The organism is Myroides odoratimimus (genome assembly GCF_038039805.1).
In the GTDB taxonomy this organism is placed as follows: Bacteria; Bacteroidota; Bacteroidia; order Flavobacteriales; family Flavobacteriaceae; genus Flavobacterium; species Flavobacterium odoratimimum_B.
The window spans coordinates 1-52381 of sequence record NZ_JBBPHK010000024.1 but is presented as its reverse complement, the minus strand read 5'-3'; the positions used below and the strand labels follow the sequence as shown (position 1 = coordinate 52381).

The following is a 52381-nucleotide window of genomic DNA, read 5'->3' as shown; positions in this document are numbered from 1 at the left end:
GTTACAGTCAACGGTTTTCAAGACCGCCGCATTCGACCACTCTGCCATTTCTCCAATGGTCTGCATTACTTCCGTATTGCGAGTGCAAATATAGACACTTCCTTTAATTCTGCAAAAAAATATATACTAAAAAACACTCTTTTTTTCAACTGTAAAACTAACTCTCTCGACATGAAATATTTATAAGCAATAAAAAAAGGTCTGAATAAGTAAAAAACTTATCAAGACCTTTTTATTCTTTAACTAAAAACTAATTATACTATTAGTAATTGATATATTCTGTAATTTCCAAACCATATCCTGTCATCCCCACTCTTTTGCCTTGAGCAGAATTAGACAGCAATTTAATCTTAGAAATATTTAAGTCATGTAATATCTGTGCTCCGATACCGAAGTCTTTTTCATCACCTGATAATTTAGGTGTATCAAGATCTAACTTCCCTCCTGCATTTTTAAGTACTGCTAACCTATTTAAAAGACTTGCATTATGATCTTCTTGATTAATAAACAGTATCGCTCCTTTATCCTCTTCATTAATTTTAGCAAATGTATTCTCCATACGGATACTTAATTTACCACTTAAGGCATCGAGAATATCATTATTACCTATTGTAGAATTAATACGTGTTAAAACAGCCTCATCAGCATTCCAATCCCCTTTAGTCAAAGCGATATGCACTTGTCCATTTGTATTCTGTTGATACGCTCTTAATCTAAACGTACCATATTTAGTATTTAATTCGAAGTCCTCTTTCTTTTCAATCAAACTATCGTGTTTCATACGATATGCAACAAGAGCCTCTATCGAGATTATTTTAAGATCCCATTTCTTAGCTACTTCCATTAACTGTGGCAAACGAGCCATAGAACCGTCTTCATTTAAAATCTCTACTAAAATACCTGCAGGTTTAAAACCAGCTAGTCTTGAAATATCTACTGCTGCTTCAGTATGACCAGTTCTTCTAAGCACTCCTCCTTCTTTTGCTATTAAAGGGAATATATGCCCTGGACGACCAAGATCTTCTCCAGTAGTTTCTTCTTTTACTAATGATTCTATTGTCTTAGCACGATCGTATACAGAAATACCTGTTGTACATCCATGTCCTTTTAAATCAATAGATACCGTAAAAGCAGTCTGATGTAACACAGTATTATTATTCACCATTGGGTGCAAATCTAATTCTTGACATCTTTCTTTTGTAAGGGGGGCACAGATAAGTCCACGTCCATGAGTAGCCATAAAGTTGATCATCTCTGGAGTAACCATTTCTGCTGCAGCGATAAAATCGCCTTCGTTTTCACGATCCTCATCATCTACCACTATGATTACTTTTCCAGCTTTGATGTCTTCAATAGCTTCTTCTATAGTGTTTAATTGAATGTGATTATGTGACATTATAGTTGTATTTTGTTGTTTTGTATTATTTCTTCTTTTGTTGTTTTTTTGATTTTAAAGCAACAAATAAATCTTTAAATGTATCTAACGACAAGCTAAAGCTAACATCTCCATTATCTCTTGTTGCTTTATAAGTTAGATATATAGCTAATGGAGTAAGAACTAATGATCCTATCCATCCTCCAAAAAATGGGATAATTCCATCTTCTTGAGCCATCTTTCTTCCAAAAGTATTTATGAAGTGATAAGTAATAAAGATACCTACTGCAAATACAATTGGTAAACCAATTCCTCCCTTTCTAATAATAGCTCCTAATGGCGCTCCAATATAGAACATTAAGAAACACGAAAAGGCAATCACAAATTTCTCATATAGAGCTAACCAGTGATCATTAATTTTTTTTACTTGATTCAATATAGAAAGGTCATTACTTTCTGTATTAAAGCTAATATTATTAGTATAATCTATAGCGGCTTGTAATATTCTACTCTGATTATCATAAGAAAAGTCCTTTATTAAGTCTGCATCAGCTATTTCTATTTTTGCAATAGTATCATTAGTCATACTATTTTTCTCCATTGATAATATATTCCCTAATCTCAGAGTTAAATTATCTGTATTAGACGCTTTCTCTACATTCATAGAACGCTGAAGAGAGTCTATAGTATAGTTCAGCTCTTTTATATTAAGCATACCATAGGTATTCGTAATCTTATCTTCATCTTTCCCCTCATCTTGAAAACTACTCAAATCTATATTCATCGTGTATTTCTCAAAAGAAGTTTTGATAAATGGTTCTTTCTTCTGCTCTTCATAGTTCTTCGCAACTACATCATCGTAATAGTTACCATCAAATAAATGAAGCTTTAAGATATTAGACGTTTCTTCTGTTTCTAATTCTCCGTTAACAGATCTAATTACTGTTTTATTCTCATAACCAGAACTAGATTTGACATGCATCGTTACATTGTCTAAATATTGACCTTTATCTCCTGTCTTAGCATCCACTTTTATATTGACTTGCCCCAAATCATTAAACTGTCCTGCAGCTATTGCCATAGCAGGTTTTGTTTGAATAATTTCTTTTCGAAGATTTAAAAAACGATATTCTGCCTTTGGAATAACGTCATTGGCAAACCAAAAAGATACCCCTGCTAATATAAATATGAATATCGACAGTGGACGCATCGCTCTCTGAAGAGAGATTCCTGACGCTTTCATAGCCGCAAATTCATAGTTCTCTGCAAAACTACCAAAGGTCATAATAGAGGCTAACAAAACCGACAAGGGTAATACTAATGGTACCATCTTAGGTGAATAGAACAGTAAGAACTGAACAATCACAATCAAATCCAAATCCTTTCCTGCTAATTCTGAGATGAATAACCACACTCCTTGTAGGATAAAAATAAAGTATAAAATAGCGAACACTGTTAGCAGTGTCGATATAAAGCTTTTTAAAATATAACGGTCAAGTAATTTCACTTAAATCTTTAATCTATATTGTTGATGTAATAATTAGGGTACAACGACTGTGTAAAGGTAAAATGATTTTTCGACATTGACTGATTTGTTTTAAAAGAATTAACCGTCAGTGTTGATTTAGAACCGTCTTTATTTACTTGGATCTTGTTATAGATATCTTTTGTCGCTGTATCTATCCCTAGATATACCTCTTTTATAACAGACTTTTTATCCGTAGGTATTAGTTTTATATACTGTACTTTCTTACCATCTACATTCTGTAGAATATCCCACTGAAATGTATACCCTTGATTAAAAAAAGTCAGCATCTGAGAAGGCAATATCCCATCTGCATTTTTTTCATTGAATTTAGAGACAGTCACTTCTTCATCTTCATCAGAGATGGTATATATCTTCTTGCCATCATATATCTTCTTTATCCCCATAAATGTAAGGTTATACAAATCTTTCTTAAGATCTAAATGTCCTTTGCCATCGAAGTCTTTACTAGCTCCTTTTTGATTAAATGAAAAATCTATTGAAATATTCTCATACCCATTTATCTTCTTCGTTACCTCTAACAAGTAATTCTTAGCTCGTTGACTACTCTGTGCATTTGCTGAAAAAGCAAATAGTACCATCCCTATAAGTGCAATAATCTTTCTCATTCTATTTCTTTAATTGTTGTTCTCTTCATTATCGAAAAACTGATCTAAAGCTATCAAATCTGGTACATTCACTGTACGTGCCTTACTTCCTTCGAACGGCCCTACAATGCCCGCTGCTTCAAGCTGATCAATTAACCTTCCTGCGCGATTATAACCTAGTTTCAACTTTCTTTGTAACAGTGAAGCTGACCCCTGCTGTGCTGTAACGATGATAGCTGCAGCATCTTTAAACAGAGGATCTCTCTCACTGATATCTACATCTAAATTACTAGCTCCCTCTTCACCTACATATTCTGGCAATATATAAGCCTCTGGATAAGCCTTTTGTGATCCTATGTACTCTGTCAGCTTTTCTACCTCTGGAGTATCTACAAAGGCACATTGTACACGTACCAAATCATTCCCTTGTGTGTACAACATATCCCCTCTACCGATCAACTGATCAGCTCCCTGCTGATCTAAGATCGTACGAGAGTCTATCTTAGAAGTCACTCTAAAAGCTACACGTGCTGGGAAGTTCGCTTTAATAATACCAGTAATAACGTTTACAGATGGTCTCTGTGTAGCGATAATTAAGTGGATACCGATAGCACGAGCCAACTGAGCCAAACGTGCGATAGGTGTCTCTACCTCCTTACCTGCTGTCATAATCAAATCTGCAAATTCATCCACTACTAATACAATATAAGGCAAGAAGCGATGTCCATTCTCTGGATTTAGCTTGCGCTGTTTGAATTTCTCGTTGTATTCTTTGATATTTCTAACCATCGCATCTTTTAGTAAAGTATAGCGGTTATCCATCTCTATACACAGAGAATTCAATGTATTAATAACTTTCGTATTATCTGTTATAATAGCATCTTCCGAATTGGGCAATTTAGCTAAATAATGTCGTTCTATTTTATTAAATAAAGTTAATTCTACTTTCTTAGGGTCAACTAATACAAACTTCACCTCGGCTGGATGCTTTTTATACAGAAGTGATGTCAATAGTGCATTCAGTCCTACAGACTTACCTTGTCCTGTAGCCCCTGCCATTAGAAGGTGTGGCATTTTAGCTAAATCTACTACGAAGGTCTCATTCGAAATCGTCTTACCAAGAGCTACTGGCAATTCCATTTCAGCACTCTGAAATTTAGGAGAAGCTATCACACTTCGCATAGATACGATAGAAGGACTGTTATTAGGTACTTCGATACCTATCGTTCCTCTACCTGGTATAGGCGCAATAATACGGATACCTAATGCTGATAAAGAAAGAGCGATATCGTCTTCTAAGTTCTTAATCTTCGAAATACGAATACCCGCTTCTGGTACAATCTCATATAGTGTAACTGTAGGCCCCACAGTAGCCTTAATCTGAGCAATATCTATCTTATAGTTACGCAGGGTGTCTACGATTCTATTCTTATTCTCTTCTAGCTCTTCTTGATTAATCGTAATTCCTGAGCCACTGTATTCTTTCAATAATTCAATAGAAGGAAACTGATAATTAGACAATTCTAATGTAGGATCAAACTCTCCAAAGTCTTGAACTAATCTAGCTGCTAAATTCTCTTCTAAACTTCCTTCATCTTTTATTTCTTCAATAACAAAATCATTAGTAGCTGTCTCCTTTGCAGTCACAGCATCCCCTTTATCTAAAGGCTGTTTAGGGTTTTTATGATCTAATACTAACTCAGAACTATGCTCTATCGTAGGCTTCATATTCTTTGAATCTACTATAGCAGATTTAGGAGATACAGGCTGTTCATAGATACTAAAATCTTCTTCTTTTACAGGGGTTTCCTGTTTAGCAGATGGGGTTTCTACCTCTTTATTCACTGCTGCTACAGGCTCTGTATTTTCCTGATTCACCTGTCCATTATTATCAAAGTCAGCAGGAGTCTCTATATGTTTCTTTTTAAACTTCTTAAAGAACGCTGGCAACCCTTCTAGTCCTTGACGAATAGAGGTAGGCGATAATTTAAATCTAAACAACGCAAAAGCAATCGCAAAGAATAACAATAACAATACCGTACCTGCTGTACCTAGATAATCTACAAAGTACAGATTTAACTCATATCCTACTGTTCCTCCTAAAAGAGGATTGCTACTCCAGAAAAATCCTAAGAATACAGAAAGCAATAACATCGAGAACAAATCCCAAAAAATCACTTTTTTGATTCTTCTAGCGGGTATAGTGAAAAAGGCATAAATACCTGAATGAACTAATAACTTTGCAAAGAAGAAAGACGCCACTCCGAAGCCTTGGTATATAAAAAGGTGAGCTAGATATGCCCCTAGTTTACCTAACCAGTTAGCTACCTCCACCTGTCTATCTCCTAATAATTCTAAGTTACTCTGATCTTCTATCCCTGTGATTAAATAGGATATAAAACTTAATGTTAATGCAATACCACTGATGATTAACAGTATAGTGATTAAGAATCGGCTATTGATATGTATAGTTGTATCAAATCGTTTGGCCGTATTCGTAGATTTTGTAGTTTTCTTTTTTGTTATATTTTCTTTTTCCATTTCCTTTTTTATTGACAATATGGCTATATTGTTTTCAACCTAATCCTTTTTATAACAATAGACTGCTAGTAAATCATTCAACATACTAGCAGTCTATGTATATAAAACCATTATTTTAAAGCAGCGATAGCTTTTTCATAATTTGGTTCATCTGCTGTCTCAGCTACTTGTTCTGTATAGATTACTGTACCTTCTTCATTTAAGATAACAATAGATCTAGACAACAACCCTTTTAAAGGACCGTCTGTAAACAAAACTCCATAATCTTTTCCAAACTGTCCGTCTCTAAAGTCAGACAACATCTCTACATTCGCAATTCCCTCTGCTCCACAGAAGCGTCCTTGTGCGAATGGTAAATCTCTTGAAATACATAATACTACTGTATTCTCCAGTTTAGAAGCATCTTGATTAAAATGTCTTACAGATGTAGCACATGTAGGTGTATCCACACTTGGGAAGATATTTAAGATTACTCTTTTCCCTTTATAGCTAGCTAATGTTTTATCAGCTAAATCTCCTCCTACTAAATTGAATGCAGGAGCTTTCGTATTTAATCCTGGTAGTGTTCCGATAGTTTGGATAGCATTACCTTTTAATGTTACAGTCGCCATATTGTTTTATTTTTTAGGTTACACAAAAATAAGTAAAATTCGATAGAATATAATGCTAAATACTGATAGATATATTAGCAAAACCTAAATGTAATAAATATATAATCAATGAGGCTCTCGAATGCAGTCTTCTAGAATTGGGCTACAGTCTTACTTACGCCTAAAAACAAAAAAAGGACTGTACTCAGAGTACAGTCCTTAAAAATTTTATAAAGAGAGTTTTATTTATCTATTGATCCTAAAACTCTTTGCATAAAGGTATTCAACGCTTCTTTTTGGGTAGCTCCTTCTTTTACAAGCTTTTGAACTTCTAGAGCCCCATACATATTAGAAATAAGTTCACCGATCACGTCTAGTTCTTCATCTTTAAGAGAAGGCACCTCAGTTAGGTTTTCTAATACTTCTAGCGTTTCTATAATATAATCTTGGTCGTTATCTTCAATAAATTGAGATAACTGTCTTATCACTGGTAATTTCATTCTATATAAGATTTATGAAATTATACAATTTCGTTTACTAATTCGTGTAACACCTCAGTTTTATTTGTCTGAGTTTGGTTAACTAATTTACCGTTTACGAATGTAGCAAAAGTTGGTAAATTGCTTACATCAGCCAATTTTCTTGACTCAGGGAAGTTCTCAGCATCTGCAATTACAAATGTCATATTCTCTTTCTCTGTTGCCAATTTTTTGAATTTAGGCTTCATAATTCTACAATTACCACACCAAGATGCAGCATATTGAACAACCACTTTTTCATTTGAATTTACAATTTCTTGTAAATTATCTTTATCTAGTTCTAAAAGCATTTTTTTTAAATTTTGGGTTAGTAACCTGGTTTATTTCTTAGTGTTTGCTTAAGTACTCAGCTACACCTTTTCTATCAGCATTCATTGCATCTTTTCCTTCTTCCCAGTTAGCTGGACATACTTCACCATGAGTTTGTACGTGAGCATAAGCATCAATTAATCTGATGTACTCATTTACGTTTCTTCCTAATGGCATATCGTTTACTGATTCGTGGAAAATTTTTCCAGTCTCATCGATTAAGTAAGTAGCTCTATATGTAACGTTAGATCCTTCGATTTGAACTGAATCTAATTCTTCATTATATACTTCGTTTTCTACATCTAAGATTCCTAATACTGAAGATAAGTTTCTTTGAGTATCTGCGATAATTGGGTAAGTAACTCCTTCGATTCCACCATTGTCTTTTGCTGTGTTTAACCAAGCGAAGTGTACTTCGTTAGTATCACATGAAGCTCCAATAACCATAGTGTTTCTTTTTTCAAACTCTGGTAAAGCTGCTTGGAAAGCGTGTAATTCTGTAGGACATACGAATGTAAAGTCTTTTGGGTACCAGAATAATAATACTTTTTTATTGTTTTTTGTTGCTTCTTCGAAAATGTTGATTCTTAAATCATCTCCCATTTCAGACATTGCGTCTACTGTGATGTTTGGAAATTTTTTACCTACTAAAGACATAATAATTTATTTTAAAGTTAATAATCTTTCTTGATTTCTTTTACAAATGTAAGACTAGTAAACACGATAATCTATTAATCTTGATTATTGTTTTTTATTCTAACATAAGTAAAATCTATTCTTATATTACATTGTCTATCTCTTAGTTTAGACATGTCTAAAGATAGTGATTTTATATAGAACTATAAAATCTTAGCATGTTATAATAATATTAATAAAATGATATTTTTACCTAACCTATACGATATCACCTGCTTCACAGACCTTCTTATTTGTCCTGTATTCACTTTTGTCGTTTTTCTTATACAACAAAATAATTTCTCTCCCTTCTTCCAAACCTTTAATTTCCTTGTCCTTTTTTCATTTTTATAGCAGTGATCGCATAGCTATCGGATACTTATCGCATAGTGATCGCATACTTTTAGCCCTTTTTTATGCGATCACTATCCGACTAACTTCCTATCACAAACTGACCACCCCAAAAAATAAGCAATAAAAAAGGGCGATAAGCTCAGTATCAACTAAGTTTATCGCCCTTTCTCTCTATATTATATAAGGTATCTCTTATGCCTTATTCACTATCTTTCTAATTTTATAATTAAATGCTGCATATAATAAGGTCACAAATGGACTCAAATAATTAAAAAACGCATAAGGTAGATAGGTCATCGTAGGTATTCCCAATACTCCTGAGTGATAGGCTCCACAAGTATTCCAAGGAATCAATACTGATGTCACAGTCCCTGAATCTTCTAATGTACGGCTCAGATTCTCTGGTGCCAATCCTTTTGCCTTATAAGCATCTGAAAACATCTTACCTGGTACCACGATAGATAGGTACTGATCTGATGTCATCACATTAATCGCTAAACAACTGGCTACTGTACTAGCAAATAACCCAAATACATTATTAGCAATATTCAACAATGCCATCGAAATCTTCTGTAAGGCTCCAATAGCCTCCATCGCTCCACCAAAAAACATGGCACATAGAATCAACCAAACTGTATTCAACATACTTGCCATCCCTCCTGCTTCAAACAATCCGTTTAAACTCTCTAATGGCGACAAGATTCTGATATCTGTAGTCAGTGCTAGCATAACACCTTTATATGCATTATAAAAATTAAATGCATCTCCTCCTGATACTGACACTACGATGTCTGGCTGGAAGATTAGTGCAAATACACCTCCTAAAAGAGTTCCTATCAATAATGCTGCTATAGGTTGTACTTTCTTAACGATCAAAAAGACTACAAATACAGGCACTATAAATAAAATAGGTGTAATATTAAATGTATCTGCTATGGCCTGTAACGTCACTGATGTATCTACATCTCCTCCATGACCATATAATATCCCTAAAATAGAGAACAACACTAAAGTAACTATATAAGTAGGTACCGTAGTATAAAGCATATATCTGATATGGGTAAATAGGTCTGTACCAGCCATCACTGGAGCAAGATTAGTCGTATCTGATAATGGTGATAGCTTATCTCCAAAATACGCTCCTGATATTACCGCCCCTCCTATCATACCTATAGGCATACCTAGCGCATTCCCGATACCTACTAGTGCTATCCCTACTGTGGCTGAAGTAGTCCATGAACTACCCGTAGCAATAGATATAATAGAAGTAATAATCAGACAGGCTGGAAGGTAAATAGCAGGGTGTAAAATCTGAAGCCCGTAATAAATCATGCTAGGTATAATACCACTCAAAAGCCATGTCCCTGACAAAGCTCCTACTAACAATAAAATAAAGATAGCACTAGAGGTATCTCTTACATTATTAATTATCTGCGTAATCACCTTATCATAACTCACATGATTAAAGAGACCAACAACAGTAGCTATAGAACCACCTATTAATAAAATAAACTGATTAGTACCAGACAAGGCGTCATCCCGGAACACAAACACATTAATAGCTAATAATCCTACTAAAATAACAACAGGAATTAGCGATTGAAATAATGTGATAGGTTTCTCTACTTTGTCGTGTTTACTACTCATTTACTTAAAACTTAAATTTATTCTGTTGCGAAAGTAACGATTTTACAGTTATATCTTATCTAAAATAAAACATATTACATTATATCCCTAAAAAATATCCAATTTACTTTACTGATTCATAGTTTATTATAAAAACCAACTCCAATAAAATTAATTAAAGGTTTAAAAAAATTGTTAAAAACAAAACTAATTCCTATATTTACTACATACATATAAAGCAATTTATATGCACTCTTTATGTACTATCTCTAAAAAAGAGATACATTTAGATATAAAATATTGTTGTTTTGATGTTTTTAGAGGACATCATATTAAGCTACTTATCTACAATAAGTAGCTTTTTTATGTACCTATGATAGTGCTACCTTCCAGTAGACCGTGTGTACTCATACTTCATATTCAATATCTTATTTGTTTTTTTTAACTATCCACTGTATTAATTTCACAAGGATTATTTGTCTAAGACTGAATCCCAAACTAACTTTGCTGTTATATCAAAACTCAACAATATGATAGTAAGACACAAAAAGCATATTATACAAATGCTTTTTATATGGAAAGGGTCTGTCCTTAAAAAAATATTTCCAACACTACTGGCTATCTTTGTATTCTCTTGGATTGTCTATTTTGCTCATTACCTATTCCCTGATGTAATTATACCTCTTAATGTAGGAGCATTTGCTTTAGTAGGTATTTCCTTAGCTATATTCTTAGGATTTTGTAATAGTGCAGCTTATGACCGCTTCTGGGAAGGGAGAAAACAGTGGGGAAGCTTAGTTATACATTCTAGATCACTTGCCTTTCAAATTCAAAACTACATAGATGAAAGCCCTTCGTTCTCTAAAAAAGAGAAACAAGAGGGAATCAAGCTTATTATAGCTTTCTGTTATCTCTTAAATAAACAATTGAGAGAAAAAACAGATTATGAAGTGATACGTCAGTACCTGAAAGAAGAGGTGTATCAAGAAATGCTGACTAAAAAATTTAAACCCGCTTTTATCTTAAACGAATTAACGAAATGGATTGCTGCACAGCAACGAGCAGGTAGATTAGATACGATAACTCAAGCTAGAATAGACAAGAATATCGATGAGCTATCTATAGTATTAGGAGCCTGTGAACGCATCGTTCATACAAAGATCCCGTTTGTATATTTTGTTATTCTACACAGGACGGTCTATGTGTACTGCTTTATACTTCCATTCGGATTAATTGACCTTATTATCTGGACGATGCCTTTCTTTGTGACCTTCGTAGCCTATACCTTTATTGCTCTGGATGCTGTAGTAGCTGAAATAGCGGAACCATTCGGAGAAGAAGAAAATGACTTAGCATTAGATCAGATGTGTGCTAATATAGCATATTCATTAAGTGAAATATCAGAAATGCCTCTACCAGAACTGATGACACCTGATAAGAACTATATCGTTACATAATATGTAAAGCATCCCTAACTTATATTTATAAAAAAAGCACTTCTCTCGAAGTGCTTTTTAGTTATAATTAAGCGTTAATTAAATTTAAAGATTCTTGAAGTTCTGGTTTTTCTAGAACATAACCGTTTACCCATTTCGTTAATCTATCTACATCATAAGGTAATAATTGATTAATAGCTTTATGAAGTTCTTTGTAAAATAACTTTGGATCAAAACTTACATTCTCAAGTATAGTTTTTGCGAAATCAAACATTAAACGTGTTTTCATATCTTTTACTTTTATCTTACTACATAGTAAACATAGTCATTTTAAAAACTATTTCTCGTTTTTTGCTCAGACTTTAATACAATTTTAGCAATTAATAATTGATTCTCATAATTTGAATAATTAGACTGAATTTTATTAAATAATTATTTCAATAATTCCTTTTTATTCAATGCTAGTCGACTATAAAAAAGCACCTTCTATAAAGGTGCTTTTTTATTATACATTTAATAACTCTAAAGATTGATGTAATTCGGGTTTTTCTTGGACATAGCCACTAACCCATTGTTTTAACTGATCTAAATCGTATGGCAATAAGTTCTGAATTGCTTTTTGTAATTCCTTATAAAATAACTTTGGATCAAAACTTACATTCTCTAATATCGTTTTGGCAAAGTCAAACATTGTTCTTCTTTTCATATTTGTAATACTATTGTAACACAAGAGCTAAAATAGCAATTAGCACAGTAAAACACAAAAATAAATGATATTTTATTACTTTTTTAAGCATTTATACATTAAATAAACTTTTATATCTTAATATATAAAAGTTTATCAACAAACGTACATAAGTATTATATAAAAACACTATCCTCCTTCATTAGTTCACAAAATGTGTATTTATAAATTCATAGGATTGCAAAAAAAAAGAACTTTATTGCTTAATTACTTAAGAATAAAGTTCCTTTAGATATTGAGATAAATTCTTTTCGACCGATTTATCCTGCTTTATACCATTCTGATAGGTAGCCCTATCTTATCTTTACTAAACTAATACTGCTTTAAGAAATATTTTAATAGATCTGTTGTAGTCACTATTCCTTTTAAATGACCTAAATGGTCGACTATCGGAATAGAGTGATAACTCTGCTTTGACAATATTTCTGTTACTTCTTTTACTGTTGCTGTAGGGAGAGCACTTACCACTACTTTAGCCATCAGTTGTTCTATAGAATACATATCATAGACTACTGAAGGTATATCTTCTGACTCATCCTCTACAACATCTACATAACTAATTTTAATCAAATCAGAGTAGCTAAGTACCCCTACTAATACATCTCCATTAACAATAGGGATATGTCTTATTTTATGTTTTTTAAACAATCGCTCTGCATCATATAAACTATCGGATAAAGTAAGAGTGATTAACTCTTTAGTCATAATCTCTTCAACTGGAACCTTTTGTTTCATAACAATTAGATTTTAGTTAGACAATACACTAATAAAAAAGTCACCTTTTTATTACTTTAAATTTACGATACTTATAGGAATATAACAAATTAACAGCCAATGGATTAATTCTATTTTTCAAGTAATTAACTGATCTATTTATTCTCAACAAAGGAATATCTTCATTTTCATCATCTTATAATTTAACTTCAACTATATTTACTATCAAAAAAAAGCACTTCTATAGTTTTATAAAAGTGCTTTTTAAACAACCCTAAATTTCCTTTCCATTTATATCAATAAGTACTGCTACTCCATTCTTTATCGCAGTAGCCTTACCATCTTTAAACTCTCCTATATGACTATAAGTATTCGGTTCTAAAACGATTACACCTTTATCATTCATAAATCCTACATAGTTATTCAGCATTATACGTGCTGTATTATCTTTTGTGAAGCGCTCTACCTTATCATATTTCGCTACTGATACTACCTTCTGTACCTTATCTACGATCCCCCACTTACCTCTCTCTAAATATGAGGCATACCCTTTAAACAAATTATCTACATCTGTATATTGCCCTGGTTTAAATAACTCAATACCATTCTCATAATTAACAATAGTCAATAATCCATTCGTTCTCACTTTTGCCAGCCTATCTTTAGTCAAAGCATAATCTGGAATTTCATATTTAGCATGCACTGTTGTTAGCCCTACATGATTTACAAATCCGTATAGACCTCCTTTTACTAAATAGGCGTACCCTTCATTATTAAATTCACTGATGCGATCGTACATTGGATTTATAACAATGATACCTTGTTTGTTAATCAGCCCCCATACCCCATTCTGTTTCATCCTAGCTACTAAAGCATTCGTGAAGTCTAGTTCATTCTCATAAACAGGAGCGGTAATATGTACCAAATTAACAGATGCAAAACCATGTAAATCATTCATTCCTTTCAACAGAATGACTTTGTTTACATAGTCAAACTTTATCTCTTTATAGTTATCTTCTAAGGTCTTTCCGTTCTGATTAAATACATTATACACAGTCCCTGAAGAGGTGTGAATAGTAAGCTTTCTATTATTCTCTTTATCTGGCGTAGATATCTCATCATACTCTACAGCCAAAACTTCTTTCCACTGTCTATTAATAAGTCCACTCTTATTACCAAAAGACACTACTGCATGATTATCCTCTGCGAACTCTTCTATATCAGTATATTTAGTTGGTTCTACTAACATATTCATTCTAGAGTCAAACACCCCTAAATACGGAGCTTTAAGTACTTTAAATATACCTGCTTCATTAAATGGATATATCTCTGTATAATAAGTATCTAATCGCTCTTCAAAGCTTTTATCTATTAAGTTCTTAGAAATCTCATTTTTTTGTACTAAAGCATAACCAAATGAGTTAAAATTATCTATTCGTTCATAAGTAGGTTCTAATCGCTTATACGTTTTTAAATGAAATAACCCAACAGCTCTTTCTATACCAGGTATATCATTATAAATCCTCACTGTCCCTTGATCTTCTGTCACATTAATATCTTTATAATCTACAGGCAATACAACTTCCCAATTCTTATTTGCTAACCCTAACTTACTGTCTAGTGTCAGGATGGTCATTTCATAAGGCAGTAAAGTTCCAATGTTATCATACATCACAGGTAACACCACTTTCCACTGCTTATTAATCACTCCCCATTTTTTATCTTTATTAACTCGAGCATATCCCTCTGCGTTAAATACAGTTATATTATCATATTCTGGAGCTAATAGTACCTTAAACTCTCTATTAATCACTCCCCATTTATCCCCTACTTTAATACGTGCAAAACCTTGTTCATCGAACTCTGTAATTTCATCATATATAGGTTCTAAAATAACCTTGTGATTTTTATCAATGAATCCCCACTTCTCACCTACATGCAATCTAGCATATCCTGATTTATCAAACTCAAATATCTTAAAATCCGCATCAAAACGAGGCGCTATAATTTCTTTCCAATCTTTATTTAACAGCCCCCATTTTTCTTTTAAAACTACTTTATAAGTTACTTCTACCTCATCATTAGACTCTTTAATCTCGTCGTACTTAGGCTCTAGAATTTTCCCTTCCGTGTTAATCATTCCTACCTTTAAGGAATCGATTAACATCGCTATACCTCTAGTATCGAAATTAGCAATACTGTCATACTTAGCATTCGCCAATACTTTCCAGCTCTTATTAATCAATCCTCTCTTTGTATTCTGCTCTACGATGATGTGATCAGCATTTACTCCTTCTGTTCCGAAATCGCGGATCTTAGTATAAGAAGGTTTGATTACTAAGTTCCAATCTTTATCTATGATACCATACTTCTGTTCTATCATCACCTTTACATACTGCTTATCATAGTAGCCTGTTATCTCATCATATAAAGGTTCTATTTTCTCTTCTCCCTTAGTATTAATTACTCCACTTTTTTCTAATCTCACCACAGTAGCATACCCTTGAATACTAAAATCTTTAATGTCATTATAAGCAGGAGCTATCACAGGCTTACCCAGCATGTCTATCAGTCCCCATAACTTACTCTTCTTTACTCTTGCTATTTTATGTTGGTCAAAATCTTTTACAGCTTCATACTGAGGTACCACTACTACAACATTTGCCTGTGGATCTCTGAATCCCCACAAACCACGCTCTTCAAAAGGAATTAGTATTTTAGGTTGATAATCGGGCTTTTCTTCTTTAGGTTTATCACTCTTTTTATTGTCATCATTACTACAAGAAAATGACAAGAAGCCCATTAATATAAGTAAGGTAATTTTTTTCATAAACGTATAACGATTATTTGAATAGTTAACATATAGAATCAAACAAATCCATCAATCCAAATATATAAAAAATTAACATTACTTATAATTTACACCCAAAAAACAATAATATACATACTAAAAACACTAAATAACAAAATATACACAAACAAAAAAAGATGATATATTTTATAATTACATCACCTTTTATGTTTGATTATTGTATTTATTTTAAGAAATACACACAACTACCTTACCAACCGTATTACCGTTTTCTATATATAAATGTGCTTTATCCATGTCTTTAAAGTCAAAAACACGACTAATATGAGCTTTAACAACACCCTTTTCTAAGAGTTCAGCGATCATTTTCATATCTCTTCCACTCGAATACACACTCATAAAACAACTTCCATGTAACTGTTTTTCATTAAACACTGCTTCATCATCTTTAGTATATCCTGATGGCAAAACGACCAGAGTACCAAACTTCTTAAGCACCTTCACCGACTTCTGGAAGTTATCACCCCCTATAGCTTCTAAGACGAAATCTATCTCTGATACCACTTCTTCAAAATTCTCACTTCTGTAATCAATATGCTCATCTGCTCCTAACTCCATTACAAACTCCTTATTCTTAGCTGAAGAAGTTCCTATCACATACGCTCCTAAATGCTTAGCTATCTGCACAGCATAATGTCCTACTCCACCAGATGCAGCGTGTACTAACACCTTGTCCTTAGGTCTTAGCTTGCCATAACTCGTAAAAGCCTGCCAAGCTGTTAAGGCTGCTAAAGTAGATGCAGCTGCTTGCTCGTGTGTAATATTGTTTGGTTTCAAAGCTATCTGATTAGCTGATACAGCAATATACTCTGCATAAGCCATGCCATGCCCTGGAAAGTTTACCATACCAAAAACAGCATCCCCTACTCTAAATTCTTGTACGTCTTCTCCAATCGACTCTATTACTCCAGAAAAATCCCATCCTAAAATAATAGGACTAAACTGTCCCACTACCTTAGACATTCCTACTGTACCAGCTCTAGTTAGTGCATCCACTGGATTAATGCTAAGTGCTTTCACTCTTACCAGTACCTCCTCGTTATTTATAAGAGGCATCTCTACCTCTGTCATTTGAAGATTCTCTACTCCTCCAAATTCGCTCAATACAATTGCTTTCATATATTTACTACTTTTACACAAAAATAAACTGATAAAAAACCACTATACAGGTATATTTTAATCAAATAATAGTATATACATGGCAAGAGAAAATATATATCAACCCTTTGAAGTCTTTTATGAAAAGGTAGATTGTTGTCCTTTACAGAATAGGCTTTTCAATTTCTTTGAATTTGTCTTTGTCATTTCTGGTGAAGGAATACATACAGTAAATGACAATAAAAACAAAATAGCAGCTGGTGATCTATACTTAATAACCCCAGAAGACAGACACTCATTTGACCTAACTGCTCAATCAGAGTTTGTCGTTATTCGCGTGAATGATGAATATATCAAGCAATACAATGCTGCTAATATTAATCATTTAGAATGCGTGCTGTACTATGCTACGCATCTACCTACTTCTATCATAACAGATGAAGAAGACAAACATATCATTCACAAAATAGTCGAATGTCTTATACTCAGTATTCAAAATACTAAAACGTGTAACTATGATTTGCAACGTCAGTATATCAATGCGATTATGATTATCGCTACGCGTAATCTAATGAACTATACTCCCGAAGACTTAAACACTAAGGAGCAAAAGGTATTAGACATCATAAGCTATATACAACAAAACATCTATGATCTCAAACGACTAACTGCACAGGTAATCGGACAGAAGTTTGGTTTAGCTCCCTCTTATATAGGAAACTATTTTGTCAATCAGTGCGGAGAAACATTGCAACATTATATTACCACTTATCGCCTAAAACTTATCAAACAACGTCTATTATTTAGCGATCTTAGAATAGGTGAAATAGCTTCTGAATTTACGTTTACAGATGAGAGTCATGCTAACAAATTCTTTAAGAAACAAGAAGGAATAAGTATGTCAGCATTTCGCAAGTTACATCAAAAAAGATAATCTTTTTTATATCAGAAATAGTTGTAATTTCATTCTTAATAGGATTACCCCTTTTCTATCTCTTAAAAAGAGGTTATACTATTATCCATCAAACCATTACACCGTTTCTTTTTAAATAAAGACATTATGAAAAACAAAATCAACTGGCCAAGAGTAGGTATTATAACAAGTACAATTATATTCTTTATTGTAGCTATAACTTTTGAAATATTCGAACTAGCTTCTCTCCCTGGTCAATTCTTTGGGACATTATTAGGGGTTGTGATCACTGCTATTATTACTGTTCTACTATTACAAGGTCAAACTAAAAGTGAAGAATCAAGAGAACGTCATTTATTAGTATTTGAAAAGAAACAAGAAGTTTTCTTTCAATTCCTAACACAGCTAAACACGATCTTACAACGAGAGTCGCTTAGTCCTCACTTGGCTACAGGTAAGAAGATAGAGAAAGAAGTGAACAACCTTCACGATCTTATATTTGAATTCGGTTTTCTTCAAATGCATACCTCAGCAGAGACATTCGATAAAATCTTAGTTCACGTAGGCAATTTGATGATAGAAAGCAGTCAAATAAAAGTTGCTGAGAATCAATCTATAGAGAAAGTAGAACAATACTATTTAACTCTTACCTCGGATTTCTTTTCGATTGTATCGTTATTAAAACAGGAGCTCTACAATGAATTCTCTCCTAATATTGATAAAGAAAAATTAGATAGAATTATTCGTCTATCTTTCTAATAGCAAAAGCCACATCTCACGATGTGGCTCTCTCAATTAAAAAGTAGTAAAAATCAATAAGGATTACTCTCCTAATAAAACCCAGCCTGTTGGTATTTCACAGTTTTATAAATAGTTCCCAAATTAGCACGATGATTAACTATCTAAAAGTAAAATACCGATTAACAGACTGAGCCAAGTAATTAATCATCTACTATCGAGATTTATATCTCCATAATATTACTTTCATTACTTTATATATAAATGGAAAAAATTATTCTCTCCAACCTCCGCCTAATGCTTTATAAAGCTTAATAATAGCCTGCCATTCTAATAGCTGATCATTACTATGTGCTAATTGTGCATAAAGGTGTGCTTGTTCTGACGTTAATACATCTGTATAGTTCGTTGATGAATGATACACTAATAGCTTCTTTGTATAATCAACTGCTAGTGCTAATTTATTTACTTGCAGTTGTCTCATAGCTAGCTGTTCTCCTGCCATCTCATAAGCATATAAAGCATCTGACACTTCCTGCCCTGCAACTAACATAGCTTTCTGAAAGTTGTACGCCTTTTCTTGATAAGTAGCTTTAGCTACTTCTAATCTCGTTTTATTTTGTCTCTTGTTAAAGATAGGTTGTAATAAACCTCCTGCTATATTAGCGAACAGCCCCGTAGAAGAAAACCAATCTTTAAACTCATAACTTGAGAACCCTGCCCCTCCTGTTATTGTCAATGCTGGATAAAAAGCTCTTTTGGCAGCGCTTACATCTTCAAAATAAGCTGCTAACTCATACTCTGCAGCCATCACATCTGGTCTATTTTGTAGCAAGTGAGCCGGAATACCAATACTTGGTTTTATTGGTAATTCTTGTACCGAAAGATCAGTTCTATCTATTTCGCCAACAGGCTTTCCTAACAAGATATTCAAAGCATTCTCTACTTCTCTAATTTGGCGCTTCACTCCTGGTAGTGTAGCCTCAGCGTCATAGTAGTTAGCCTCACTCTGTACCACAGCAGCACCCGTTACTACACTTGACTCCTTCAACTTTTGCATTGTTTCAACGTCGTCTTTTCGATTTACTATCGTCTTTTCGATAATAGCTTGTTGTTGATCTAACGCCAATAATTGGTAATAATAATCTGCTATCTGAGCTACTATCTGAGTCTGCACAGCTTTTTGTCCTGCATCAGACTGAAGCATTCTATAATAAGCTGCACGTTTACTACTCGCTAATCTACCCCATACATCAATCTCCCAAGAAGTACTAGCAAATACATCGTACTGCGTAGCATTCTTTACAAAACCAAAACCTTGAGGATAAGACAGTCTTGATCTTTTCACTCCTCCACCTATACTTAAGTCAGGTAAGAACGCAGCTTTAGATTGTTTTAACAACGCCTCTGAAGCATGTAGCCTTTCTATCCCCATCTTCAGGTCTAGGTTATTTTTTATTCCTTCTGTTATTAGCTCTTGTAACTTTGCATCTTTAAACAAAGTCTGCCAAGGCATCATACCTATATTCAACGTATCCGTTTCTTGTACAACTCTATACAAGTCCTGGTCTATCGCTTCTTGTTTGTGGTACGTCTTCGCAGATTGACATGAAGCCAATAACCCAATAGCCGCTACCCCTATATATATTTTATATGTCCATTTCATGATTCTTCTGATTTATCGCATTGACTTAAGTCATTGTGTAACGTATAAGCACATCCTTAGATACACTTATACGTTTATCACTTTATAATTACACTTACTCTTCTTCTTCTAATACAGGTGCTCCACTTATTTTCTCTTGTAACGCCTGGAATACAACAAATAATGAAGGAATAACCAACACTCCTATCAGTGTACCAATCAACATTCCTCCTACCGCAGCTGTACCAATTGACTTATTACTAAGTGCTCCTGCTCCTGTAGCCATCATCAATGGTAATAATCCAAAAATAAAAGCAAATGAAGTCATCAGAATAGGTCTTAGACGAATACGTGCTCCTTCTATAGCTGCATCTGCAATAGACTGACCTGACTGTCGTCTCTGTAGTGCAAACTCTACAATCAGAATAGCATTCTTCGCTAATAAACCAATCAACATAATCAAACTAATCTGTAAGAATATATTGTTTTCAATTCCAAATAGCTTGGCGAAGATAAAAGCTCCTGCAAGTCCTATCGGCAAAGAGAACAATACAGCCAATGGAAGTATATAACTCTTAAATTGGGCACTTAATAAGAAGTAAACGAATAAGATAGACAGTACGAAAATAATAACGGTCTGGTTACCACTACCACTCTCTTCTCTAGACAATCCTGAATATTCAAAACCATATCCTTGTGGCAAAGTCTGTGCTGCTACTTCTTCTATCGCACGTATAGCATCTCCAGAACTAAATCCAGGATTAGGGCTACCGTTGACAAAAGCTGAATTAAATAAGTTGAAGCGTGTCAAGAACTCTGGACTATATACTTTCTTCAGATCAATAAATGCCGTGATAGGAGACATTACTCCTTGCTCATTCTTCACATATAGTTTATCGATAGCCTCTTTATTCTCACGGAAATTAGGATCTGCTTGTATCATTACTTTATACTGCTTACCGAAGCGGTTAAAGTTCGTTGCATAGATACCTCCTAGATACCCCTGTAGTGTAGTCAGAATCTCTGTCACCCCTACTCCTGCTTCTTTTGCTTTTGCAACATTAACAGATACTTCATACTGAGGGAAGTTAGTATTAAAAGACGAAGTTGCATACATAATCTCTGGGCGTTGATTTAACGCTCCTAAGAATCCTCCTATTATTTCTTCAAACTTCTTATAATCTCCACCTGTCTTATCTTGTAACTGTACTTCGAATCCAGAACTGTTACCAAACCCTTGTAACGTAGGTGCTGCAAAGAATACAATATTAGCATCTTTAATATGAGCCGTTTTAGCAAATAACTGCCCTACTACACTGTGAATGTTTTGCTCTGGGTTAGGACGATCTTTCCAGTGTTTTAGCTTAATAAACTCTACAGCATACGAGCTACCATTTCCACTGAAGAAGTCCATACCTGCAAGTCGTGAAGTGAACTTCACCTCAGGTATACTCATCGCTATACTATCTATCTCATTAGAAATACGTTCAGTCTCTTCAAGAGAAGTAGATGGTGCTAATATAATATTACCATAGATAGAAGCACTATCCTCATTAGGTACGAATCCTGTTGGTGTCGTTTTCGTTAAGAATACAAACAAGGCACCGAATACAACGATACTTCCTAACGATAACCATTTATTCTTATTCAAGAAGCCTAATACACCTACATAACGATTAGTCATTCGATCAAATGAACTATTAAAAGCTGATTTAAATCTATTGACAAAACCTCTTTTCTCTTGATGAATACCTGACTCAGGTTTCAACATAATAGCACATAACGCTGGACTCAGTGTCAAGGCATTAATAGCCGAAATCAAAATAGCAACAGCTAATGTGATACCAAACTCTTTATAAAACACCCCTACAGACCCTTCAATAAAAGTAACAGGTACGAATACTGCTGACATCACTAATGTAATCGAGATAATCGCTGTGGTCAATTCACTCATCGCACTCACTGTTGCCTTCTTAGCTGTTTCTGCTCCTTCATATAGTTTGGCATGTACTGCCTCTACTACGATGATAGCATCATCCACTACAATACCTATGGACAGTACTAAGGCGAAAAGAGTCAATAAGTTAATAGAGAAACCAAACAAGTTCAAGAAAAAGAACGTACCTACGATAGCTACTGGTACCGCTATAGCTGGTATCAAAGTAGAACGCCAATCCTGTAAGAACACTAATACTACTATGAACACTAATACAAATGCTTCTATTAAAGTCGCTATCAATTTATCAATAGAGGCTAATAAGAAATCATTAGAATTTGCATATACTTCAAATTTAGCACCCGCAGGCAAGTCTTTTTCTGCTTCTTTTAATAACTCTTCACATTGCTTAATAATCTCATGGGCATTAGATCCTGCCACCTGGTTTACAGCTATATAAGTACCGTGCTGCTTATAAGCAGTCATGGTCATCGCATACGAGTAGGCTCCTAAGTCTATCTCTGCCACATCGCTCAGGCGCAATATTTTACCTGTTCCATTAGAACGGATAATAATATCTCCAAATTCCTCAGGTGTCTCTAATCTCCCTGTATATTTTAGAGCATATTGAAAACTCTGTCTACTGTTCTCTCCTACCTTACCGGGTGCAGCCTCTACGTTCTGCTCCTGTAAAGCTTGTACTATATCACTTGGCGTAAGTCCATAAGAAGCCATTGCGTTTGGCTTTAACCAGATACGCATACTGTACTCACGTCCTCCATAGATAGAGGCATCCCCTACTCCATTGATACGTTTTATTTTAGGTAAAATATTGATACGAGCGTAGTTCTCTAAGAATGCTTGATCATATCTACTATCAGAGCTATACATTAAGAAACTGAATATTTCACTACTCAATCTCTTAGTCGTAGTCACCCCTTGTTTTATTACTTCTTCTGGCAGTTGGCTCATGGCTTGGCTCACACGGTTCTGCACGTTCACAGCTGCCATATCAGCATCCGCTCCTTGTGTAAAAGTAATGGTAATAACAGCCGAACCATCATTACTCGCCTTTGAGTTCATATATGCCATATTCTCTACTCCATTAATCTGTTCTTCTAATGGAATAATCACACTCTTCATTACCGCCTCAGCATTTGCCCCTTGGTAGTTAGCTGTCACCTGTACTGTAGGTGGTGCTATCTCAGGATACTGGGTGATAGGTAATGAGAATAGTCCTAATAACCCTAGTATTACTATAATGATAGATATCACGGTAGATAACACTGGGTTTTCTATAAATCTTCTTAACATAATGCTATCCTCTATTACATTTTAATCTTCATTCCTTCACGTAGTCCTCCAATATCTGCACTTACGATTTTGTCTCCAGGTTTTAACCCACTTGTCACTACAAAGTATTGACTTGAAGGCACCTTTTCCATAACCGAAATTTCTGTGCTGGTTACTACCCCTTCTGCATTAGCAACATAAATAAAGCGTTTCCCTTGTACTTCAAAAGTCGCCTTCTGAGGAACCAAGATAGCCGCGTCTACACTCTCATGTACACGAATAGTAGCACTATTTCCACTTCTCAATATCCCTTGCGGATTAGCAAAAACAGCTCTGAAGTTCACACTCCCAGTACGAGGGTCTACTTGTCCACTTACAGTATTTATTTTTCCTTTCTGATTGTACTCGCTTCCATTCGCTAATAAAAGGGATACTTCAGGCATACTAGCTAATCTCTGTTCTAGAGTTTGTTCTCCTCCTTTTTGAATAAAATCAATAAACTCTTTTTCATTCATAGAGAAGTAAGCATTGATACTTCCTATCTCAGATACTGTAGTTAGAGGTTCTGGAGAAGCACTACTTACCAATGCTCCCACTTTATAAGGAATCAATCCTATCACTCCATCAAAAGGAGCTACCACTTGTGTATATCCTACATTAGCCTGTGCACTATTTAAGTTCGCTTTAGCTTGTGCTAATTGTGCTTCTTTACTTCTTAATGCATACTCTGCAGACTCTAACTCATAGTTACTGATAATACCCTCACTCACTAACGGTTTAGCTTTTGCCACCTGCATACGAGCGTTGTTTAGCTCTGCCTCTGCATTTTTTATTGAAGCCACCGCCGCCACACTTTCTTCGTGATATTGTGGAGCGTAGATTTTGAATAAGGGCTGTCCTTTTTTGACCGTTTGCCCTTCATCCACATAGATTGCTTCAACGAAACCATCAATCTTTGGACGCAATTCCACATCTTTTATCCCTTGTAACACCACTGGATAATCTGTAAATAAATTGGTTTTCTCCGTTTTTATTGAAAGTACTGGGTACTGCTCGACTTGACCGTCTCCTCCCCATTCTCCTTCTTGCTTTTTATCTTGACATGCCCATAATAAAGCAATTGTAGTAAGACCTAAAAAAGTAGATGTTTTTTTCATCTTTAACTATTTATTATTGATTGAACTATTGCGTTAATTAGTAGTTTTACTTCTATCCTAACACATGACAAATGTATTATCTAAACAAAGTGAGGTAAAGGGGTAAAAAGTAGATTTTTTAGTCAAAAGGTAAGATTATAGAAATCAAGAAGTATCTTCCTTAAGTACAAAACACATTATTCCTCTTTCCTACTACACTATGCACTAGCATATAAAAGAATATAACACACAGCCATTAGGCTACTATTAACATGAGGCAAAATTCTATCAATGAGCACTAGCACACAAGCACTATAACACGGTATAGATGTTCAAAATGTCGGATTATAAACATTTAACTATAATCGTTCTAAATAAGTTAATTTTAGCCAATAAGTAAGTTTTAGCCACTTACACCTCTTCTTTACCTTCCGTAAAAAACGAAAAGCACTTTTTTAAAATTGTATACTTATTACTACCTATTTATAGCAATAGAACACTTTTGTAACCTCTATTTTTTCTAAAAAGAAACCTATTAAGCTAATTCTATCTATAAATAGTAAAAAAGAGATTGACTTTTTTTAAATAGCAAAAACAACCAACAACATAATAATCAACACATTGCATTCTACATCATTTTTTATCTAATGAAGTCCTATACACTCTTCCCCCTTATATAGTCTAGTATTCATACTTATTGCTTCGACAATACATGGAGAATACCACGAGAATGGTGGAGATAAGATAGTCTTTGTCGAGGGATGCTTCTTTTATTCTCCACCTATTTATCAACAATTGAAAATGAAAGAAAGGTATAGTATTAGATTGTGAATCACTTAATGATCATTCACAATATTCAATAAATAGGTTAACAAAATGGAGAACTAGAGAAAAGAAGGCAATGGGCTTCGATTAATTGGCAATGCATTCTTATTTCTTATAACAAGAATGTGATACGCTATAAAAGAGCAATACTATTATCGATAAAAAGAACTTGTGTTCTTATAAGTAAATTACCTTTATAGACTATCCCGATAAGCACTAGGACTGACACCGCTATACTTCTTAAAGTATTTGCCGAAAGTGCTCTGATCACTAAAGTGGAGTATCTCTGCGATACTGCCTATAGAAAGGTTCTGATCCTGCAATAAGATTTTAGCTTCTAAGACTACTTGGTTTTGAATCCACTCACTAGCAGTTAATCCCGTTTCTGCTGAAATTACTTGACTTAGATACTTAGGATGGACGTGAAGATAATCAGCATAGTACTGTACACTTCTATGCTCTTTACAGTGCTTACCTACCGCTTCTCTAAACTTGAGAGCTAGTTTATGTAAACTTTTGGTCACATTGCCGTATTTCTCATACAGATAAGCTACTTCGTTAATCATACTGTAGATCACTCCTCTGATGACCTCTGTATGAAATGCGTTTTTCGAATTATGATAGAGGTCTATGACCTTAAACATAGTCTTAAAACTCTCAAATTCTTTAGGATCTAACTGGGTGACACACCCCCCTAGACTAGATAAATCTGAAAAAGAAGCGAGTACATTATTCTCTACTAACTTATCTTGTAAAAAATCTTCTGAGAATAAGATGGTCATCATCTCATAGGTACGACGAGTCTTATCCCATCTCTTAATAGATGTAGTATCTGCAAAAATAATAGCAGGCGCCTGGATAGTATATTCTGTAAGATCGATATAGAAAGTAATCTCTCCTTCTTCTAGAAGCCCTATTCCATAGTAATTAGATCGGTAAGGCTCTGCTGGATAATACGCTAGATTAATAAATGGCATATAGATATAATGCTCCTGAGTTTCTAATTCTTTGAAACTACTTTTTAAGCGATCTAAGGTTTCCCATTTTATGTCCTTCATTCTCTACACTAGCTTATTAGCAAAGATAAAAAAGTTGACCATAAAATACTTTTTTTATTTTTCTGCCATCATCATTAATCTCACTTAAATTATTCATATAAAACCTAGAACTCTATAGGTTCAAAAACTGTTAAAAAAAAAATTATTCCTATATTTGCTTTATAATTTTAACACAGTAGAATTCTTAAATTAAAAGATATGAAAACAATAGGCTGGATAGGACTTGGAAACATGGGAATACCTATGGTCAACAATCTTTTAAACAATAATTATAATGTACTGTTTTTCAATAGAAATCAAACTTCAAAAGCAATTATTGAAGAAAAAGGAGCTACGGGAATCAATGACCTAGATAATATTATTAGTCAGTCAGACGTTATCTTTCTAACCCTACCTAATGATGACATAGTAAAAGATACTTTTGATCGCATTCACACGACTATTAAAGATAAAATTTTCATTAATAGCAGTACGATTTCTCCTTCTTTAGCAGAAAAATTAGCCATGAGCATAAAAGATAAAGGAGGATACTATCTAGATGCTCCTGTATCAGGAAGTGTAAAGCCTGCTGTAGATGGTACACTACTATTCTTAGTAGGTGGAGATAAATCAGTCTACGAACGTGCTATACCATACTTCGAGGTTATGGGAAAAAGTCATTACTACTTAGGAGAATCAGGTAGTGGTAGTAAAGCTAAATTAGCCATTAACTACTATATGTCTGTAGTAGTACAAGGGTTAGCTGAGACTGTGCTATTCGCTGAGCAGAATGGAATAAATAGAGAGATGATGACAGCTATCGTAAATGATAGTGCATGTGGCTCTGGTATGAGTAAGATAAAGACCTCTGCCATACTAAGCGATGATTATCCTGCTGCATTTCCACTAAAATTTATGCTAAAGGACATTCGCTTAGCACAAGAGGCAGGATGGGATACTGCACTGACACAGGCTGCAGAACAAGCCTATGCAAAGGCTAGTGAACAAGGATTAGCAGAACAAGACTTAATGGCGGTAATCAAAGCTATTCAATAATTATATATTAACAAACCTCAATCTAATACAGATGACGCACTTACAAGAAGTAATCGAAAAAGCGTGGGACGACCGCTCACTTTTACAAGATCAGAACACTCAAAATACTATTCGTGAAGTTATAGAGCTGATTGACAGTGGTAAATTGCGTGTAGCTGAACCTAAGGGAACAGAATGGCAAATCAATGAATGGGTAAAAAAGGCAGTGGTACTATACTTCCCTATCCAAAAGATGGAAACTTTAGAAGCTGGTATCTTTGAATATCACGACAAAATGCCTCTGAAAAAGAATTATGCTGAGAAAGGAATCAGAGTAGTGCCTAATGCTGTGGCTCGTCATGGAGCATATATCTCTTCAGGTGTGATATTAATGCCTTCTTATGTGAATATAGGTGCTTATGTAGATGAAGGAACGATGGTAGATACATGGGCTACTGTTGGGTCTTGTGCACAAATTGGAAAGAACGTACACTTGTCTGGAGGTGTAGGTATCGGAGGAGTACTAGAACCCCTACAGGCAGCTCCTGTTATTATAGAGGACAATGCATTTATCGGATCGCGTTGTATCGTAGTAGAAGGTGTTCGCGTAGGGAAAGAGGCTGTATTAGGTGCTAATGTGGTACTGACAGCGTCTACTAAAATTATAGATGTAACAGGAGATACTCCTAAAGAAATAAAAGGATATGTACCAGAGCGCTCTGTAGTGATACCGGGTTCGTATACAAAGAAATTCCCTGCTGGTGAGTTCCAAGTACCTTGTGCATTAATCATCGGACAGAGAAAACCATCTACAGATCTTAAAACATCTCTAAATGATGCTTTAAGAGAATACAATGTAGCAGTGTAAAAATAAGTATATCATTATTAACGTAAAACAGAGTACTTTTGTGCTCTGTTTTTATTTATTAAAAAAAGTTTTTATTATTGATTATGAGTAAATTATTTTCTCAAAATTGTATCCTATTCTTTAAAAGATTTCTTTTAATCTTCTTCTTCTATCAAGTATGTAGAGTAGGTTTTTATTTTTACAATTCACACTTATTAGACCCATGGGATTTAAAAATATTTCTTGGAGGTGTACGATTTGACTTAGCTGCACTAGGGTTTATTAATATCGTATTCGCCTTACTACATCTATTCCCTGGTAAATTTCAAAATAACAAAGGATATCAGCAGTTCTTATTTTACAGTTTCTACTTAGTGAATATATTCATACTATGTCTAAACTTCGTAGATTACGAATACTTTAGATTTATCAGTAGACGTAGTTCTTATGCATTTATCACAGCTTCCGGTATGGAACAAGAATTACCAGGATTATTAAAAAACTTCATCGTAGACTACTGGTGGATACCTGTCTATATGTTCTTATCTTTCTTAATATTCTGGTTGATCTATAGAAAGATAAATTATAAAATAATAAACAGTAGATTTAATATTAAAGACACTGTGGTGATGGTATTAGTGATAGGGATCATGCTAGTATTAGGTCGTGGTGGATTACAACGCAAACCTATTCGTCTGGTAGATGCATCTCAATATGGAGGATTAAAAAATACAGCTCTAGTCTTAAACACTCCATTCTCAGTATTAAAAACAATGGGTAAAAACGAAAGCTTAGAAGAGGTCAACTTCTATACAGAGGCTGAACTAGACCAGGTATTTAATCCTGTACAAGAGTTTAAATACGACAGTATTAATAAAAAGAATGTTGTCTTGTTAATCGTTGAAAGCTTTGGTAGAGAAACGATGCATAGAGGATTGACTCCATTTATGGATTCGCTAGCGCAGAATAGTCATTTCTTTGAAAATGCATTCGCTAATGGTAAAGTATCTATTGATGCTGTACCATCGTCTATCTCTAGTATTCCTAGCTTAATGAATAGAACGTTTATTTCGTCTAGCTATGCATTAAACGATGTATATACACTACCTAAAATATTAAAAGAAAATGGATATCACACTGCGTTCTTCCACGGTGCGTTCAACGGTAGTCAAAACTTCGATCAATATGCTAATGTAGCAGGTTTTGATGAATATTATGGAAAGAACGAATACGAAGGTCCTGATGCATTTGACGGAACTTGGGGGGTATTTGATGAAGAGTTTTTACAGTTCTATATCAAACAATTAGACCGATTCAAGAAGCCTTTCTTTACAACTCTATTCACGATTTCGTCACATAACCCATATACTATCCCAGAGAAATATAAAGGTAAGTTCCCTAAAGGAGAAGCAGATATACACGAGTCTATCGCCTATGCTGATTATTCTCTTAAAAAGTTCTTCGAAACTGCGAAGACTAAAGAGTGGTATAACAATACTATTTTTATCATCACAGCAGACCATACCTGTGCAGAACCAATAGAAGATGAATGGAAGACGAATGTAGGTAAATTCCGTATTCCTATCTTGTTCTTTGCCCCTAATGATCCTAGTATAACAACTGAAAAAGTAGAGAAGAACTTCCAACAGATCGATATCCTACCAAGTTTAATGGATTATCTCCAGATTAATACTAAGATTATTACTTATGGTAAATCTTATAAATCTGATCAAGACTTTGTAGTAAACTACTTAGACAATATCTATAACTATGAAAAAGGAGATTATTACTTAGCTTTTGACGGGAAGAAAACCTTAGGTCTATACAACTGGAAGAAAGACCCTCTACTAAAGCAAAACCTGATGAATACAGAGACTGCAAAAAGAGAAGAGATGGAAAAATTCATCAAAGCATATATACAGTCCTTTAACTCTAGAGTTAAAAACAATCAATTGACTGTGAAATAATATTATAATAACCTTACCATTTAACAATTATCTTTAGAGAACAAATAGATCATGGCAATTAGTGGACTTGTAATAACATTTAACGAAGAAAAAAACATTGGAAAATGTTTAGATTCATTATTTCAATATTGTGAAGAAGTAATCATTATAGATTCAAATAGTACAGATAAAACAGTGGAAATAGCTAAAAATAAAGGAGCTAAAGTTTATTCTCAAGCATACCTAGGCGACGGTCCCCAGCGAACTTATGGATTACAATATTGTAAAAACGATTGGATTATGAACTTAGATGCTGATGAATTTTTGGATCAAGATGCATTAACTTTCATTTCGAAAAAATCTTATGAGAATAATACTTATGATGCTTATAAATTCAGAGTCAAAAACTTTTTAGGAAATAAGTTAATTAACTTCTCTGGGTGGTATCCTGATTCAAAGATTCGTTTTTTCAATAAAAAAACAGCCTATCCTTCAGATCATATGGCTCACCAACATATTATAGCAACAAATGAAAAGAATATCAACGTCCATATTTTACACTATGGATGGAGCTCTTATAAACAAGTTATAGATAAAAAAAATCAGTATTCTACTTGGGCTGCACAACAACTATTTGATGAAGGCAAAAAAGTTTCTTCATTTAAACCTGTTTTAAACGGTATTGTAGCCTTCATTAGATGTTATTTCTTTAAAAAAGGGATTTTTAATGGAATAGATGGCCTTGCATTTGCTCTAATTCAATCTTTCTTTTCATTTATGAAGTATACCAAATTAATTAACTTACATAAGCAATAAAGCAGGTTTTATTCTGTTACTATTACTAAATACATTCATCATTTAAATTATTACGATGATCAATAAATTGACTCTTTTAATCCCGACTAAAAATGAAGAAGACAAGATTAGACAGTGTATTTTATCTGCTAAAGACATTGTCAGTGAAATTATAGTTATAGATTCTTATAGTCAAGACGATACCGTAAGCATTGCTGAAAGCTTAGGGGCAAAAGTTATACAACGCAAATTTGACAACTTCTCGAATCAAAAGAATTATGCTATACCTCATGCTAAAAATGATTGGATATTATTATTAGATGCAGATGAGCAATTAACAGAAGACCTTCAACAAGAAATACATACCTTAATAAATAACGATAACATAAATAATCACGAAGCTTATTGGGTATATAGATCGAACTACTTTTTTAATCAACTTATACGTTATTCTGGATATCAGAAAGACAAAGTTATCCGTCTATTTAATAAGCACAAATGTTCATATAAAAACTATGTTCATGAGAACTTAGTCGTAAACGGTACTATAGGCTTTTTAAAAAACAAATTATATCATAATACATATAGAGGATTTGACATTCATATGCAGAAACTTAATCAATATGCAACTCTACAAGCAGAGGATTATAATAAGCGAACAGGCAAGTTAACACTATATCATTTTATTCTTAAACCATCCTTTAGGTTCTTAAAGCACTATTTTATTCAACAAGGATTTAGAGATGGAATACCAGGATTAATATTATCTGTTTTAAATAGTTATGCAACCTTCCTTAGATATGTAAAACTATGGATGTTAAGAAATAATATCAAATCATAACAAAGAAAGATTATAGGGGTGTCTATAATCTTTCTTTGTTAAAATGAGTTTATTGAATTAAAAATTAAGAGTAGGATATTAAGTTTTAAAATATTGTTTTTTTAACCTATTTTTGTGCATTACAACAACAACTAAATATTCTTAACGCAATGATTTATTTTTTCGAAAACCCTTCGAGAAAGTTCTACACAGTACAAGTGGAGAACAACTTATCTAATGAAGATATCCAAAAGTTAAACTGGTTATTTGGCAATGCCAAGCACATCAACGAGAAAACAATCAACGCTAAATTTGTCGGTCCACGTGCTACGATGATTACTCCATGGAGTACGAATGCTGTAGAGATTACTCAAAATATGGGAATCACTGGAATTATTCGCATTGAAGAGTTCGTAAAAGCAGAAGACTGTGAAGCATTCGATCCAATGTTATCACAAGAGTTCGAAACACTACACCAAGACATCTTTGCAATCAATATTGCTCCAGAAGCAATTAACTACATTGAGGACATCGCTAAATACAACGCACAAGAAGGTTTAGCTTTAAACGATGAAGAGATTACTTACCTAAATGACTTAGCGACTAAATTGGGACGTAAACTTACAGACTCTGAGGTATTCGGATTCTCACAAGTGAACTCAGAACACTGCCGTCACAAAATATTTAACGGTACCTTCATCATCGACGGAGAAGAGCAACCTACTTCTCTATTCAAATTAATTAGAAAAACATCTGAGACAAATCCTAATGATATTGTTTCGGCTTATAAAGATAACGTTGCTTTTGTCAAAGGACCTAAAGTAACGCAGTTTGCTCCTAAATCGGCAGACAAACCTGACTTCTATGCAGAGACTGAGTTTGATTCTGTTATTTCATTAAAAGCAGAAACGCATAACTTCCCTACTACTGTAGAACCTTTTAATGGTGCTGCTACAGGATCTGGAGGAGAGATACGCGACCGCTTAGCTGGTGGGCAAGGTTCATTGCCGTTAGCAGGTACTGCTATCTATATGACGTCATACTCTCGCTTAGAAGAAAACCGTCCATGGGAACAAGCAATGGACGAAAGAGCATGGTTATACCAAACGCCTATCGATATCTTAATCAAAGCTTCTAATGGTGCTTCTGACTTTGGTAACAAATTCGGGCAACCCTTAATCACAGGGTCTATCCTTACATTCGAGCATGAAGAAGACGCTCGTAAATTAGGGTTTGACAAAGTGATTATGCAAGCTGGTGGTATTGGATACGGTAAATTAGACCAAGCTTTAAAACACAAACCAACTGAAGGTGACCAAGTGGTGATCTTAGGTGGTGAGAACTACAGAATCGGTATGGGAGGTGCAGCAGTATCTTCAGCAAATACAGGTGCTTTCGGTTCAGGAATTGAGTTAAACGCTATCCAACGTTCTAACCCAGAGATGCAAAAACGCGCTGCTAATGCTATCCGTGCAATGGTAGAGGCTGAACATAACCCTATCGTATCTATTCACGATCACGGTGCAGGTGGACACTTAAACTGTCTTTCTGAATTAGTAGAAGAAACAGGTGGAAATATCAACTTAGATGCTCTACCAGTAGGTGACCCTACTCTATCTGCTAAAGAAATTATCGGTAATGAGTCTCAAGAAAGAATGGGATTAGTAATCGGTCAAAAAGACATCGATACTTTAGCGAGAATTGCAGAAAGAGAACGCGCTCCGATGTACACTGTAGGTGAGATTACTAATGATCACCGCTTTACGATAGAATCTAAAACAAAAGGAGATAAACCAATGGACTTCGCTATCGAAGATATGTTCGGAAGCTCTCCTAAGACAATCATGGATGATCAAACAATCAACCGTGTGTATGCTGATTTAGATTACTCTGTATCAAAAGTAGAAGAATACTTAAAACAATTGTTACAATTAGAGGCTGTAGCTTCTAAAGATTGGTTGACAAATAAAGTAGACCGTTGTGTAGGAGGTCGTGTAGCTAAACAACAATGTACAGGCCCATTACAATTGCCATTAAATAACTTAGGTGCTATGGCACTTGACTATAAAGGTAAAGAAGGTATCGCAACTACTGTAGGACACGCTCCTGTAGTAGCTATCGTAGATCCTGCTGCAGGAAGTAGAAATGCTATCGCAGAGGCTTTATCTAATATCGTTTGGGCTCCACTAAAAGAAGGTATCAAAAACGTTTCTTTATCAGCAAACTGGATGTGGGCATGTAACAATGCTGGAGAAGATGCTCGTTTATACAAAGCTGTAAAAGCGTGTTCGGACTTTGCTATCGAATTAGGAATCAATATCCCAACAGGAAAAGATTCTCTATCAATGAAGCAGAAATATCCTAACGATGAAGTTATCGCTCCTGGTACGGTTATTATCTCTGCTGCAGCAAACTGTACAGATATTACTAAAATAGTAGAACCTACTTTAAAGAAAAACGCTGGTTCTATTTACTATATCAACTTGTCTAAAGATAACTTCAAATTGGGAGGTTCTTCTTTTGCACAAGTACTAAACAAGATTGGTCAAGAGGTTCCTACTATCACTGATGCGGCTTACTTTAAAAATGCATTCAATGCTATTCAAGAATTAGTAGCTAACGAACAAATCGCTGCTGGACACGATATCGGAAGTGGTGGTTTAGTTACTTCTCTTTTAGAAATGACGTTTGCAGATGTGAACTTAGGTGCTAAATATGACTTGACTGCTCTTAACGAGAAAGACACCGTAAAAGCATTGTTTAACGAAAACATCGCGCTTATCGTTCAAGCTAAAGACGACGCTACTTTAGAACAAGCATTAGCTGCTAAAGGAGTTGTAGCTGTTAAGATCGGTACGGTTACTACTGATGAGAAAGTATCATTCACTAATGGAGCAGATCACTTTGCATTTAGCGTACCAGCTATTAGAGATACTTGGATGAAAACGTCTTACTTATTAGACCAAAAACAAACAAAGAATAACAAGGCAGCAGATCGTTATAACAACTATAAAGTACAACCTTTAAACTTCAGTTTCCCAACTCAGTTTGACGGTAAAAAACCTGTAGTTGACGCTTCTAAACCAAGACCTAAAGCAGCTATTATCCGCGAGAAAGGTAGTAACTCAGAAAGAGAGGTTGCTAATGCAATGTTCTTAGCTGGTTTTGATGTAAAAGACGTTCACATGACAGACCTTATTTCAGGTAGAGAAACGCTTGAAGATATCCAATTTATCGGAGCTGTAGGTGGATTCTCTAACTCTGACGTATTAGGATCTGCAAAAGGATGGGCTGGTGCATTTATGTACAATGAGAAGGCAAATACAGCATTGAAAAACTTCTTTGCTCGTAAAGACACTTTATCTGTAGGTATCTGTAACGGATGTCAGTTGTTCATGGAATTAGAGCTAATCAATCCAGAGCACGAGGTACACGGTAAGATGCAACATAACGAATCTCAAAAACACGAGAGTATCTTTACTTCCGTAACTATTCAAGAGAACAACTCTATCATGCTTTCTACTTTAGCAGGAAGTACTTTAGGAGTATGGGTTTCTCATGGTGAAGGTAAATTCAACTTACCTGAGACAGAAGATAAATACAATATCGTAGCGAAGTATGCGTATGACGCTTACCCCGCTAACCCTAATGGTTCTGACTTTAACACTGCTATGATGTGTGATACAACAGGACGCCACTTAGTAATGATGCCTCACATCGAGCGTTCATTATTCCAATGGCACTGGGCTAACTATCCAGAAGGAAGAAAAGATGAAGTTTCTCCTTGGATGGAAGCATTCGTTAATGCACGCGAGTGGATTGAAGAAAACAACGCTAAATAATCAAATAGTTTATTACTAAAGAAGGGCTGTCTTAAAAAAACAGCCCTTCTTTATATTAGTAAATTTTAAAACCTATAACTTTCTTTGATTTAATATATAATTTGAATTAAACAATTTGAATTGTATATTTTTAAAAATATGCTTTACTATAACTTTAGTTTCTTAATCAACTAAAGAAACTATTATGAAAAAAATTGTAGCATTTATAATTATAACTATTACAAGTTATAATTTTACAGCATGTTCTAGCGATGATAATGTTCCTTATAAAGTAGCTAATTTTAAGGAAGAAATTATAAAAGAATGGACAATCGAAAAAAAAGAATTCCTTGATAATAAAGGAAAAGTTATTCTAAGTATTGATTATACAAAGAAAAAAGATTGTTCAACAGAAAAATGGGTTTTTAATCAAGAAGAACTTAGTCGAAAAATAGCTTCTACAAACCAAGCAGGAAATTGTAATGAAACTACAGACAAACTAAGCTACAAAGTAGTTGAACGAGATTTACTTGTAATGTTTACTTCACAATCCCAAAGTACATTCAAAAAAATAGAAATTTCAAATTTCTACCATTATAAAATGAACTTAGTTGAAAAAGTAGATAAGGAAGAAAAAAGTCTTAGTTTAGATTACCCTAAAGGCACACAAACTATAAAATATACTTTTAAAAGATAACAAAGCCTCCTAATGGGAGGCTTTGTTGTTTATAATAGAAGTTTAGTTCCTTTCTTTAAAGAATTATGTACCATACATTCATTTTGTTTACTGCCAACGATACTACTCTTATTAAGCATTTACTCAGCAATAGTTACGCGTTCTGGAATAAGTAAATAAGAAATATCAGTATTATCACCCCTATAAAACATGCAAAAGCAATCTTCCAAGCACTATACGGGCGCTCACCTGTAATTCTTCCTGTTACTCCATTGACATAGAAAGTATATTGCTTATTGCCATAAGAGAAGGAACTCACATATAAAGGCAAAAGAATATGCTTAAACGTCATATCCGGCAGTTCAGTATTTATATGATGTACACGTTGCTCATCTCCACCTATATCTCTCTTCACACTTTCTCTTTCATACTGAGCAACTATATTACGAGCCTTGTCATATCCCTCTTTCAAATCTACTTGGTATTTCTCTGTAATAAATCCACTTAGATAATCTGGTTTTATCTTTTGTACTCCCTTAGGATCCCATCCTGTAGAAATAGAATTGAGCAAGTCCATCTTGAGTGTATTACTACCAGTCACTAAAATATCATCGTAAAAGTTAGAGACACTACCACTAGTGTTTGACCAAGATATTCTGCGTTCTCTTCTCTTATTATCTCCACTACCAACGGTCACATAATAAGCATCTCCACGCTCTCCTCTATAATCAGTGTGCGTCTGCATATCATAAGTCCAGAAAGGCACATATACCCCTCTTAAATTATCTGCTGAAAAAATACCGCGTTGTATCTTGTTAGGAGCAAACCACAGATCTTTAATCCACTTCTGTAATATACCTGACACTTGGTTTCTATCTACAGCAAAAGGAGATACATACTCCGGTTTGATATAACGCTCTTCGTGAATATCCTGTTCTACTAAAGGATTTGCACAATAAGGGCATGCCATCGACTTCAGATTCTCATCTACAGTTGCAGTAGCATGGCAGCTGTTGCACTCAACAACTTTAGTAGTACTAAAACTCTCCTTCTCGTAGCGTTCCATAAAACTTTCAAAGTCGTGTTCTTTTAATTCCAACTCCCCTTGTTCTATTTCCTTTACACTGCCACAATACTCACATACCAATGCTTGCGCACTTGGCTTATAAGTCATCGGTCCACCACAAGAGCTACAAGGTGTAGCTTCTGATGTATTTAATTTTATCTCTTCTCCTGACGACACTTCTATACTAATTAAATAGCTATTACTTCTTACTTTAACGATAACGAATAAGAAAAGCGCTAAAAGAAGTTTTACAGCCCTTATAGCGCTTTTCTTATTTATCTTACATATTTGGCAACGGTGGAGGTGTTTGTGCCCACAGTACACCTAAATCACTTTGAGCATCTGCTTTTTCCCAGTTAGCCATACCATTTTTCCAAACTAATGTATCTCTTAGTAACTGCCCATTGACTACCATCTGCTTTAAGCCTTCTAAATCAAAAGGGCCTGCTTGCTGTCCATTTAGCGCTACGAAGTAACTAACAGCTACTGCACCAGGTAGTGGCGGAGGCGTATTAGTTACAGCTTGAGCACCTGCTTGACCTTGTGTAGCAGTTTGTCCTTGCGCCATCGCTTGGCCAAACTGATTAGCCATCGCAAACCCAGCTCCCATCCCTACTCCTGCTCCAGCTACACCAGACGGATTATTAGCTGCTGCTTCCATAGCTTTAGCTGCTTTCATTTGCATTAACTTATTCAAGTCAACGTGATTTAATCTACTCAACTCAAAGATCTCTTTCTTGATATCTTCTGGCATAGATACGTTCTCTATTAAGAACTTCGTAACATCCATTCCATATACCTCGAAATCGTCTTTCATATACGCGAAAATCGCAGTAGACAACTCATTTAAGTTTGCGGCATACGTCTCGATTGGAAGATTAGCCTCACCAATAGAATCAGTAAAGCGAGTAACTATTGCACTTCTCAACTGATCGTTGATTTGGTCTGTAGTGAAGGTACCTGATGTACCTACTATTTCTTTAATGAACTTTCCTGGATCAGCGATCTTAAAAGTGTACGTACCAAAAGAGCGCACCTCGATCATTCCAAAGCGATTATCATTTAAGATAATAGGATTCTTCGTTCCCCAACGTTGATCAATAAACGTTTTAGTGCTCACGAAGTAAACTTCAGCCTTAAAAGGACTATTAAAACCGTATTTCCAACCTTTCAATGTAGATAAGATTGGCAAGTTTTGCGTATTTAAAGTATGTGTACCTGGACTGAATACATCAGCCAACTGCCCTTCATTGATAAACACAGCCATTTGCCCTTCGCGGACAACTAACTTTGCGTTATTCTTTATCTCGTTTTGAAAACGTTCAAAACGGTGTACTATCGTATTTTGTGTTGGATCTAAGAACTCAATAATATCAATGAATTCTCCAGATAATTTTTTAAACAAGTTCATATCTTTTCTTTTTCTTATTAGTAGTATTATTGTAGTAAATGTAACAGATTTTGTATTATTATTTATGTCAATTGCTATAGATAGAACCTCATAGCTGTAAATCAGTTATACACTATTCTCTTGTCCCCAAATCTCATTCAGCGTATAACGAACCTCCTCATTTGCCTCTAACCAAATTTCATTAGCCTTTCTGTGCTATGCAATTTTGTAATTGCCTATTTGGTTATACACAAGCTTGTTTTAAAGTCTTCAATACCTAATTTCTTAAAAGCCAGAGAAACTGCTTCTGTACTTCTATTACTAAAATTCAGTATTTCCATAAATATCTTTTCGTTTGTTAAATATACCTCTTTTACATGAATTAGATAACATCCACTTATTACTAAATTTAATATTACTATCGCAATAGTTACTGTAACATTTTTCACTATATTTATTCAATATATTTCTAAAGCAACTGATTATGAATAAGAATCTTAAACATAATAGTACACAAACTAAAAGAGGTAATAGAATAGGAGAAATTGAAATCATCAACCCTATAGCACAACTGATTTTTGATGACAATGCTTACACCGAAATAATTGCTAAAGAGTTTCAATATGCTGACTCACCAGTATGGATAGAAGCAGAGAATTTATTAATATTTACAGATTTCCCGAATAAGCGAATCCACTATTGGAAAGAGCATTATAAGGATACCAAAACATACTTGGAAGATATTGACTTCATCGGTCAGAATACTAAAAGTGGAGAACTTGACTCTAGTGTTTTAGTATTTACTAATACCGGAGAGATATCACTCTACCTCTATGGAAAAGAGAAAATTGCAAAAATGAGTGCTATAATCAGAGAGCCTAAATTTAATTTTAACTCTTGGATAAATAACCCTAAAAAATACCGACTAACAGCACCATCACATTTTACAGAAGATAAATCAGGCAATCTATACTTTACTGACTTAATAACTAAAGATCAGCACACAGCTAAAAAAAGTTACTACGGAATATACAAAATCAATAATAAAAATCAACTAGAACTTTTACTAGAAAGTGTTCTAGTACCTAAAGGAATTGCATTATCACCTGATAATAAAACCATTTATATCTCTTATTGGCAGGAAAAGAAAAGTTTCTTATATCGATACTCTATAGATAAAAAGAAAGGTATTATAGGAGATCCTGTTATATTTGATTACACCCCATTTATCAGTGATATTAATGATAGACCTAGAGGTCTAAAAGTAGATAAGTTTGGCAATATATTTACGGCTGGTTCTAACGGAATATGGGTATTTAATAAAGATCTTGAACTTATTGCACGTGTACACTTCTCAGAACTAGCAACTAATTGTGTATTCTCAGACGACTATAAAATATTATATATCACAACTAATACTACATTACTCAAACTTAAACTGCGAAACTAAACACAAAAAAGACTGTTTTCGTATTATATTTTACAGTTTGCCTTATCTTTGAACCCGAATAGAAACAATGTAACTATTCGGTGATTAAAACAAATAGAATAAATATTAGTACACAATGGAAGAGCAATATCAACAAATCTTAGTTAGATATTATAGTGATGTCTTAGAAGAAAATACGGTCGAGACTTTTTGGGGAAAGACCATAGATAAAGAAAAAGGATTATACCAAGTTGATAATATCCCTTTTTACGGCCCTGATTTTTCATGTGATGATATTATCTATGCAGAATTTGACGAAACAGAAAATACACTTACATACCGTTATGTAGCTACTGCTTCTGGTAATTCTACAGTGCAGGTTATTGTTCAAAAAGACAATTATAACAGAGAAGACTTATACAACGAAATATTATATGCTGGTACAGAGATAGAAGTATGTAGTGACCAATACTTTGTAATTAACATTCCTAGCAAAACTGACTATCGAAATGTATATGCTATCTTAGGAGCTTTAGAAGAAGAAAAAGTAATAGAGTTTGCAGAACCGTTATTATCTCCTAAGCACAGTGCTGATTTAAGACAAAAATAACCTTTATTGATAATACAAAAAATGCCCAATTCTAATGAATCGGGCATTTTTATTTATCTTAAATCAAACACTTTTAGAATTGGAAATAAATAAATGGTTGTGGTCCTGCTGTTGCAGTTGCATAAACAATCCAAAACACAAAGCCAAGTACTACTGCCTTCACAAACATTGGCGCAACATTAAACATCTGATGAGGCACACTCATCCATGATTTAGGTATATAATGCCACACAAAGCCAATACCAATCAGCATAAACGCATTTTTATAGCCCATAGCAATAGTAGTCCAAGCTTGCCAATCAAATTCTATACTAGCAATATTATTAATAACATTTAATGCTGTATCAAAAGATGTTGCTCTGAAGAATATCCAACAAAATGTTACAAAGTTAAACGTTAAAAATATAGAGAATATTCTCCATAAGAAATTAGGTTTAACTCCTTTTGCTCTAGGAAATAGCTCCATAATAATCTTATGAATCGCTAAAGCAATACCGTGTAAGGCTCCCCATACAATAAAACGCAAACTAGCTCCATGCCATAACCCTCCTAATAACATAGTCGTTAATAAGTTAAAGTTAGTATACATATTTTTCTTCTTGTCTTTTGCTAACAAGAAGGTTAGACCAAAGACAACAATAGATGCTACAGCTAAGATTAATGGAATAATACTTTCATTCATATAGTAGATTCCCCATCCTAAGATACCTACAAAGAATAATCCTGGAAAGAAATAACCCCCGAAACTTCCTTTTCTATTTCCTCCCACTGATATATATAAGAAATCTTTTAACCAAGTAGAAAGCGATATATGCCATCTCCTCCAAAACTCAGTAATAGACATAGACTGATAAGGCACATCAAAGTTAACTGGCAATCTATATCCCATCAATAATGCTATACCAATAGCCATATCTGAATATCCAGAGAAATCACAATAAATCTGAATAGCATAACCGTAAGAAGCCATTAGATTTTCAAAAGCTGTATAACTATTTGGTGCATCGAATACACGATCCACAAAATTTATAGAGATATAATCAGAAATAACAGCTTTCTTCAATAATCCACCTATGATTAACAACAATCCTTCATTCACATAATCTCTTGACACATAGACATTCTTATATATTTGTGGCAAAAAATCTTTTGCACGAACAATAGGCCCTGCTACCAGCTGTGGAAAGAACGAAATAAAGAATAAGTAATCTAAAAAGTTCTTCGTTGGTTCTATCTCTTTTCTATAAATCTCTATAATATAACTAATAGATTGAAACGTAAAGAACGAGATACCCACAGGCAGTATAATATCATCTAAATGTAACTTCGTATTCGCAAAGAAATTAACTCCGTCCAGAAAGAAGTTTGTGTACTTAAAGTAACCTAATAACCCTAAGTTTACTACAATACTAATGGTTAAGAGTAATTTCTTCTTCGCTGCATTCAAGGTATGATTAATAATATTAGCAAAGTAGTAATCCATTAAAGAGGATCCTATCAAGATAATAAAATACATTCCACTAGACTTATAATAAAAGAATAGAGAGAATAAAGTCACATACAATAAACGAATGTGGAAGGTTTTTCTCATCAAGATATAGAAGAGATAAAACACAATAAATATTCCTAAAAATAAGCCTGAATTAAATAATAAAGGTTCTTTAGGATTAAAAGTAAACCAATTGATTACTTGATCAATAGTTATACTTGGTATTTCAATATTAAATAGACTCATTTAATTAAAAAGCACTATTTTGTTTGACAAATTGGTTATAAGCATCTATAAGAGCCTCATAGAATAGATCTCCCGTATATTCATACCCTTTCACGGTATAGTGTACAAGATCTTTTGACAACATTCCGTTCTCTCTTAAACTAGACAAGCCTAGTGTTGCTCCTAGATTATAATATAAATCCCAGATAGCATACTTCCCATCTATTCCATTAATGATTAACTCATTAGATAATTCTGCTGCCACAGTATTCGGCTTATCTTTAGAGAAATAAGACGGTGGAGGTGTAGTCAATAACACACTTGCATGAGGTGCTACTTTCTTTACTTTAGCTAAGAATATATTGACTTGTTCTTGAAAATCTCTACCACTCATTCTATCGAAGGACTCATTCGTTCCCATAGATACAATCACTAAGTCTGGTTCTAACCCTCTAAGTTGCTTAAAGAACAAATCATATTTAGTATAATCAGAGAACCTTGCTCCATTCACCCCTATAGTATGATACAGCACCCCAGGTTTATCATTCTCTAGTACCACACCATTTAGGTCATACGCTTCAGCCTGTTGATTAGAGTAGAAATAGATACGATCTAACTCCTCTCCTAACTCAAAGGTGTAGAATACATCATTCTTCTCTCCAGATAACTCATTAAACATATTATTAGACACCGCCACAGATTCTCTCTGCTTAGTAGGAATACTAAGTCTCTTACCTGCATGAATGGTGTTCGTCTTCATATTATTCGCTTTCTTAATCTCAGTAACAGTAGTATTATACTTATTAGCGATAGCGCCTAAAGACTCTCCTCTTTTTATCTGATGAGAAATCTTCTTAGGGGCAGTTGATTCTAAGAAAACCTTTTGACTAGCTGTTCCTACATTAAACTCCTTTTTATTAGAAGGTGTAAAAACTTTCATTCGTGAAAAACCATACGAAGCATCACGCACACTTAGTTCTATGACAGCGTTACTATTATTTGTAGACAGCGCTATTCCACTTAGTCCTACCTGTGCATCCTTTACCGGAAATATGTTTCTGTAACTACTCCATTCTGCATTAGAAGAATATCTAACAAGAGAGTTACCATTAGTCTTAGCTAATTTATAAGGAAAGGCAAATCCCAATCCTCCATTACCAAATCTATCTTGAAGTAAAGACCTCATTCTTCCACTAAAAAAATCAGCTTGAATATGAGAATCACCTATATGAACAATGTTAATCTTCCCTTCTTTAGAACGAGCCATCTTCTGAACTTTCTCAAAGAAAGTTTTCAATTGTTCTGCGTAATAAATCTTATTTCCTATTCCTTCTTCATTCACAGTTTCTACCTCTTCATCACTAAACTCATTAGTACGAAGTGAACTAACCTGGGCAAAAGAACCAATATGAAATAAAATACCTACAACAAAAACAGCAATTTTATTCCTTTTCATTTTCTATTTTTTGTTTAGAACTATCTTCTCTTACAGTTTCTTTTTCTGGTTGCTGAAGAGAATCTACTTTCTTAACAGGCACATGACCTGCGTGTTTCTTTTTATAATCTGCATACCCTTCCTCTAATCGAGCAAATATCTTGCTTGAGATATCAGAAGCTCCTCTATGATTAAAGTGTGTATAATCTTTATTCGCTTTTGCAGGTACCTCTTCTACCCATTTGACCATAGAGCCATTTCCTCCCATAGCCTCATATAAGTTAAAGAATCCAGCATGAGCTTCCATAGCATATTTTCTCTGTGCTTTCATCAGTGGTTCTACAGCAGCATCTGTCTTCATCACACCTTCTACTTTAGATGATTTATCTGCAGTAGATATTACTAAAATACTAGCATTAGGAAAACATTGTTTTAAATGCTTCACTACATTCCCCATCTTCTTCGTATACCATGAGTAATCTAGAGATCCGTAGTTTAAAACATTAGCACCATAGTGTAATACGATTAGACTATAATCTAAATTCTTTTGATACTTCTGCATTAAGCTCACTTTAAACAACGATAGTGGTAACCCAGAATTACCTCTGCTAGAGAAGTTATCTACCTGTACCCCACCACCTGCACTAAAGTCTACACCATATATAGGAATAGAATCAGCGTGTTTAAATAGTAGTTTAACATCTTTAATATTGCCATCGGCTATCTTCAGTTTATTTAATTCTGAACTGATGTTTAACTTCTTAACAATAGTATCCTTATTTATAATAACTGCTACTTCCCCTCTTTTATTATTAGAGCTTCCATAATAAAGTGTTGGATTATAAAGCATTGTCATATTTTGCATCCTACCTGCTGTGTAGCTCACCCAAGTAGGTTTAACAGTATCTTTTACAAAATACACCTGTCCTGATACCCCAAAAGGCTTCTGAGGTCTTTTGACATTTAAGTAAGATTGCATCTTGAAGTTATTCGAATACTTATGGATAACAGATAATCTAGACTGTGCAGATTCAGACATAATAGGCACATAACCTACTCCCATACCTCCATATTTATTCTGATAGTTCTTACGCAGATCTTGTACGATTAAATCTCCATCCGTCATCGAGTCTCCATAATAAGCGATACGGACACGTGCTCCTTTTTGTTGTTCTAGAGCATACAGTTTTGCAAAGAAATTCTCCAGATACGCCATTCCTTTAAAAGAGCTAAAATCTTCGTCACTAGTAAATACATCTTCTGGAACGATGATTACATTCTCATCATCTATTCCTGTTTTTTCAGTCTTCAGACTATCTTTAGTTACTAGCTCCTCTTTTTCTATGCCTTCTAGCGCCTCTAGCATCAGACTATCTACTACAATATTACTTGTAGGAAGAGCCTCTTCACTAAATAACTTTTTAGGCAAATTCCCTTTAAAAAATAAAAAAAAGCCACTTGCCATTACTATAATGGCAAGTGACTGGTATAGGTATGATTTCTCTACTTTCACAAAAAAATATAAGATTACATTCGGTCTGGTACAGCGATTCCCAATAATGAGAATGCATCCTTAATCACCATTCCTACTTTTTCTGACAATTGTACTCTAAACGCTTTTAATACAGCATCTTCTTCTCCTAGAATAGATACCGTTTGATAAAAAGAGTTATACTCTCTTACTAAATCATATACATAATTAGCTACAAGAGCAGGGCTATGTGTACGAGCAGCATCCTGAATCACTACAGGGAACTCCTCTAATAACTTTAATAGTTCTTTCTCCTTAGGGTCTAATGTGATCCCTTTTATTTCTGATGTATAATCGAAGTCTGCCTTTCTTAAAATAGATTGGATACGAGCATACGTATACTGAATAAACGGTCCTGTATTACCTGCAAAATCAACTGATTCTTTAGGGTTAAACATCATCCCTTTACGAGGATCTACTTTTAGAATAAAGTATTTTAATGCACCTAAGCCTATTGTAGTAAATAGCTGAGCACGCTCTTCTTCAGAGTACCCCTCTAGCTTACCTAATTCTTCTGAGATAGACTTAGCGGTGTCTGTCATTTCTTGGATTAGTTCATCTGCATCTACTACAGTTCCTTCTCTACTCTTCATCTTACCTGATGGCAACTCTACCATTCCGTATGATAAATGATATAAACTCTCAGCCCAGTCAAAACCAAGACGTTTAAGAATTAAAAACAGAACCTTAAAGTGATAATCTTGTTCATTACCTACAGTATATACCATACCACCTACATCGCCAAAATCATTTACACGCTGTATAGCAGTACCGATATCCTGTGTCATATATACAGAAGTACCGTCTCCACGAAGTACTAACTTCTCGTCTAATCCTTCTTCTGACAAGTCTATCCATACAGAGTTATCCTCTTTTTTGAAGAATACTCCCTGCTCTAGACCTTTCTCTACCTCATCTTTACCTAATAGATAAGTATTGCTCTCATAGTACACTTTATCGAAGTCTACTCCTAAGTTTTTATACGATACTGCAAAACCGTCATAAACCCACTGATTCATTGTTTTCCACAATTCGATAACCTCAGGTTTATTATGTTCCCAATCTACAAGCATCTGCTTTGCTTCTTTAATGATTGGAGCTTCCTTCTTAGCTTCGTCTTCAGACATACCTTGAGCCATTAATTCTTTGATTTGGCTCTTGTACTCTACATCAAACTTCACGTAGTAGTTCCCCACTAGCTTATCTCCCTTAAGTCCTGTAGACTCAGGAGTCTCTCCATTACCATACTTCTGCCAAGCCAGCATAGACTTACAGATATGGATACCTCTATCGTTAATGATCTGTGTTTTATAAACTTTTTTACCAGAAGCTTTTAAAATCTCAGCTACCGAATATCCTAATAAGTTATTTCTAACGTGACCTAAGTGAAGAGGCTTATTCGTATTAGGAGAAGAATATTCTACTAATACAGACTTATCTCCTGGTGTAGGTGTTACATATCCGAAGTGCTCTTCACTGCGTATTGCATTAAAGAAATCGATATAGTAACTATCTGAAACAACTAAATTTAAAAAACCTTTTACTACATTAAACCGTTCTATTACAGAAGTATTCTCTACTAAGTACTCTCCTATCTTAGTACCGATTTCTACTGGGTTTCCCTTAATCTGTCTTAGAAAAGGAAAGATAACTACAGTAATATCACCCTCAAACTCTTTTCTTGTCGCCTGATACTCAACTTTCTCTACAGTAGTACCGTATAATTGTTGAATCGCCTTCTCTATCTGCGGAGTTAAAATCTGATTTAATGTCATTTTGATTAATTTAATTAAAGGAGCAAAGATAATTTATATTTCTTCAATTAAAGAAGAGTACACAAGGAATTTAAACATTTCCTTTAGAATTTATTACCATTCCCTTCTTAAAACCAACTATCTAAAATACAATATTTTATTTCAAAAAACAACCCCAATATTCCTATTAAAATAAACAAACAATTGTTAAAGCATCTCATAGACTAATCAAAATTCTGCTTACATATTCATAAAGTAACATCAATCCTCCTAATACTTACTCAACTAAAAGTTCTAATAAATACAATTATACTCTCCTTGACTATTCACCCTCTTTTCACTTCGCTTATTTCACTATATTTACTTTACCTAATAATACCTACTTATAAAAGTAAAATAGCAAGACTCATGTAGCCTAAAATAGACAGAATGAAAAGTATCCTTCTTCCCAACGATTTACTCACTGATATCAACGAACAGATAACTATATTTGATTATCATACTAAACAGGAGATAGCTAAACAACAAGTTATTTTAAATCAATACACTTTTAGTTTTTTAGTTGAAGGAACAAAGGAAGTATGGTCTGACAACTCTTTTGAAGCACTAGATAACTCCAAATTCATCCTTATGAAAGCTGGTCATTGCCTAATGACCGAAAGACTATCTAGTACAGCTAATTACAGAAGTATCCTCTTGTTTTTTGACCATGAATTGATACTTAACTTTATCTCTAAATACAACATAGAGCTAGTAGAAAATAAAACTACTCACTCTATCCATACTTTTAACTACGATAACTTCAGTAAAAGTTTTACAAAAAGTCTAATGGATATAACTAAACTCTCTCCTTCTATACAGAGGAGATTACTTACCGTTAAACTAGAAGAGATAATGCTATATCTCATTGAGATCAATGGAACAGCATTTCTTCAATCCTTTATAACTAACAACAATAATAAAAGTTTAAAGTTCACACAGACAATAGAAAAGAATATCTTAAACAAGCTCACTCTATCTGAGCTAGCCTTTCTGTGCAATATGAGCGTATCTACTTTCAAACGAGAATTTGAAAAACACTACGGTGATTCTCCTAGCAGATGGTTTCAAAACAGAAGATTAGAATATGCACATACCCTACTTACACAGCATGCAACTACTGCATCAGAAATCTATCTAAAGGTAGGTTATGAGAATGTATCTAGCTTTATACAAGCGTATAAAACCAAGTATAATATCACACCTAAACAAAGTCAAAAACAATGAACTTCTAGCAACATTTTTTGACCCAATCCCGCTAACTCCTACTATAGACCTTACTATAAATTTGCCCTAAACATTTAATCATAAACACAATGAAAGTTGCAAATTTTATAATCGGACTAGCACTAACACTATCGACTAGTGTTTTTGGACAGAACACCTTTACATTATCTAGTAAAGATCTAGGTGGAGAAACAACTAAACAACACGAATTTAATGGTTTTGGATGCGATGGAGAGAATCAATCTCCTCAGTTATTTTGGCACAATGCTCCTAAAGATACCAAGAGCTTTGCCATCACGATGTATGATCCAGATGCACCTACGGGAAGTGGTTTTTGGCATTGGGTAGTCTTTGATATTCCTAGCAATATAAACGAATTAGTACCTGATGCAGGAAAAGTCAACTCTCCTCTATTACCTAAAGGTGCTATACAGAGCCTCACAGATTATGGAATAAAAGGTTTTGGCGGACCATGCCCTCCTGTAGATCACGGATACCACCAATACATCATAACAGTACACGCCCTTAAAACGGATAAACTAGGACTAGATGGAAATACTACTCCTGCCATTGTAGGCTTTAACTTATGGGCAAACACCATCGCAAAAGCGAGTATTATAGCGTACTATAAACGATAATACATATTTATAAATAAGCAAAGCTATTCCTGATACACCAGAAGTCGCTTTGCTTATTTTTTTATTACAGAGTCCATCCACTAATAACTATTTTGCCACTCATAATACCCTCTCCATACATATTCATACACTTTCAAAATAGGTTCCCCATGAAAGCTCTGTTGTCTATGATTTTCATCATCTCCTCTAATAACCTCATCATCATCTTATCTACCTCCCATCACCCTAGCTAATACTCTACCTAAAGTTTTTTCAAAGCCTTTGCTAACTACTTCTGCTCTTTCTTTTTTATCTAACCAACCTGTCATTTCTTTATTAAATGCTCGTTTAGAAGGAACTCTCACATATACCTTCTCTCCTTCCTCTAGCTCCTTATCCATCATAGACCTTCTTACACTATACATCTCTTCATATCTATCTCTCACAGATGAGTTCTGTTTCACCTTAAAGTTTGCGTAGAAACTCACCTCTGCATTTATTAAATACAGCTCAGGACTTCCCTCTAAATATATGATAGAAGCAGGACTCGCAAAGTGAATAGTAGATAGGACTGACTGCCCGTACATACAAGGCATTCCCAGTAAAATCAACAAACAAAAACACACTTTACCCATAGTGCAACTCTATTTAAAAACCTACAATTAAGGCAATATTCCGATAAGAAGATCGAGAAATAGGTTCTGCAAAAAGCTTAAATCCTGATCATACTCTCTTACATATCCTTTGTCTGGAGACACATCCACAGCCACTCCGTTATTAAACTTAACATTCCTGTTCAACAAGCGATACTTATTGTACATCAGTTCTTCTAACTCATATTTCTCTTCATATCTATTAGTCTTAGCGTAAGTATGCTTTATTTTAAAACTAGTAAAAAATCTCACCTGAGAATCCTCTAAATACATTTTAGGATTACTGTTGAGATAAAGTATAGAGGCAGAACTAGTAAAACTAGGCTTAGACAAAACAGCCTGCCCGTATATACAAGGCATCCCAATCAGTAATAAAAAATATAAATACATACACTTCATAACTCAAAAATAAGACTCTTTATCAAATAATAACTGTCAAAATATTTCATTATCTCATCAAATATTATTTCTAATATAGATTACATCTTGATAACATCAGTAAAAACACAAATCACAATAATAGACTCTTAATCAGACTTCTGCGATGGAGGCATCGCTTCCAATATAGACCGAGGTTCTCTTCCTTCTTTTTTATCTACGACTTTTACTTGCCTTTCCCTTCTCTTCTCACTTCCATAGAAGCCAGGTGGAGCCCACTTCTCCTTAGATGTATCCTCTGTGAGTATTACTTTCTCAGGCTCTATATACTGCTCTACATCTATTGGTACTTGTTGTTCTATACTCACACTTTTAGTAGATACTACAGGCTTATTCACCTCTCTTTTCTCAACTATTAATTTCTCATTATCTGTTTCCTCCTTTTCATCCCTCACTTTTTGCTCATTATTATCTCCTAACTCTGTTATCCCGTGATAAGCGCTTGTACTGATTACTTTATCATCTGCTGATTTCCACACACTCCAGAAGTGAACCTTCCCTTCTTTCCACTCTTTAGGTAGATCGAAGTGAACATACTTATCCTCCCTCTTTGCGATCGCTCTTATCTCTGCCACTAGATCTAACGATTCGCTATAAGCTATGATAGATAACCTATCCGTATCTTTAGTCAATACATTCGTGATACTATTATCCCATTGTACCTTTATACGTCCTGTCTTCAGTTGATTTATTTTCTTGATTACTGCAGGTGGTAGCGGCCCCATCGACACTAATACCTTCGCAATGTCAATACACGGTTCGCCTTCTACATTAACGATTCCTTCTTTCATCAGCATAGAGATCAACTGCTCTTTTCCTGACGCTAGTTTATTATTCAGTAAAGCCTGTGGATAATGTTCGTTTATAAAGTCTTTAAACTTACTCACAAAGCTAGATACCACACCTAGTTTACTACGCTGAAGCACTTGAGCTTCTGTAGCTAGTATATTTGACTTCTGAGGCTTAGAACGTATAAAATAACGCCCTCTCCACATAAACCCTACTACTGTACCCACTGTACCGTGCACACCTCCTAATATTCCATCTTTTATCTCTGCCATAGTTAGTATTGTTTTTGATTGACGCAATTAGTTTGTCAAGGCAAATCACCACTGTCCTCTACCTGTTCCTAATTATCTTTTCCTAATTTTTCTTATCACAAGATATAAAAAACAGAAACACAACTATTTAACTAATCAAATAGCTTTTTAAAGAAAAACAAAGACTATTTATCAAGCATCAACTCCAATACTCTCTCAAAATAACAATTAACAAATAATTCGTTTTGACAGATTACTGTTTGTGCTAACTCTATCTAAACTTTTACTTCATGAAGAATTCTATATCAATAAGAGAAGCATCCATCGACTAATAATTCCCTAGTCCACTATTCATGGACTATACTCCACGAATAGTCGAGGGACTAAAGACAAACACAGACTTATAAAGGGATAGAACGGTATATATGCAAAACAGAACAATTATATTATAAAACGTACAACACTGAAAAACAAGCAAATAAGCAAAAATAGAGTACAAAAAAAGTATAGTAATATTTCATATTTATTTCATACAGAGACCACTATCACTAGAATATCAACTAAAAAAGGATCTAGAAAAGCTACTCCTAAAGGCTATATAGCTATACTAAGAAGATAATATGAAAAAAAGGAGTGTTTATTTTTTAAAGCAAGTAAGTCTAAAAAGAAGATTACAACTTTGATTAACAGATCGTGTATATACGATTAGACTCAAAAGAATAGTGAGATACATCGATGTACTAAAACAATAGAACAATAAACGCTTTAGGTCAAAAAAAAAGCTTCACTGTATAGTGAAGCTTAAGATGTGGGCGATGAGGGATTCGAACCCCCGACCCCCTCGGTGTAAACGAGGTGCTCTGAACCAACTGAGCTAATCGCCCAAAAGAATTTTAAATAACTTGGTATTGTTGTGGGCGATGAGGGATTCGAACCCCCGACCCCCTCGGTGTAAACGAGGTGCTCTG

The 52381-nt window shown here is 34.4% G+C and carries 41 protein-coding genes and 1 tRNA gene; 14 read left to right on the top strand and 28 right to left on the bottom strand.

Annotation, left to right across the window (positions count from 1 at the left end; genetic code table 11):
* Positions 1 to 262: 262 nt before the first annotated feature.
* From ribB to nhaC, 9 genes are all read right to left on the bottom strand, one after another.
* The gene (gene ribB, locus AABL85_RS14905; RefSeq protein ID WP_286414610.1) at positions 263 to 1396 is read right to left on the bottom strand and encodes a 3,4-dihydroxy-2-butanone-4-phosphate synthase; all 1134 of its coding nucleotides are present in this window, start codon (positions 1394 to 1396) and stop codon (positions 263 to 265) included.
* Positions 1397 to 1421: 25 nt separating this feature from the next.
* Positions 1422 to 2882, bottom strand: a complete 1461-nt coding sequence (locus tag AABL85_RS14900) for an LptF/LptG family permease (RefSeq protein ID WP_286414608.1) — start codon at positions 2880 to 2882, stop codon at positions 1422 to 1424.
* Positions 2883 to 2890: 8 nt separating this feature from the next.
* Positions 2891 to 3529, bottom strand: a complete 639-nt coding sequence (locus AABL85_RS14895) for a LolA family protein (RefSeq protein ID WP_286414606.1) — start codon at positions 3527 to 3529, stop codon at positions 2891 to 2893.
* Between the two features lie 9 nt (positions 3530 to 3538).
* Positions 3539 to 6049 (bottom strand): DNA translocase FtsK, encoded by a 2511-nt coding sequence (locus tag AABL85_RS14890; protein ID WP_341310668.1) that lies wholly within the window; start codon positions 6047 to 6049, stop codon positions 3539 to 3541.
* Positions 6050 to 6159: 110 nt separating this feature from the next.
* Positions 6160 to 6660 carry a thiol peroxidase gene (gene tpx / locus AABL85_RS14885; protein ID WP_286414602.1) on the bottom strand — a complete coding sequence of 167 codons (501 nt, stop codon included), beginning with the start codon at positions 6658 to 6660 and terminating at the stop codon, positions 6160 to 6162.
* Between the two features lie 221 nt (positions 6661 to 6881).
* The gene (locus AABL85_RS14880) at positions 6882 to 7139 is read right to left on the bottom strand and encodes a DUF6952 family protein (protein ID WP_286414601.1); all 258 of its coding nucleotides are present in this window, start codon (positions 7137 to 7139) and stop codon (positions 6882 to 6884) included.
* A 20-nt stretch (positions 7140 to 7159) separates the two neighbouring features.
* Positions 7160 to 7468 (bottom strand): thioredoxin family protein, encoded by a 309-nt coding sequence (locus AABL85_RS14875; RefSeq protein WP_006258627.1) that lies wholly within the window; start codon positions 7466 to 7468, stop codon positions 7160 to 7162.
* Positions 7469 to 7505: 37 nt separating this feature from the next.
* Positions 7506 to 8144 (bottom strand): peroxiredoxin, encoded by a 639-nt coding sequence (locus tag AABL85_RS14870; protein WP_006258628.1) that lies wholly within the window; start codon positions 8142 to 8144, stop codon positions 7506 to 7508.
* A 564-nt stretch (positions 8145 to 8708) separates the two neighbouring features.
* Entirely contained in the window at positions 8709 to 10163 is a 1455-nt protein-coding gene (nhaC, locus tag AABL85_RS14865; protein ID WP_286414598.1) for a Na+/H+ antiporter NhaC, read from the bottom strand.
* A gap of 509 nt (positions 10164 to 10672) precedes the next feature.
* Here nhaC and AABL85_RS14860 point away from each other — a divergent pair.
* Entirely contained in the window at positions 10673 to 11599 is a 927-nt protein-coding gene (locus tag AABL85_RS14860) for a bestrophin family protein (RefSeq protein ID WP_286414596.1), read from the top strand.
* Between the two features lie 67 nt (positions 11600 to 11666).
* On the opposite strand, the gene AABL85_RS14855 is transcribed toward AABL85_RS14860, so the two are convergent.
* The 5 genes from AABL85_RS14855 to AABL85_RS14835 all read right to left on the bottom strand — a co-directional run bounded on the left by AABL85_RS14855 (position 11667) and on the right by AABL85_RS14835 (position 17028).
* Positions 11667 to 11867 (bottom strand): hypothetical protein, encoded by a 201-nt coding sequence (locus tag AABL85_RS14855; protein WP_006258632.1) that lies wholly within the window; start codon positions 11865 to 11867, stop codon positions 11667 to 11669.
* Between the two features lie 216 nt (positions 11868 to 12083).
* Positions 12084 to 12284, bottom strand: a complete 201-nt coding sequence (locus AABL85_RS14850) for a hypothetical protein (protein ID WP_286414593.1) — start codon at positions 12282 to 12284, stop codon at positions 12084 to 12086.
* A 351-nt stretch (positions 12285 to 12635) separates the two neighbouring features.
* Entirely contained in the window at positions 12636 to 13058 is a 423-nt protein-coding gene (locus tag AABL85_RS14845; RefSeq protein WP_341310667.1) for a CBS domain-containing protein, read from the bottom strand.
* Between the two features lie 253 nt (positions 13059 to 13311).
* The gene (locus tag AABL85_RS14840) at positions 13312 to 15867 is read right to left on the bottom strand and encodes a WG repeat-containing protein (RefSeq protein WP_341310666.1); all 2556 of its coding nucleotides are present in this window, start codon (positions 15865 to 15867) and stop codon (positions 13312 to 13314) included.
* Between the two features lie 210 nt (positions 15868 to 16077).
* On the bottom strand, positions 16078 to 17028 hold the full coding sequence (locus AABL85_RS14835) for an NADP-dependent oxidoreductase (protein WP_341310665.1): 951 nt from the start codon (positions 17026 to 17028) through the stop codon (positions 16078 to 16080).
* Between the two features lie 79 nt (positions 17029 to 17107).
* Between AABL85_RS14835 and AABL85_RS14830 the strand changes: the two genes are divergently transcribed.
* The gene (locus tag AABL85_RS14830) at positions 17108 to 17941 is read left to right on the top strand and encodes an AraC family transcriptional regulator (RefSeq protein ID WP_341310664.1); all 834 of its coding nucleotides are present in this window, start codon (positions 17108 to 17110) and stop codon (positions 17939 to 17941) included.
* Between the two features lie 126 nt (positions 17942 to 18067).
* Entirely contained in the window at positions 18068 to 18679 is a 612-nt protein-coding gene (locus tag AABL85_RS14825) for a hypothetical protein (RefSeq protein WP_341310663.1), read from the top strand.
* Between the two features lie 253 nt (positions 18680 to 18932).
* Here AABL85_RS14825 and AABL85_RS14820 read toward each other — a convergent pair whose 3' ends face one another.
* From AABL85_RS14820 to AABL85_RS14805, 4 genes are all read right to left on the bottom strand, one after another.
* Complete coding sequence (locus AABL85_RS14820) at positions 18933 to 20324, bottom strand: TolC family protein (protein WP_341310662.1); 1392 nt, start codon at positions 20322 to 20324, stop codon at positions 18933 to 18935.
* A 94-nt stretch (positions 20325 to 20418) separates the two neighbouring features.
* Positions 20419 to 23553 (bottom strand): efflux RND transporter permease subunit, encoded by a 3135-nt coding sequence (locus tag AABL85_RS14815; RefSeq protein ID WP_286419355.1) that lies wholly within the window; start codon positions 23551 to 23553, stop codon positions 20419 to 20421.
* 14 nt (positions 23554 to 23567) lie between these two features.
* Positions 23568 to 24689 carry an efflux RND transporter periplasmic adaptor subunit gene (locus AABL85_RS14810; RefSeq protein WP_286414581.1) on the bottom strand — a complete coding sequence of 374 codons (1122 nt, stop codon included), beginning with the start codon at positions 24687 to 24689 and terminating at the stop codon, positions 23568 to 23570.
* Positions 24690 to 25687: 998 nt separating this feature from the next.
* Positions 25688 to 26551, bottom strand: a complete 864-nt coding sequence (locus tag AABL85_RS14805) for a helix-turn-helix transcriptional regulator (RefSeq protein ID WP_341310661.1) — start codon at positions 26549 to 26551, stop codon at positions 25688 to 25690.
* A gap of 198 nt (positions 26552 to 26749) precedes the next feature.
* On the opposite strand from AABL85_RS14805, the gene AABL85_RS14800 reads away from it, so the two are divergent.
* From AABL85_RS14800 to AABL85_RS14770, 7 genes are all read left to right on the top strand, one after another.
* On the top strand, positions 26750 to 27586 hold the full coding sequence (locus AABL85_RS14800; protein ID WP_286396164.1) for an NAD(P)-dependent oxidoreductase: 837 nt from the start codon (positions 26750 to 26752) through the stop codon (positions 27584 to 27586).
* Between the two features lie 31 nt (positions 27587 to 27617).
* Positions 27618 to 28433, top strand: a complete 816-nt coding sequence (locus AABL85_RS14795; protein WP_286396161.1) for a 2,3,4,5-tetrahydropyridine-2,6-dicarboxylate N-succinyltransferase — start codon at positions 27618 to 27620, stop codon at positions 28431 to 28433.
* A gap of 77 nt (positions 28434 to 28510) precedes the next feature.
* Positions 28511 to 30379: an LTA synthase family protein gene (locus tag AABL85_RS14790; protein WP_341310660.1), complete on the top strand. Its 1869-nt coding sequence runs from the start codon at positions 28511 to 28513 to the stop codon at positions 30377 to 30379.
* A gap of 51 nt (positions 30380 to 30430) precedes the next feature.
* Positions 30431 to 31174, top strand: coding sequence for a glycosyltransferase family 2 protein (locus tag AABL85_RS14785; RefSeq protein ID WP_341310659.1), 744 nt, complete (start codon positions 30431 to 30433; stop codon positions 31172 to 31174).
* Between the two features lie 55 nt (positions 31175 to 31229).
* Positions 31230 to 31994, top strand: a complete 765-nt coding sequence (locus AABL85_RS14780) for a glycosyltransferase family 2 protein (RefSeq protein WP_341310658.1) — start codon at positions 31230 to 31232, stop codon at positions 31992 to 31994.
* Between the two features lie 149 nt (positions 31995 to 32143).
* The gene (purL, locus tag AABL85_RS14775; protein WP_341310657.1) at positions 32144 to 35815 is read left to right on the top strand and encodes a phosphoribosylformylglycinamidine synthase; all 3672 of its coding nucleotides are present in this window, start codon (positions 32144 to 32146) and stop codon (positions 35813 to 35815) included.
* Positions 35816 to 35999: 184 nt separating this feature from the next.
* Positions 36000 to 36491, top strand: a complete 492-nt coding sequence (locus AABL85_RS14770; RefSeq protein ID WP_286414566.1) for a hypothetical protein — start codon at positions 36000 to 36002, stop codon at positions 36489 to 36491.
* Positions 36492 to 36624: 133 nt separating this feature from the next.
* Here the strand turns inward: AABL85_RS14770 and AABL85_RS14765 are convergent, their stop codons facing one another.
* Positions 36625 to 37713 carry a hypothetical protein gene (locus tag AABL85_RS14765; RefSeq protein WP_341310656.1) on the bottom strand — a complete coding sequence of 363 codons (1089 nt, stop codon included), beginning with the start codon at positions 37711 to 37713 and terminating at the stop codon, positions 36625 to 36627.
* Between the two features lie 103 nt (positions 37714 to 37816).
* On the bottom strand, positions 37817 to 38947 hold the full coding sequence (locus tag AABL85_RS14760) for an SPFH domain-containing protein (protein ID WP_286419349.1): 1131 nt from the start codon (positions 38945 to 38947) through the stop codon (positions 37817 to 37819).
* Between the two features lie 463 nt (positions 38948 to 39410).
* Between AABL85_RS14760 and AABL85_RS14755 the strand changes: the two genes are divergently transcribed.
* Together AABL85_RS14755 and AABL85_RS14750 are read left to right on the top strand one after the other, a co-directional pair.
* Complete coding sequence (locus AABL85_RS14755) at positions 39411 to 40376, top strand: SMP-30/gluconolactonase/LRE family protein (protein ID WP_286419348.1); 966 nt, start codon at positions 39411 to 39413, stop codon at positions 40374 to 40376.
* A gap of 115 nt (positions 40377 to 40491) precedes the next feature.
* Positions 40492 to 40965, top strand: coding sequence for a DUF4265 domain-containing protein (locus AABL85_RS14750; RefSeq protein ID WP_286396136.1), 474 nt, complete (start codon positions 40492 to 40494; stop codon positions 40963 to 40965).
* A gap of 73 nt (positions 40966 to 41038) precedes the next feature.
* Here the strand turns inward: AABL85_RS14750 and AABL85_RS14745 are convergent, their stop codons facing one another.
* The 4 genes from AABL85_RS14745 to argS all read right to left on the bottom strand — a co-directional run bounded on the left by AABL85_RS14745 (position 41039) and on the right by argS (position 47420).
* Positions 41039 to 42700 (bottom strand): MBOAT family O-acyltransferase, encoded by a 1662-nt coding sequence (locus AABL85_RS14745; protein ID WP_286396134.1) that lies wholly within the window; start codon positions 42698 to 42700, stop codon positions 41039 to 41041.
* Positions 42701 to 42704: 4 nt separating this feature from the next.
* Entirely contained in the window at positions 42705 to 44135 is a 1431-nt protein-coding gene (locus tag AABL85_RS14740) for a LysM peptidoglycan-binding domain-containing protein (protein ID WP_341310655.1), read from the bottom strand.
* Positions 44122 to 45579, bottom strand: coding sequence for a hypothetical protein (locus AABL85_RS14735; RefSeq protein WP_341310669.1), 1458 nt, complete (start codon positions 45577 to 45579; stop codon positions 44122 to 44124). The genes AABL85_RS14740 and AABL85_RS14735 overlap by 14 nt, the downstream gene beginning before the upstream one ends.
* A gap of 62 nt (positions 45580 to 45641) precedes the next feature.
* Positions 45642 to 47420: an arginine--tRNA ligase gene (argS, locus tag AABL85_RS14730; RefSeq protein WP_286414557.1), complete on the bottom strand. Its 1779-nt coding sequence runs from the start codon at positions 47418 to 47420 to the stop codon at positions 45642 to 45644.
* Between the two features lie 408 nt (positions 47421 to 47828).
* Here argS and AABL85_RS14725 point away from each other — a divergent pair, with 408 nt between their 5' ends.
* The gene (locus tag AABL85_RS14725; protein ID WP_341310654.1) at positions 47829 to 48665 is read left to right on the top strand and encodes an AraC family transcriptional regulator; all 837 of its coding nucleotides are present in this window, start codon (positions 47829 to 47831) and stop codon (positions 48663 to 48665) included.
* A gap of 89 nt (positions 48666 to 48754) precedes the next feature.
* Positions 48755 to 49303 carry a YbhB/YbcL family Raf kinase inhibitor-like protein gene (locus AABL85_RS14720; protein ID WP_341310653.1) on the top strand — a complete coding sequence of 183 codons (549 nt, stop codon included), beginning with the start codon at positions 48755 to 48757 and terminating at the stop codon, positions 49301 to 49303.
* Positions 49304 to 49509: 206 nt separating this feature from the next.
* Here AABL85_RS14720 and AABL85_RS14715 read toward each other — a convergent pair whose 3' ends face one another.
* The 4 genes from AABL85_RS14715 to AABL85_RS14700 form a co-directional block, all read right to left on the bottom strand.
* A complete protein-coding gene (locus AABL85_RS14715; RefSeq protein WP_341310652.1) occupies positions 49510 to 49869 on the bottom strand; it encodes a hypothetical protein in 360 nt (119 codons plus the stop codon).
* Positions 49870 to 49944: 75 nt separating this feature from the next.
* Entirely contained in the window at positions 49945 to 50295 is a 351-nt protein-coding gene (locus tag AABL85_RS14710; RefSeq protein ID WP_341310651.1) for a hypothetical protein, read from the bottom strand.
* Positions 50296 to 50462: 167 nt separating this feature from the next.
* A complete protein-coding gene (locus tag AABL85_RS14705; RefSeq protein ID WP_341310650.1) occupies positions 50463 to 51434 on the bottom strand; it encodes a DUF6266 family protein in 972 nt (323 codons plus the stop codon).
* Between the two features lie 788 nt (positions 51435 to 52222).
* Positions 52223 to 52297: transfer RNA gene (locus AABL85_RS14700), tRNA-Val, on the bottom strand.
* Between the last annotated feature and the right edge of the window lie 84 nt (positions 52298 to 52381).

What these genes read in the sequence shown, in the direction of transcription:
- ribB (WP_286414610.1), bottom strand. Translation starts at nt 1,396, where the DNA reads ATGTCACATAATCACATTCAATTAAACACTATAGAAGAAGCTATTGAA.
- AABL85_RS14895 (WP_286414606.1), bottom strand. Translation starts at nt 3,529, where the DNA reads ATGAGAAAGATTATTGCACTTATAGGGATGGTACTATTTGCTTTTTCA.
- AABL85_RS14890 (WP_341310668.1), bottom strand. Translation starts at nt 6,049, where the DNA reads ATGGAAAAAGAAAATATAACAAAAAAGAAAACTACAAAATCTACGAAT.
- tpx (WP_286414602.1), bottom strand. Translation starts at nt 6,660, where the DNA reads ATGGCGACTGTAACATTAAAAGGTAATGCTATCCAAACTATCGGAACA.
- AABL85_RS14880 (WP_286414601.1), bottom strand. Translation starts at nt 7,139, where the DNA reads ATGAAATTACCAGTGATAAGACAGTTATCTCAATTTATTGAAGATAAC.
- AABL85_RS14875 (WP_006258627.1), bottom strand. Translation starts at nt 7,468, where the DNA reads ATGCTTTTAGAACTAGATAAAGATAATTTACAAGAAATTGTAAATTCA.
- AABL85_RS14870 (WP_006258628.1), bottom strand. Translation starts at nt 8,144, where the DNA reads ATGTCTTTAGTAGGTAAAAAATTTCCAAACATCACAGTAGACGCAATG.
- nhaC (WP_286414598.1), bottom strand. Translation starts at nt 10,163, where the DNA reads ATGAGTAGTAAACACGACAAAGTAGAGAAACCTATCACATTATTTCAA.
- AABL85_RS14860 (WP_286414596.1), top strand. Translation starts at nt 10,673, where the DNA reads ATGATAGTAAGACACAAAAAGCATATTATACAAATGCTTTTTATATGG.
- AABL85_RS14855 (WP_006258632.1), bottom strand. Translation starts at nt 11,867, where the DNA reads ATGAAAACACGTTTAATGTTTGATTTCGCAAAAACTATACTTGAGAAT.
- AABL85_RS14850 (WP_286414593.1), bottom strand. Translation starts at nt 12,284, where the DNA reads ATGAAAAGAAGAACAATGTTTGACTTTGCCAAAACGATATTAGAGAAT.
- AABL85_RS14845 (WP_341310667.1), bottom strand. Translation starts at nt 13,058, where the DNA reads ATGAAACAAAAGGTTCCAGTTGAAGAGATTATGACTAAAGAGTTAATC.
- AABL85_RS14840 (WP_341310666.1), bottom strand. Translation starts at nt 15,867, where the DNA reads ATGAAAAAAATTACCTTACTTATATTAATGGGCTTCTTGTCATTTTCT.
- AABL85_RS14835 (WP_341310665.1), bottom strand. Translation starts at nt 17,028, where the DNA reads ATGAAAGCAATTGTATTGAGCGAATTTGGAGGAGTAGAGAATCTTCAA.
- AABL85_RS14830 (WP_341310664.1), top strand. Translation starts at nt 17,108, where the DNA reads ATGGCAAGAGAAAATATATATCAACCCTTTGAAGTCTTTTATGAAAAG.
- AABL85_RS14825 (WP_341310663.1), top strand. Translation starts at nt 18,068, where the DNA reads ATGAAAAACAAAATCAACTGGCCAAGAGTAGGTATTATAACAAGTACA.
- AABL85_RS14820 (WP_341310662.1), bottom strand. Translation starts at nt 20,324, where the DNA reads ATGAAATGGACATATAAAATATATATAGGGGTAGCGGCTATTGGGTTA.
- AABL85_RS14815 (WP_286419355.1), bottom strand. Translation starts at nt 23,553, where the DNA reads ATGTTAAGAAGATTTATAGAAAACCCAGTGTTATCTACCGTGATATCT.
- AABL85_RS14810 (WP_286414581.1), bottom strand. Translation starts at nt 24,689, where the DNA reads ATGAAAAAAACATCTACTTTTTTAGGTCTTACTACAATTGCTTTATTA.
- AABL85_RS14805 (WP_341310661.1), bottom strand. Translation starts at nt 26,551, where the DNA reads ATGAAGGACATAAAATGGGAAACCTTAGATCGCTTAAAAAGTAGTTTC.
- AABL85_RS14800 (WP_286396164.1), top strand. Translation starts at nt 26,750, where the DNA reads ATGAAAACAATAGGCTGGATAGGACTTGGAAACATGGGAATACCTATG.
- AABL85_RS14795 (WP_286396161.1), top strand. Translation starts at nt 27,618, where the DNA reads ATGACGCACTTACAAGAAGTAATCGAAAAAGCGTGGGACGACCGCTCA.
- AABL85_RS14785 (WP_341310659.1), top strand. Translation starts at nt 30,431, where the DNA reads ATGGCAATTAGTGGACTTGTAATAACATTTAACGAAGAAAAAAACATT.
- AABL85_RS14780 (WP_341310658.1), top strand. Translation starts at nt 31,230, where the DNA reads ATGATCAATAAATTGACTCTTTTAATCCCGACTAAAAATGAAGAAGAC.
- purL (WP_341310657.1), top strand. Translation starts at nt 32,144, where the DNA reads ATGATTTATTTTTTCGAAAACCCTTCGAGAAAGTTCTACACAGTACAA.
- AABL85_RS14770 (WP_286414566.1), top strand. Translation starts at nt 36,000, where the DNA reads ATGAAAAAAATTGTAGCATTTATAATTATAACTATTACAAGTTATAAT.
- AABL85_RS14760 (WP_286419349.1), bottom strand. Translation starts at nt 38,947, where the DNA reads ATGAACTTGTTTAAAAAATTATCTGGAGAATTCATTGATATTATTGAG.
- AABL85_RS14755 (WP_286419348.1), top strand. Translation starts at nt 39,411, where the DNA reads ATGAATAAGAATCTTAAACATAATAGTACACAAACTAAAAGAGGTAAT.
- AABL85_RS14750 (WP_286396136.1), top strand. Translation starts at nt 40,492, where the DNA reads ATGGAAGAGCAATATCAACAAATCTTAGTTAGATATTATAGTGATGTC.
- AABL85_RS14745 (WP_286396134.1), bottom strand. Translation starts at nt 42,700, where the DNA reads ATGAGTCTATTTAATATTGAAATACCAAGTATAACTATTGATCAAGTA.
- AABL85_RS14740 (WP_341310655.1), bottom strand. Translation starts at nt 44,135, where the DNA reads ATGAAAAGGAATAAAATTGCTGTTTTTGTTGTAGGTATTTTATTTCAT.
- AABL85_RS14735 (WP_341310669.1), bottom strand. Translation starts at nt 45,579, where the DNA reads ATGGCAAGTGGCTTTTTTTTATTTTTTAAAGGGAATTTGCCTAAAAAG.
- argS (WP_286414557.1), bottom strand. Translation starts at nt 47,420, where the DNA reads ATGACATTAAATCAGATTTTAACTCCGCAGATAGAGAAGGCGATTCAA.
- AABL85_RS14725 (WP_341310654.1), top strand. Translation starts at nt 47,829, where the DNA reads ATGAAAAGTATCCTTCTTCCCAACGATTTACTCACTGATATCAACGAA.
- AABL85_RS14720 (WP_341310653.1), top strand. Translation starts at nt 48,755, where the DNA reads ATGAAAGTTGCAAATTTTATAATCGGACTAGCACTAACACTATCGACT.
- AABL85_RS14715 (WP_341310652.1), bottom strand. Translation starts at nt 49,869, where the DNA reads ATGTACGGGCAGTCAGTCCTATCTACTATTCACTTTGCGAGTCCTGCT.
- AABL85_RS14710 (WP_341310651.1), bottom strand. Translation starts at nt 50,295, where the DNA reads ATGCCTTGTATATACGGGCAGGCTGTTTTGTCTAAGCCTAGTTTTACT.
- AABL85_RS14705 (WP_341310650.1), bottom strand. Translation starts at nt 51,434, where the DNA reads ATGGCAGAGATAAAAGATGGAATATTAGGAGGTGTGCACGGTACAGTG.